The 56111-nt window shown below is 63.8% G+C and carries 57 protein-coding genes (1 of these 57 running past the window's edge); 54 read left to right on the top strand and 3 right to left on the bottom strand.

Annotation, left to right across the window (positions count from 1 at the left end; all coding sequences use genetic code 11):
* From LPW26_RS18930 to LPW26_RS18910, 5 genes are all read left to right on the top strand, one after another.
* A protein-coding gene (locus LPW26_RS18930) for a TonB-dependent receptor domain-containing protein (protein ID WP_238737116.1) crosses the window boundary here: on the top strand, positions 1-2094 show its 3' portion. It extends 1413 nt beyond the left edge of the window; 2094 of the gene's 3507 nt are visible here — the last part of the coding sequence; its start codon lies beyond the left edge, outside the window; it ends in the stop codon at positions 2092-2094.
* A gap of 179 nt (positions 2095-2273) precedes the next feature.
* Positions 2274-2906 carry a biliverdin-producing heme oxygenase gene (locus LPW26_RS18925; RefSeq protein ID WP_238737123.1) on the top strand — a complete coding sequence of 211 codons (633 nt, stop codon included), beginning with the start codon at positions 2274-2276 and terminating at the stop codon, positions 2904-2906.
* 124 nt (positions 2907-3030) lie between these two features.
* Positions 3031-3960, top strand: a complete 930-nt coding sequence (gene exbB / locus LPW26_RS18920; RefSeq protein WP_238737115.1) for a tonB-system energizer ExbB — start codon at positions 3031-3033, stop codon at positions 3958-3960.
* Between the two features lie 10 nt (positions 3961-3970).
* A complete protein-coding gene (exbD, locus tag LPW26_RS18915) occupies positions 3971-4447 on the top strand; it encodes a TonB system transport protein ExbD (RefSeq protein ID WP_238737113.1) in 477 nt (158 codons plus the stop codon).
* A gap of 35 nt (positions 4448-4482) precedes the next feature.
* A complete protein-coding gene (locus LPW26_RS18910; RefSeq protein ID WP_238737111.1) occupies positions 4483-5286 on the top strand; it encodes a TonB family protein in 804 nt (267 codons plus the stop codon).
* A gap of 27 nt (positions 5287-5313) precedes the next feature.
* Here LPW26_RS18910 and LPW26_RS18905 read toward each other — a convergent pair whose 3' ends face one another.
* Positions 5314-6111 carry an IclR family transcriptional regulator domain-containing protein gene (locus LPW26_RS18905; RefSeq protein ID WP_238737110.1) on the bottom strand — a complete coding sequence of 266 codons (798 nt, stop codon included), beginning with the start codon at positions 6109-6111 and terminating at the stop codon, positions 5314-5316.
* A 364-nt stretch (positions 6112-6475) separates the two neighbouring features.
* On the opposite strand from LPW26_RS18905, the gene LPW26_RS18900 reads away from it, so the two are divergent.
* From LPW26_RS18900 to LPW26_RS18845, 12 genes are all read left to right on the top strand, one after another.
* Positions 6476-7834 carry an aromatic ring-hydroxylating dioxygenase subunit alpha gene (locus LPW26_RS18900; RefSeq protein WP_238737109.1) on the top strand — a complete coding sequence of 453 codons (1359 nt, stop codon included), beginning with the start codon at positions 6476-6478 and terminating at the stop codon, positions 7832-7834.
* Positions 7831-9291, top strand: a complete 1461-nt coding sequence (locus tag LPW26_RS18895; protein ID WP_238737108.1) for a glutamine synthetase family protein — start codon at positions 7831-7833, stop codon at positions 9289-9291. Before LPW26_RS18900 ends, LPW26_RS18895 begins: the two co-directional genes overlap by 4 nt.
* A gap of 49 nt (positions 9292-9340) precedes the next feature.
* Positions 9341-10516 carry an ABC transporter substrate-binding protein gene (locus LPW26_RS18890; protein WP_238737107.1) on the top strand — a complete coding sequence of 392 codons (1176 nt, stop codon included), beginning with the start codon at positions 9341-9343 and terminating at the stop codon, positions 10514-10516.
* Between the two features lie 157 nt (positions 10517-10673).
* Complete coding sequence (locus LPW26_RS18885; protein WP_238737106.1) at positions 10674-11540, top strand: branched-chain amino acid ABC transporter permease; 867 nt, start codon at positions 10674-10676, stop codon at positions 11538-11540.
* Position 11541: 1 nt separating this feature from the next.
* A complete protein-coding gene (locus tag LPW26_RS18880) occupies positions 11542-12540 on the top strand; it encodes a branched-chain amino acid ABC transporter permease (RefSeq protein ID WP_238737105.1) in 999 nt (332 codons plus the stop codon).
* A complete protein-coding gene (locus LPW26_RS18875; protein ID WP_238737103.1) occupies positions 12537-13301 on the top strand; it encodes an ABC transporter ATP-binding protein in 765 nt (254 codons plus the stop codon). Before LPW26_RS18880 ends, LPW26_RS18875 begins: the two co-directional genes overlap by 4 nt.
* Positions 13282-13995: an ABC transporter ATP-binding protein gene (locus LPW26_RS18870; RefSeq protein WP_238737102.1), complete on the top strand. Its 714-nt coding sequence runs from the start codon at positions 13282-13284 to the stop codon at positions 13993-13995. The genes LPW26_RS18875 and LPW26_RS18870 overlap by 20 nt, the downstream gene beginning before the upstream one ends.
* A gap of 483 nt (positions 13996-14478) precedes the next feature.
* The gene (gene secE / locus LPW26_RS18865) at positions 14479-14667 is read left to right on the top strand and encodes a preprotein translocase subunit SecE (protein ID WP_238737100.1); all 189 of its coding nucleotides are present in this window, start codon (positions 14479-14481) and stop codon (positions 14665-14667) included.
* Positions 14668-14683: 16 nt separating this feature from the next.
* Positions 14684-15214 carry a transcription termination/antitermination protein NusG gene (gene nusG, locus LPW26_RS18860; protein WP_238737099.1) on the top strand — a complete coding sequence of 177 codons (531 nt, stop codon included), beginning with the start codon at positions 14684-14686 and terminating at the stop codon, positions 15212-15214.
* Positions 15215-15477: 263 nt separating this feature from the next.
* Positions 15478-15906 (top strand): 50S ribosomal protein L11, encoded by a 429-nt coding sequence (gene rplK / locus LPW26_RS18855; protein WP_238737098.1) that lies wholly within the window; start codon positions 15478-15480, stop codon positions 15904-15906.
* Positions 15907-15912: 6 nt separating this feature from the next.
* Entirely contained in the window at positions 15913-16602 is a 690-nt protein-coding gene (gene rplA / locus LPW26_RS18850) for a 50S ribosomal protein L1 (protein ID WP_238737097.1), read from the top strand.
* Positions 16603-16702: 100 nt separating this feature from the next.
* Complete coding sequence (locus LPW26_RS18845) at positions 16703-17650, top strand: 2-hydroxyacid dehydrogenase (RefSeq protein WP_238737095.1); 948 nt, start codon at positions 16703-16705, stop codon at positions 17648-17650.
* Between the two features lie 115 nt (positions 17651-17765).
* On the opposite strand, the gene LPW26_RS18840 is transcribed toward LPW26_RS18845, so the two are convergent.
* Positions 17766-18656 (bottom strand): hypothetical protein, encoded by an 891-nt coding sequence (locus tag LPW26_RS18840; protein WP_238737094.1) that lies wholly within the window; start codon positions 18654-18656, stop codon positions 17766-17768.
* An 860-nt stretch (positions 18657-19516) separates the two neighbouring features.
* On the opposite strand from LPW26_RS18840, the gene rplJ reads away from it, so the two are divergent.
* The 6 genes from rplJ to LPW26_RS18810 all read left to right on the top strand — a co-directional run bounded on the left by rplJ (position 19517) and on the right by LPW26_RS18810 (position 34144).
* Positions 19517-20035, top strand: a complete 519-nt coding sequence (gene rplJ, locus LPW26_RS18835; RefSeq protein ID WP_238737121.1) for a 50S ribosomal protein L10 — start codon at positions 19517-19519, stop codon at positions 20033-20035.
* 55 nt (positions 20036-20090) lie between these two features.
* On the top strand, positions 20091-20468 hold the full coding sequence (gene rplL / locus LPW26_RS18830; RefSeq protein WP_238737092.1) for a 50S ribosomal protein L7/L12: 378 nt from the start codon (positions 20091-20093) through the stop codon (positions 20466-20468).
* 594 nt (positions 20469-21062) lie between these two features.
* Positions 21063-25235, top strand: a complete 4173-nt coding sequence (rpoB, locus tag LPW26_RS18825) for a DNA-directed RNA polymerase subunit beta (protein ID WP_238737091.1) — start codon at positions 21063-21065, stop codon at positions 25233-25235.
* Between the two features lie 145 nt (positions 25236-25380).
* Entirely contained in the window at positions 25381-29583 is a 4203-nt protein-coding gene (rpoC, locus tag LPW26_RS18820; protein WP_238737090.1) for a DNA-directed RNA polymerase subunit beta', read from the top strand.
* Positions 29584-29877: 294 nt separating this feature from the next.
* The gene (locus LPW26_RS18815; RefSeq protein ID WP_238737089.1) at positions 29878-31932 is read left to right on the top strand and encodes an FAD-dependent oxidoreductase; all 2055 of its coding nucleotides are present in this window, start codon (positions 29878-29880) and stop codon (positions 31930-31932) included.
* 130 nt (positions 31933-32062) lie between these two features.
* Positions 32063-34144 carry an ABC transporter ATP-binding protein gene (locus tag LPW26_RS18810; RefSeq protein ID WP_238737088.1) on the top strand — a complete coding sequence of 694 codons (2082 nt, stop codon included), beginning with the start codon at positions 32063-32065 and terminating at the stop codon, positions 34142-34144.
* Between the two features lie 833 nt (positions 34145-34977).
* Here the strand turns inward: LPW26_RS18810 and LPW26_RS18805 are convergent.
* Positions 34978-35814 carry a hypothetical protein gene (locus LPW26_RS18805; protein WP_238737083.1) on the bottom strand — a complete coding sequence of 279 codons (837 nt, stop codon included), beginning with the start codon at positions 35812-35814 and terminating at the stop codon, positions 34978-34980.
* Between the two features lie 902 nt (positions 35815-36716).
* Between LPW26_RS18805 and rpsL the strand changes: the two genes are divergently transcribed.
* The 31 genes from rpsL (at position 36717) to rplQ (ending at position 55954) form a co-directional block, all read left to right on the top strand.
* The gene (gene rpsL, locus LPW26_RS18800) at positions 36717-37088 is read left to right on the top strand and encodes a 30S ribosomal protein S12 (RefSeq protein WP_025588683.1); all 372 of its coding nucleotides are present in this window, start codon (positions 36717-36719) and stop codon (positions 37086-37088) included.
* A 15-nt stretch (positions 37089-37103) separates the two neighbouring features.
* A complete protein-coding gene (gene rpsG, locus LPW26_RS18795; RefSeq protein WP_238737082.1) occupies positions 37104-37574 on the top strand; it encodes a 30S ribosomal protein S7 in 471 nt (156 codons plus the stop codon).
* Positions 37575-37604: 30 nt separating this feature from the next.
* Positions 37605-39677 carry an elongation factor G gene (gene fusA / locus LPW26_RS18790; RefSeq protein ID WP_238737080.1) on the top strand — a complete coding sequence of 691 codons (2073 nt, stop codon included), beginning with the start codon at positions 37605-37607 and terminating at the stop codon, positions 39675-39677.
* Positions 39678-39716: 39 nt separating this feature from the next.
* Positions 39717-40907: an elongation factor Tu gene (gene tuf, locus LPW26_RS18785; RefSeq protein ID WP_238737079.1), complete on the top strand. Its 1191-nt coding sequence runs from the start codon at positions 39717-39719 to the stop codon at positions 40905-40907.
* An 88-nt stretch (positions 40908-40995) separates the two neighbouring features.
* Positions 40996-41304: a 30S ribosomal protein S10 gene (rpsJ, locus tag LPW26_RS18780; RefSeq protein ID WP_002712302.1), complete on the top strand. Its 309-nt coding sequence runs from the start codon at positions 40996-40998 to the stop codon at positions 41302-41304.
* Between the two features lie 49 nt (positions 41305-41353).
* Entirely contained in the window at positions 41354-42079 is a 726-nt protein-coding gene (gene rplC / locus LPW26_RS18775) for a 50S ribosomal protein L3 (protein WP_238737077.1), read from the top strand.
* 1 nt (position 42080) lies between these two features.
* A complete protein-coding gene (gene rplD, locus LPW26_RS18770; protein WP_238737076.1) occupies positions 42081-42701 on the top strand; it encodes a 50S ribosomal protein L4 in 621 nt (206 codons plus the stop codon).
* Positions 42698-42997 (top strand): 50S ribosomal protein L23, encoded by a 300-nt coding sequence (locus LPW26_RS18765; protein WP_238737075.1) that lies wholly within the window; start codon positions 42698-42700, stop codon positions 42995-42997. Before rplD ends, LPW26_RS18765 begins: the two co-directional genes overlap by 4 nt.
* A gap of 13 nt (positions 42998-43010) precedes the next feature.
* A complete protein-coding gene (gene rplB, locus LPW26_RS18760) occupies positions 43011-43847 on the top strand; it encodes a 50S ribosomal protein L2 (RefSeq protein ID WP_238737074.1) in 837 nt (278 codons plus the stop codon).
* Between the two features lie 11 nt (positions 43848-43858).
* A complete protein-coding gene (gene rpsS, locus LPW26_RS18755; RefSeq protein ID WP_119857379.1) occupies positions 43859-44137 on the top strand; it encodes a 30S ribosomal protein S19 in 279 nt (92 codons plus the stop codon).
* Positions 44138-44147: 10 nt separating this feature from the next.
* Positions 44148-44534 carry a 50S ribosomal protein L22 gene (gene rplV / locus LPW26_RS18750; RefSeq protein ID WP_238737073.1) on the top strand — a complete coding sequence of 129 codons (387 nt, stop codon included), beginning with the start codon at positions 44148-44150 and terminating at the stop codon, positions 44532-44534.
* Positions 44535-44556: 22 nt separating this feature from the next.
* On the top strand, positions 44557-45255 hold the full coding sequence (gene rpsC / locus LPW26_RS18745; RefSeq protein WP_119857378.1) for a 30S ribosomal protein S3: 699 nt from the start codon (positions 44557-44559) through the stop codon (positions 45253-45255).
* Positions 45256-45287: 32 nt separating this feature from the next.
* Entirely contained in the window at positions 45288-45701 is a 414-nt protein-coding gene (gene rplP / locus LPW26_RS18740) for a 50S ribosomal protein L16 (RefSeq protein WP_054162714.1), read from the top strand.
* Positions 45702-45706: 5 nt separating this feature from the next.
* On the top strand, positions 45707-45916 hold the full coding sequence (gene rpmC / locus LPW26_RS18735; RefSeq protein ID WP_238737072.1) for a 50S ribosomal protein L29: 210 nt from the start codon (positions 45707-45709) through the stop codon (positions 45914-45916).
* Between the two features lie 11 nt (positions 45917-45927).
* A complete protein-coding gene (gene rpsQ / locus LPW26_RS18730) occupies positions 45928-46176 on the top strand; it encodes a 30S ribosomal protein S17 (protein WP_238737070.1) in 249 nt (82 codons plus the stop codon).
* 61 nt (positions 46177-46237) lie between these two features.
* Positions 46238-46606, top strand: coding sequence for a 50S ribosomal protein L14 (gene rplN, locus LPW26_RS18725; protein ID WP_011441195.1), 369 nt, complete (start codon positions 46238-46240; stop codon positions 46604-46606).
* On the top strand, positions 46606-46920 hold the full coding sequence (gene rplX / locus LPW26_RS18720; RefSeq protein ID WP_238737068.1) for a 50S ribosomal protein L24: 315 nt from the start codon (positions 46606-46608) through the stop codon (positions 46918-46920). The genes rplN and rplX overlap by 1 nt, the downstream gene beginning before the upstream one ends.
* Positions 46913-47470, top strand: a complete 558-nt coding sequence (rplE, locus tag LPW26_RS18715; RefSeq protein WP_238737067.1) for a 50S ribosomal protein L5 — start codon at positions 46913-46915, stop codon at positions 47468-47470. Before rplX ends, rplE begins: the two co-directional genes overlap by 8 nt.
* A gap of 43 nt (positions 47471-47513) precedes the next feature.
* On the top strand, positions 47514-47819 hold the full coding sequence (rpsN, locus tag LPW26_RS18710; RefSeq protein WP_238737065.1) for a 30S ribosomal protein S14: 306 nt from the start codon (positions 47514-47516) through the stop codon (positions 47817-47819).
* Positions 47820-47834: 15 nt separating this feature from the next.
* Complete coding sequence (rpsH, locus tag LPW26_RS18705; RefSeq protein ID WP_238737064.1) at positions 47835-48233, top strand: 30S ribosomal protein S8; 399 nt, start codon at positions 47835-47837, stop codon at positions 48231-48233.
* Positions 48234-48346: 113 nt separating this feature from the next.
* A complete protein-coding gene (gene rplF, locus LPW26_RS18700; RefSeq protein WP_119857374.1) occupies positions 48347-48880 on the top strand; it encodes a 50S ribosomal protein L6 in 534 nt (177 codons plus the stop codon).
* A gap of 12 nt (positions 48881-48892) precedes the next feature.
* Entirely contained in the window at positions 48893-49255 is a 363-nt protein-coding gene (gene rplR / locus LPW26_RS18695) for a 50S ribosomal protein L18 (protein ID WP_119857373.1), read from the top strand.
* Between the two features lie 60 nt (positions 49256-49315).
* Positions 49316-49888, top strand: a complete 573-nt coding sequence (gene rpsE / locus LPW26_RS18690; RefSeq protein WP_238737063.1) for a 30S ribosomal protein S5 — start codon at positions 49316-49318, stop codon at positions 49886-49888.
* Between the two features lie 50 nt (positions 49889-49938).
* Positions 49939-50133 carry a 50S ribosomal protein L30 gene (gene rpmD, locus LPW26_RS18685; RefSeq protein WP_054162704.1) on the top strand — a complete coding sequence of 65 codons (195 nt, stop codon included), beginning with the start codon at positions 49939-49941 and terminating at the stop codon, positions 50131-50133.
* A gap of 12 nt (positions 50134-50145) precedes the next feature.
* Complete coding sequence (rplO, locus tag LPW26_RS18680) at positions 50146-50631, top strand: 50S ribosomal protein L15 (protein WP_238737061.1); 486 nt, start codon at positions 50146-50148, stop codon at positions 50629-50631.
* A 146-nt stretch (positions 50632-50777) separates the two neighbouring features.
* A complete protein-coding gene (gene secY, locus LPW26_RS18675) occupies positions 50778-52109 on the top strand; it encodes a preprotein translocase subunit SecY (protein ID WP_238737060.1) in 1332 nt (443 codons plus the stop codon).
* Positions 52106-53167, top strand: coding sequence for an adenylate kinase (locus tag LPW26_RS18670; RefSeq protein WP_238737059.1), 1062 nt, complete (start codon positions 52106-52108; stop codon positions 53165-53167). Before secY ends, LPW26_RS18670 begins: the two co-directional genes overlap by 4 nt.
* A 186-nt stretch (positions 53168-53353) precedes the next feature.
* Positions 53354-53722 (top strand): 30S ribosomal protein S13, encoded by a 369-nt coding sequence (rpsM, locus tag LPW26_RS18665; protein WP_238737058.1) that lies wholly within the window; start codon positions 53354-53356, stop codon positions 53720-53722.
* A gap of 128 nt (positions 53723-53850) precedes the next feature.
* Complete coding sequence (gene rpsK / locus LPW26_RS18660) at positions 53851-54240, top strand: 30S ribosomal protein S11 (RefSeq protein WP_054162699.1); 390 nt, start codon at positions 53851-53853, stop codon at positions 54238-54240.
* A 136-nt stretch (positions 54241-54376) separates the two neighbouring features.
* Positions 54377-55396 carry a DNA-directed RNA polymerase subunit alpha gene (locus LPW26_RS18655; RefSeq protein WP_238737057.1) on the top strand — a complete coding sequence of 340 codons (1020 nt, stop codon included), beginning with the start codon at positions 54377-54379 and terminating at the stop codon, positions 55394-55396.
* A gap of 144 nt (positions 55397-55540) precedes the next feature.
* Positions 55541-55954 carry a 50S ribosomal protein L17 gene (gene rplQ, locus LPW26_RS18650; protein ID WP_238737056.1) on the top strand — a complete coding sequence of 138 codons (414 nt, stop codon included), beginning with the start codon at positions 55541-55543 and terminating at the stop codon, positions 55952-55954.
* The last annotated feature ends 157 nt before the right edge of the window (positions 55955-56111 follow it).

The following is a 56111-nucleotide window of genomic DNA, read 5'->3' as shown; positions in this document are numbered from 1 at the left end:
GAAGACAACGGTCTCGTCGACCTCAAAGCCAATATGTGGATGACGAGCCTGACGTTGCTGACACCGCCCCGGACGAGCTTCGCGACCAACGTCAAGCCTGAAGATTTCGGTCTCCCGTATGGTTATCTTCCGGGCAATCAGAGTACGATGGCAGGGGGCGACGTCAGCAACAAGTCTCACGTCGAGCTGGATCGGTTCGGATCGCTCGACGTGGATTACGGTGCTTCTTACCTCCAGGAGGCGACCAGGCCGACGCCGTTTACGAACCAGCTCAACGCCGGCATCCCGTCTCGTGACGGCGAACGGCAGGAAGTCGCCGGTTTCGGGAAACTCTCCTACAAGCCGGTCGAATGGCTGACGTTGAACGGTGGTCTCCGATACTCGCATTACTGGTCTCAGGATCGCAGTACGATCACCAACGCAACCCAGGTGAATTCGGAGCCGTCGCGCGAGAATGGCGGATACAGTCCGTCCGCCGGAATCGTGGTCGAGCCGATCAAGGACGTGCAGTTCTACACTAATTACTCCAGCGCCCTGCGCATGCCGACGCTGTTCGAATCGGTCGCCGGCTACAGCCTGGTCCCGAATGCCGGTCTGCTTCCCGAACGCTCCAACAATTGGGAAGCCGGCGTGAATCTGTTCAGAGAAGGGGTTTTCGCGGCTGCCGACAAGGCGATGATGAAGTTCGGATATTTCAATTGGGATGTGTCGAATTACGTCGCCCGGATGAGCAAGTCGTTCGTGGATCCGACCTACGGCTACACATACACTGCCCTTCAGGTGGTCAACATCGATCGCGCGCGTTTCGAAGGAATTGAGTGGTCGGGGCGCTATCAGAACGGCGGCTTCACCGCAGAGGTCGCCGCAAACTACTATCTCAACGTTGAATACTGTCCGACCGCGGGCACCTGCGCCAACTCGACTCTGTCGGGCGATTATTCGGCCAATCAGGTGCCGCCGAAATATTCGGCGAACATCACGCTGTCTCAGAAACTGCTCGACGATGACCTGACGGTCGGCGGTCGCGCGAGCTATATCGGGCCACGCTCGATCGGATACGGCGCGGTGCAGTATGGTGCGTCCGCCATCATCGCTCCGATCATCTGGCAGCCGTATTGGCTGGTCGATGTGTTCGCCGAATACAGGTTGACCAAGGACATCAGCTTGCGAGCCACCGTGGAGAATCTGACGGATCAGTACTACGTCGACCCGCTGAGCTTGGTGCAACAGCCGAGCCCCGGACGCACGGTTCGCCTCGGGATGACCGGAAAGTTCGGAGGAAACGAGACCGTATCGCCGGTGTCACTGGGCCGGCTGTTTGCTCCGAGCGCAACGGTTGCGAACTGGAGCGGATTCCATGCCGGCGTCAACGCGGCTTACAACTCCGCGAAATTCAGCGGGACCACGACCGCGTTGGACGGATCGCCGGACAGTCATGCGGTGAACGAAGCGCCCAATCAGCAGGTCGGCGCGCTCTCCTTCGGCCTACATGCCGGCTACGACTATCAGTTCGCGAGCCGGATCGTCGCCGGCATCGAGGCCGACATCGCCAAGAGCGAGATCGGCGCGTCCCAGGTGACCTTCGCCACCGAAGGCGTTGCCTGCAACTGTGCGAACAATCTGTCCAGGATGCGGCAGTTCGAGGCGGTGCAGCAGAGCGAGATCAAATGGCTGTCCACCGTGCGCGGACGGCTCGGCTACGCCGTCAACGACCGGTTGATGCTCTATGCCAGCGGCGGCGTCGCCTTCATGCAGCAGGACGAGTCCCGGACTCAGTACCGAGCCGTCAACACCGGAAACTTCGCGTGGCCGACGACGACCGTGGCGACTTTCACCGAAGATAGCTCCCGCACGCGCGTGGGCTACGTGATCGGTGGCGGCGGCGAATTCGCGGTGGGCGGTGCTTGGTCGATCAAAGCCGAGTATCTGCTGGCTCGATTTTCCGGTGAGGATTTCACTTTCGCCGACGCGAGGGCGGGCGTGCTGCCGGGCAATTTCGTGACGCCGGCGACCTATTCGACCAGCAACGGGCGCAGGCTCACCAGCAGCGTCGACATCCCGATGGTTCGGGTCGGGGTCAACTACAGGTTCTGACCGCGCGCGACGGACAAGATCGGGGCGACAGCTTTCCGCCCCGTCCACCGCAGCTCACGCTGTGCCGAGGCTGACGGGAGTTCAACAACGAGACGGTGCTGCCGATGAAGGTGGGCCGCGAACGAGATGGCGAAGAGCGGATAGGCGTTCTGCAGATTGGAGCTTCTTGGATGGTTGTGATGAGTGATGGCTCGGTCCCGGAGGCCAGCCGGGCCAGAAGGCTGAAGATGGCGACGCACGCGACGCACGAGCGGCTCGACACGGCGATCATGGCGCGCCGGCCGTTTGCGAACCGCGAGCGCTACGCGTTGTTTCTCGAGGTTCAGCATCGCTTCCATCGCGACGTCGATCCATTGTACCGCAGCGCCGCCCTTGGAGCGTTGTTGCCGGACTTGGCGCAGCGCCGTCGGCTCGGATTGGTCGAGCAGGACCTGTGCGACCTCGGGATAGCTACGGACCCATCGGGAGCGACGCCGACGTCCACGATGGATGATCAGATCGACGTTCCGAGCGCGCTCGGCTGGCTCTACGTCGCCGAAGGTTCGAATCTCGGCGCATCGTTTCTGCTCAAGCAGGCCGCCAAGCTCGGTCTGTCGGAGACGTTCGGCGCCCGGCACCTGGCCGCGGCGCCCGACGGACGCGCGCTGCACTGGAGGGGGTTCGTGGCGGCGTTCGATGCCGTCCCGCTCTCACATCTGCAAGAGGAGGGGGCGATTGCCGGCGCCCGTGCTGCGTTCATGCGCGTGCAGGCGCTGGTGAGCGAGCTCCTCGCTCTGCCTGCTGCCGCCTCGGCTCAAGAGGTCGACGGCTAGCGATTCTGCAAGACGCAGCGACTGACGGGGCCGAGGGCGTTCGCGACGGGCGGCACACCGTGAGGTCCGGAAACTGAAAGGAAGGCCGCGAATGCGGGCTGTAGTTTCGACGACAAGGCTTGTGATGTCGTTCCTGATCGGCGCGCTGGTGCTTGGCCCGTCGCAGGGACTGGCGCAGCAGCCATCGACCTCGCTCGAACGCTCGGCTTCCCCGGACGGCATCCCGCCGAATGGCGAGATGGCGAGCCCGCAGGCATCGTCAGGAGAAGCCGTGTCGGCGGAGAGCCCGGCTGCTGCTTCACCCGCGCCCGCGAGGCCGGATCGCAGGTCCGACCTGCCGCATGACCTGTCCGTCTGGGGCATGTTCATGTCCGCGGATCGGGTGGTGAAGGCCGTGATGATCGGTCTGGTGCTCGCTTCGGTACTCACCTGGACGGTTTGTCTCGCCAAGACAGTCGAGGTCGCCTGCGCGCGTGGGAGGGCGCGGCGGACGTTCAGGATCATCGCGTCCGCAGACAGCCTGTCTGCTGCCGCAGACCATCTGGGCAGCCGCGGCGGGCCGGCCGCCTTCATGGTGCGGTCCGCCGGCGAGGAAATGCGTCGATCGCTGCCGGCGGTGGACTACGCCGGCGACGGCGGTTTGAAAGAGCGCGTCGTGTCCCGTCTGCTCCGCATCGAAGCTCAGGCCGGGCGCCGGCTCACACGCGGCACGGGACTGCTCGCGACGGTGGCGGCGATCTCTCCGTTCGTCGGCCTGTTCGGCACGGTATGGGGCATCATGAACTCCTTCATCGGGATTTCGCAGAGTCAGACCACCAATCTCGCTGTCGTTGCACCCGGCATCGCGGAGGCTCTGCTAGCGACCGCTTTCGGCCTCGTCGCCGCCATCCCCGCCGTCGTCATCTACAACATCTTCGCGCGCGCGATCACCGGCTATCGGCAGGTTCTCGCCGACGCATCAGCGGGCGTCGAACGACTTGTGGGGCTGGACCTGGATTTCCGCAGAGTGCCGGGAGAGCGCAAGTCGCCGGCTTCGGTTTTGGCTGCAGAGTAGGAGTGACGTCATGGCAGGGAGTATTCGCGAACGCATCGGAGATGAACTCGAGGACAATCACGACATCAACGTCACGCCTTTCATCGACGTCATGCTGGTTCTCCTCATGATCTTCATGGTGGCGGTGCCGCTGGCCACTGTCGACGTGGATGTCGACCTGCCTGCGTCGACGGCACAGCCGATACCGCGTCCCGACAAGCCGCTCTATCTCACGTTGAAGCGCGACGGCATGTTGAGCGTCGGTGAGATGTCGGTCTCGCGCGAGGATCTCGAGAAGGTGATCTACCATGCGGCCAATGAGGGCAAGCAGACGCGGATCTTCGTGCGCGCCGACAAGAGCGTCGACTACGGCAGCCTGATGGAAGTGATGAATCTGCTACGCGACGCAGGCTATCTCAAGATCGCGCTGGTCGGTCTCGAAACCGCATCCTCCATCTCACCGTCCGGCGCGTTGCCCGAGGCCCGGCCGGCCGCCGCCGCGCCATGACCGATTTCGAGGGCGCGGTTCGCGGCCGGACCAAAGTGATCGAGGCGCTGGGCTGGTCGGGCGCGGCGCTGGTGACGATCGGCGCTCATGCCGCGACCATCGGCTGGTTGCTGCGCAGCGATCCTGTCGTTGCGGCCGATAGTTCGCCGGCCGCCATCATGGTGGACCTTGCGGCCCTGCCTGAAGCGATCCGGACCGAGCAGAGCGAGATCACGCCGGATGCGGCGTCGTCGGACGACAGTCGTCCCCAACAGGAACAGGAGCAGCAAACGCCGCAGGAGCAGGCCGTCGAGAAACGGTCGGAGCCGGACAAGCCAGAGCCAACCGAAGATCCGAAGATCGACGAGAGTACGCCCATCCTCGAGAAGGCGGAGGTGCCGCTTCCACCCCGACCACCGAGGCCGGAAACCAGGCCGACGCAAAGCCGGACACCCGAGAAGAAACCTCAGCAGCGCCGACAACAGGCGGTCGCAGCTTCTCGCGCGATGCGGCAGGAGCAGATCCAGGCGAAACGGTCGACGCGGATCGCTGCGGCGCAGACGGCTTCGGGGGATTCGTCGATATCGCCCGCCGATTGGCGGTCGCTGCTGATGGCCCATCTCAAGCGCCGCAAGCGCGCCGTGTCGGCCACCGCGGGGACTCGTGCCATCGCCTATGTGCGGTTTTCGATCGACGGCAGCGGTCACGTTCTGTCGGCCGCGTTGCTACGATCGTCGGGCGTTGCCGAGGTCGATCGCGAGGCCGTTGCGCTGGTACAGCGGGCCTCGCCGCTTCCTTCGCCGCCACCAGGCGCTGCCCGGACGCTGACTGTGCCGGTGGGATTCACGTCCGAGGACTGAAGCCTGTTCGGAGGCCGAAGGTTCGCGTTACACGATCAGCGGCTGAGCCTCCTTGGCCATCCGCTGCAGCGGTGGCAGAAAGCGGTCGATCATTTCGCCGGTGGTGATGCGGTCGACATGCGCGCCGATATTGGCGGCGGCCACGATGGCGCCGTCGTAGCGGCGAATCGGCACCGCGATCGAGCGGAAGCCGGGCTCGGCCTCGCGGTCGACCAGCGAATAGCCGCGGGTCCGGTCGGCGATGATGGTCGCCACCACGGTCGGCTTGTCGACGATGGTTTCGGGCGTCTGCGCAGCGAGATTCATCGCCTCGATCGTCGCCGTCAGTTCGTCGTTGTCGAGCCGGCCGAGCAGCACCCGGCCGACTGAGGTGCAAAATAACGGCAACCGATAGCCGAGATCGATTCCCGCCGAAAATACCCGCGCCGGGCTGGCGCGCGCCACGAACACCGCGTCGTCGCCATCGAGAATCGCCAGCGAGCAGACTTCCTTGGCGGTCGCCGAGACCTCGTCCATCAGCGGCTGCAGCACCGCGCTGATCTGGTTGGACGCCAGATAGGCCGAGGCGAGGCCGAGCACGCGGGGGGTGAGGGCGAACAGCCTTTCGTCGCTCGTTACGTAGCCGGATTTGCGCAGCGTCAGCAGCACGCGGCGTGCGGTGGCGCGCGGCAGGTCGCAGGCCTTGGCGATGTCGCTGAGCGTCATCGGCCGCCGTTCGGCGCCGAAGGCTTCGATCACCCGCAGCCCGCGGGACAGGCTTTCGATGAATTCGGCGCTGTCCTCGCCGACCTCGGCTTCGTCGGCGGGACGTTTCAGTTTGGGCATGCGGTACGCGGATCCGGGTAGGCGTGGGTACCGCTTCGCTGTTGCGGCAGATCCAATTTACCGGTGTTCGTGTGCCGAACACAAGTTCGGTAAGTGCGATTCGCCGCGGGTGAGGGAGTGCCGCTGCAATGCAAACAGCTTGTGCATCTGCAGCATCGAATTTGCGCTTGCTCTTTTGCACATCAGAGGCAATCTTATTCTAAACGAACGAATGTTCGTCTATCGAACATTGCGGCAGGGTGCGGATCTTAACGATGCGACAAGGGTGCGCTGGCTTTTGCAAAGCCTTTGCGGCACCTCCCCAGCTCTGTCGCCTTCAAACACAGGGCAGCGTGTCGCGAGCTGCTCGTAGGAGGCCAACGCCATGATGAGCCAGGAACAGAACGATCTGATCACCCGGGTCGGACCCGCCGCGCCTTGCGGCAAACTGATGCGCGCCTATTGGCAGCCGGCGGCGCTCGTCGACGAGCTGGAAGGTGATCGGCCGATCCGGCCGGTGCGTCTGCTCGGCGAGGACTTCGTGCTGTTCAAAGACGAGCAGGGCCGTTACGGCCTGATCGATCGCGACTGCCCGCATCGCGGCGCCGATCTGGCGTTCGGCCGGCTCGAAGGCGGCGGCCTGCGCTGCGCCTTCCATGGCTGGCTGTTCGACGTCGAGGGCAAGTGCCTCGAGACTCCCGCCGAGCCGGCCGGCTCGCCGCTGTGCGCCAACATTAAGCAGCGCGCCTTCCCGGTGGTCGCCAAGGGCGGCATCCTGTGGGCCTATCTCGGCGCCGGTGAGCCGCCGGCGTTTCCGGAGATCGACTGCTTCACCGCGCCGGATACGCACGTGTTCGCGTTCAAGGGTCTGTTCGAGTGCAACTGGCTGCAGGCGCTGGAAGTCGGCATTGACCCGGCGCACGCATCGTTCCTGCATCGCTTCTTCGAGGACGAGGACACTTCGCACGCCTACGGCAAGCAGTTCCGCGGCGTGTCCGCCGGCAGCGAAATGCCGATGACCAAGGTGTTGCGCGAGTACGATCGCCCGATCATCAATGTCGAGCACACCGAATACGGCCTGCGGCTGATCGCACTGCGCCAGATCGACGACGAACGCACCCATGTGCGCGTCACCAATCAGTTGTTCCCGCACGGCTTCGTCATTCCGATGAGCACCGAGATGACGATCACGCAGTGGCACGTCCCGGTCGATGACGAAAATTGCTACTGGTACGCGATCTTCACCAGCTACACGCAGCCGGTCGACAAGGTGAAGATGCGCGAGCAGCGCCTCGAACTCTATGAGCTGCCGGACTACACGTCCCGCAAGAACAAGCGCAACGACTACGGCTTCGATCCGCACGAGCAGGCGACCTCGACCTACACCGGCATGGGCGCCGACATCAACGTCCACGACCAGTGGGCGGTGGAGTCGATGGGGAAGATCCAGGATCGTACCCGCGAGCATCTCGGCCAGAGCGACAAGGCGATCATCCAGTATCGCCGGCTGCTGCGGCAGGAGATCGCCAAGGCCGAAGCCGGCCAGCGGCCGCTGCTGGCGCTCGACGCGGCTGCCGCGCGTGGCATCCAGGGCCCGGCGACGATGGACGGCATCGGCCCGAGCCGCGGCTGGGAGACCTATTGGATGGAGGTCGACGTCAAGCGTCGCCGCGGTGCCCCGTGGGCCGCGCCGGTGCCGGCTGAGATCGCCGCCAAGGTCCCGCATCTGACGGCCGCAGAATGAACGTGCATCAGCGCACCACCATGGGCGACAGCCTCGCAGCCAAGCACGGACTGTGGTCCGAAGAACAGATCGATGCGGCGGCGCGCGTCCGCCGCATCGCCGAGGAGCAGGGGCTCGAGACCATCCGGTTCTCGTTTCCCGATCAGCACGGCATCCTGCGCGGCAAGACGCTGGTCGCGTCCGAGGCGCTGAACTGCCTCGACAGCGGCGCCACTATCACCACCACGATGCTGGCCAAGGACACCTCGCACAAGACGGTGTTTCCGGTGTTTCAGGCCGGCGGCGGCTTCGGCATGTCGGAGATGCAGGGCGGCGCCGACGTCGTCATGCTGCCGGACCCGACCACGTTCCGCGTACTGCCTTGGGCGCCGACGACCGGCTGGGTTTTGTGCGACCTGTATTTCGCCGACGGCCGTCCGGTGCAGTTCGCGACCCGCAACATCTATCGTTCGGCGTTGAAGAAGCTCGCCGACCGCGGCTACGACTACAAGGCGGGACTCGAAGTCGAGTTTCACGTCTTCAAGGTCGAGGACAGGAAGATGCGGCCGGAGCATGCCGGCCAGCCCGGTGAGCCGCCGGAGGTCAGCCTGCTGTCGCACGGCTATCAGTATCTCACCGAGCAGCGCTACGATCAGATGGAGCCGGTGCTCGAACTGATCCGCCGCGACGTTATGGCGCTCGGCCTGCCGCTGCGCTCGATCGAGGTCGAGTTCGGCCCGAGCCAGTGTGAATTCACCTTCCAGCCGACGGTCGGCCTGCTGCCGGCCGACCTGATGGTGCTGTTCCGCGCCGCCGTGAAACAGATCTGCCAGCGCCACGGTTATCACGCGACCTTCATGTGCCGGCCGCGGATTCCCAACGTGGTGTCGTCGGGCTGGCATCTGCATCAGTCCGTGGTTGCGCGCGATGGCGGCCGCAACGCGTTCATGTCGGACACCGATGTGCTGTCGGATTTCGGCCGGCACTATCTCGCCGGCCTGATGACGCATGCGCGCGCCGCTACGGTGTTCACCACCCCGACCATCAACGGCTACAAGCGCTATCGCTCCTATTCGCTGGCGCCGGATCGCGCGATCTGGGGCCGCGACAACCGCGGCGTGATGCTGCGCGTGCTCGGCGGGGCCGGCGACAAGGCGACGCGGATCGAGAATCGCGTCGGCGAACCCGCCGCCAACCCGTATCTCTACATGGCGTCGCAGATCCTGTCCGGTCTCGACGGCGTCGACCGCGCGCTCGATCCCGGCCCGTCGGCCGATACGCCTTACGAGACCAAGGCGGACCTGCTGCCGAAATCGCTGCGCGAGGCGATCTTCGCACTGCGCGACGATCCGTTCTTCCGCACCGCGCTGGGCGGCGAGTTCGTCGACTACTACACCTTCATCAAGAACGCCGAGATCGAGCGTTTCCAGGCCGAAGTCACGGAATGGGAACAGCGTGAATATTTCGAAATGTTCTGAGCATCGACCAAACGCAAATAACTGAATCAGGCAGAGAAGAGGGAGACGTATGGTGAAAGCAGTTGGATGGCTGTGCGCAGCCGCGGCGATTTCGTTCAGTGTCGGCGCCGCGCAGGCCGACACCATCAAGGTCGGCGTGATCGGCACGATGTCGGGGCCGTACGCGCTGTTCGGCAAGAACTACAAGATGGGCATCGACGCCTGGGTCGCCGAGAACGGCAACAAGGTCGGCGGCCACACCATCGAGTTCGTCTATCGTGACGAAGTCTCGCCGAACCCGGCGCAGTCCAAGGCGCTGGCGCAGGAGCTGATCGTCAAGGAGAAGGTGCAGTACCTCGCCGGCCTGTACTTCACGCCGAACGCGATGGCGGTGGCGCCGCTGCTGCAGGAAGCCAAGGTGCCGATGGTGGTGCTGAACGCGGCCACTTCGTCGATCACCGAGAAGAGCCCCTACATCGTCCGCACCTCGTTCACGATGTTCCAGAACACGGTGCCGGCCGCCAAGGTCGCCAAGCAGAAGGGCGCCACCAAGGTCGCCATCGCGGTCAGCGATTACGGTCCGGGCATCGACGCCGAAACCGCGTTCAAGAAGACCTTCGAAGCCGAGGGCGGCAAGGTCGTCGAGGCGATCCGGATGCCGCTGTCGACCACCGATTTCGGGCCGATCATGCAGCGCATCAAGGATTCCGGCGCCGACATGATCTTCACCTTCCTGCCGGCCGGCCCGCCGACGCTCGGCTTCGTCAAGGCCTATATCGACAACGGCCTGAAGGCGGGAGGCGTCAAGCTGATGTCGACCGGCGACGTCGTCACCGAGCCCGACCTGCCGAATATCGGCGAGTCCGGCCTCGGCATCCTGTCGACCTATCACTACGCCGTGTCGCACGACTCGCCCGAGAACAAGGCGTTCCTGGCGCAGCTGCAGAAGGACGGCGGCAAGCTGGACGAAGTCACCATGACGTCGGTGGCGGCCTATGACGGCGCGCGCCTGATCTACAAGATGATCGAGGCGACCGGCGGCAAGCAGGATCCCGAGAAGGCGATCGCCGCGGTGAAGGGCATGCAGTGGACCAGCCCGCGCGGTCCGGTGTCGATTGATCCGGAGACCCGCCACATCACGCAGAACGTCTATCTGCGCGAAGTCGTGAAGGCCGACGGTAAGTTGATCAACAAGGAGATCGAGACCTTCAAGGCCCAGCCCGACTGGGGTCTTGTTAAGCAGTAAGCCGAAACTTTGAGCCCTTCGCGCCATCCTTTGTGGCTTGGCGCGGAGGGCTCTTGTCGACTAGGGATAGCCGCGCCAAGCAGAGTCGAAGGAGACGGGTTGTGAAGGCTGGGTTGAATCGAACGAGATCAGTAGCGTCCGCAAGGACACAAGCCTGATGCGGACGATTCTCGGAATCCTGCCGGACGCACTGGCCTACGGCATGGTGCTGTTCACGATCTCGATCGGCCTGTCGATCATGATGGGGCTGATGCGGGTGGTGAACCTCGCCCACGGCGCCTTCGCGATGATCGGCGGCTATCTCGCGTCGTTCGCGCTGGTGTCGCTCGGCGTCTCCTATCCGGTCGCGATCCTGATCGCAGTCATCGGTGCCGTGATCATCTCGGTGCCGTTCGAATTCCTGCTGTATCGGCGGATCTATCGCCGCTCCGACGAACTGACGCAGATCCTGCTGACGATCGGCATCACCTTCTTCATCGTCGGCATCGCCAACTACATTTTCGGCCCGACCTCCAAACCGATCCCGCTGCCGGAGGTGTTGCGCGGGCCGTTCGATCTCGGCTTCCGCATGATCCCGACGCATCGGCTGTTCGTGATCGGTTGCGGCGTGGTCACGGCGGTCGCGCTGTGGCTGCTGATCGAGAAGACCGAGTTCGGCGTTCGGCTGCGCGCGGCGGTCGACAATGGCGACATGGCCGAGGCGCTCGGCATTCGCACCCAGGTCGTCTATTCGGTAACCTTCGCACTCGCGGTCGGGCTGGCTGCGTTCGGCGGCGTGGTCGGCGCCGAGCTGCTGCCGGTCGAGCCGTTCTACGCGCTGCGCTACATGGTGACGTTCCTGGTCGTGGTCTCGGTCGGCGGCGCCGGCTCGGTCACCGGCGCGATGGCGGCCTCGCTGCTGCTCGGCCTCGCCGACACCACCGGCAAATATCTGGCGCCGGAGTTCGGCGAATTCTTCTTCTATGTCGCGGTGATCGTGATCGTTTACGTGTTCCCTCACGGCCTGTTCGGAAAGGCGCATTGAGATGGCGACCTTGTCCGTGACGGCTGCTCCGCCCGCCTGGGCCGGTCTGCGCAATGATCTGATCGCCGCGGCGGTGATCGCCGTGCTCGGCGCGATCGGCTATTTCGTCTATCCGGACGATCTCGCCTTCCTGATCCGGGTGATCGGTCTCGCCTTCCTGGTGATCTCGCTCGATCTCGTCACCGGCTTCTGCGGCGTCGCCACGCTCGGCCACGCGGCGCTGTTCGGCGTTGCGGCCTACGCGGCCGGAAATGCCTGTCTGGCCGGCATCACCGATCCGATCCTGATGCTGCTGGTCGGTGCGCTCGCCGGCAGCGCGACCGGGCTGATGTCCGGCCTGCTGGTGACGCGCTTTCGCGGCCTGCCGCAGTTGGTGCTGTCGATTGCGTTCGGCCAGCTCGTGGCCGCGCTCGCCAACAAGCTGTCGTCGATCACCGGCGGCAGCGACGGCCTAGCCGGCATCTCGCCGGGGCCGGTGTTCGGCGTGTTCAATTTCGATATGTTCGGCCGCACCGGCTACGTCTTCTCGGTGGCCGTGCTGCTGATCACCATGGTGGTGCTGCTGCGGTTCGCGCGCTCGCCGTTTGCGCTGATGTGCCGCGCCATCAAGGACGATACGCTGCGCACGCGCATGATCGGCGTGTCGGTCTATCCGCGGCTGGTGGTGATGTACTGCGTCGCCGGCGCGGTCGCCGGGCTCGGCGGCGGCCTGGCGGCGATCAACACCGGCGTGGTCGGCCTCGACGGCGTCAGCTTCGAACGCTCGGCCGAAGCGCTGATCATGCTGATCCTCGGCGGCGCCGGCAATCTGTGGGGGGCGCTGATCGGCGCGATCCTGTTCGAGCTGTTCCACCACTACGTCTCGGCGGCGAGCCCGTTCCACTGGATGATCCTGATCGGCGTGCTGCTGATCGTGGTGGTGCTGTTCTTCCCCAAGGGACTGGTCAACGAAGTGACGCGGCGGATCGGTGACTTCAGGCAGGCGAGGGCGGCCCCATGACCACCTTGCTCGAAGTCCAGCGCCTGTCGAAATCGTTCGGCGGCCTGCGCGTCACCGACGATATCTCGTTCACGCTGTCGAGCGGCGACCGCGTCGCGCTGATCGGGCCGAACGGCGCCGGCAAGACCACGCTGGTCAATCAGCTCTCCGGCGACCTGTCGCCGTCCGACGGCCGCATCGTTCTTGCGGGCGAGGACATCACCACCGCCTCGATTGCGCACCGGGTCGAGCGCGGCCTGGTCCGCACCTTCCAGGTGACGCGGCTGTTTACCAGCCTCACCGTGGCCGAGAACGTTGCGCTCGCGGTGATGCAGCGCCGCGGCCTGACCAGGCGGATGTTTTCGTCCGTCATCAACAAGCCCGATGTCCGCGACGAGTGGCAGAGCGTGCTCAGCCTGCTCGGCATCGGCCATCTGGCGTCGATGCCGGTGACCAAGCTGGCTTACGGCCAGCAGCGGCTACTCGATCTTGCGATCGGTCTCGCCATGAAGCCGCGGGTGCTGGTGCTCGATGAGCCGGCGGCCGGCGTGCCGCACGACGAGTCGCCGCGCATCCTCGAGGCGATCGGGCGGATGTCGCCGGAGATCGCGATCCTGATGATCGAGCACGACATGGATCTGGTGTTCAAATTCGCCAAGCGCGTGCTGGTGCTGGCGAACGGCGCGCTGATCTTCGAAGGCACGCCCGCCGAGGTGAAGGAAAACGACGCCGTCCGTACGGCCTATCTGGGAAGCTATGCCGATGCCCGCCGCGCGTCTTGAAGTCGAGCGTCTTGCCGCCGGCTATGGCTCGGTGAGCATTCTCAGCGACATCGGCTTTGTCGTGCCGGCCGGCGGCCGGCTGACGGTGCTCGGCCGCAACGGCGTCGGCAAGACCACGCTGCTGGCGACGCTGATGGGCCTGACGACCCACAAAGGCGGATCGGTCCGCGTCGGCGAGCGCGACGTCACCGGGCTCAAGACCTTCGCCCGCGCCGCCGCCGGGCTCGGCTATGTGCCGCAGACCCGCGACGTGTTCCGGTCGCTGACGGTCGAGGAAAATCTGTTCACCGGTCTCAAGGGCCGGCCGCGGACCGAGCTCGACTCCGTCTACGCGATGTTTCCGCGGCTCGCGGAACGGCGCAACCATGGCGGCATGCAGCTGTCCGGCGGCGAGCAGCAGATGCTGTCGCTGGCGCGGACGCTGCTTGGCAAGCCGCAGGTGCTGCTGCTCGACGAGCCGCTCGAAGGCCTCGCGCCGGTGATCTGCGATCAGCTGATGGAGACGATCGTCAAGCTCGCCCAATCCGGCGAGATGACGGTGGTGCTGGTCGAACAGCAGATCGAACGCGCCCTCGACTTCGCCGACGACGTCATGGTGATCGAGCGCGGTCGCATCGTCTGGCAGGGGCAGGGCGCCCAGTTGCGCGGCGACCGCGAACTGGTGGACTCGCTGCTCGGGGTCGGGATCGGATAGGTCGTTCGAGCGCGAGATCGATCGCACTTCCTCTCCGCGCGTCATGCCCGGCCTTGTGCCGGGCATCCACGCCTTGCTGACGCAGATGCCGGAAAGGCGTGGATGGCCGGGACAAGCCCGGCCATGACGATGGGGAGGCGCATACACTTTAACGCGGCACTTGACCTAGATCCGACCAGGCGTGAACGTCCAAACGCAAGCCTTTGCTTCGCTTGAGAGAATTCTGTCGGGCAACAATCCGGATGAAGTACCTCAAGAGGCGGTTGGTGTCGCCCTCAGCTTGACCTTTGCGTGGAGTCGCCATAAAAGGCCTCACTCGCTGCCGGCCCGTTTTGCGGATTTCCGGCGCGGCTTGATTTCCCGAAAACAGAGCCCGGTTGGCGGCTCATCCTGCGGCAAGGGGTTCCTTGGCAAGGGTTGGGCGCAACAGGGCTGTCTGATTTTCGCAAACCCCGACATTCGACTGACGATCTGGATCACACGATGGCTTTCAGCCCGTTCAAATTCCTGCAGGAAGTGCGGAGCGAAACCGCCAAGGTGACCTGGCCGTCGCGCCGCGAAGTCACCATCACCACCATCATGGTGTTCGTCATGGTGGCGCTCGCGTCGATCTTCTTCTTTTTCGCCGACCAGCTGATCAGGGTCCTGATCAGCTTCATCCTCGGCGTCTAACGTTAGGCCTTCGACCATGAGCATGCGCTGGTACATCGTCCACGCCTATTCGAACTTCGAGAAGAAGGTCGCGGAGTCGATCCGTGAGCAGGCCAAGCAGCGCGGCGTCGAGGACCTGTTCGAGCAGGTGCTGGTGCCGACCGAGAAGGTCACCGAGGTGCGTCGCGGCCGCAAGGTCGACGCCGAGCGGAAGTTCTTCCCGGGCTACGTGCTGGTGAAGATGAACCTCACCGACGAAGCCTTCCACCTGATCAAGAACACCCCGAAGGTCACCGGCTTCCTCGGCGCCGAAAACAAGCCGATGCCGATTTCGGAGTCCGAGGCGATGCGCATTCTGCACCAGGTGCAGGAAGGCGTGGAGCGCCCGAAGGCGTCGGTGTCGTTCGAGATCGGCGAAAACGTCCGGGTCGCCGATGGCCCGTTCGCGTCGTTCTCCGGCGTGGTCGAGGAAATCGACGAGGCCCGCTCGCGCGTCAAGGTCGCGGTGTCGATCTTCGGCCGCGCGACGCCGGTCGAACTGGAATTCGGTCAGGTCGAGAAGGTCTGATCGGGGACTGTCATTGCCGGGGCTTGCCTTGGCAACGGCCGTCATTGCCGGGCTTGACCCGGCAATCCATCCTCTTCCGATGAAGAGGGACTCTTCCGATGAAGAGGGATGGATGCCCGGATCAAGTCTGGGCATGACGGAAGAGGGCGGGGCGACAGCTCTGCTCACAAGCGACGTGGGAGGCTTCGGACGATCGCCAGTCGTCCGCGCGAGCCCCACCACGAAACCTGAAACCGCCGGTTCGCCGGCAACAGGAGAGTTAAATGGCAAAGAAAGTGACCGGATACCTGAAGTTGCAGGTGCCGGCCGGAGCGGCCAATCCGTCGCCTCCGATCGGTCCCGCGCTTGGTCAGCGCGGCCTCAACATCATGGAGTTCTGCAAGGCGTTCAACGCGCAGACCCAGAAGGAAGAGAAGAATACGCCGATTCCGGTGGTGATCACGATCTACGCGGATCGTTCGTTCACCTTCGAGATGAAGACCCCTCCGATGTCGTTCTTCCTCAAGCAGGCGGCGAAGATCCAGTCCGGCTCCAAGCTGCCGGGCCGTGACGTCGCCGGCTCGGTGACCTCCGCCCAGGTGCGCGAGATCGCCGAGAAGAAGTTGAAGGATCTCAATTGCGACACCATCGAGTCGGCCATGCGCATGGTCGAGGGCTCCGCCCGTTCGATGGGCCTGCGGGTCGAGGGGTAACGCATCATGGCAATCGGTAAGCGTTTGAAGAAGGCCCGCGAGGGCATCGACCGCACCAAGCTGTATCCGCTGGAAGAAGCGGTGAAGTTGGTGAAGGAGCGCGCGACCTCGAAGTTCGACGAGACCATCGAAGTCGCCCTCAACCTCGGCGTCGATCCGCGTCATGCCGACCAGATGGTCCGTGGCGTGGTGATGCTGCCGAACGGCACCGGCCGCACCGTGCGTGTCGGTGTGTTCGCACGCGGCGCCAAGGCGGACGAGGCCAAGGCTGCGGGCGCCGACGTGGTCGGCGCGGAGGATCTGGTGGAGCAGGTGCAGGCCGGCAACATCAATTTCGACCGCTGCATCGCGACCCCCGACATGATGCCGCTGGTCGGCCGTCTCGGTAAGGTGCTCGGCCCGCGCGGTATGATGCCGAACCCGAAGATCGGCACCGTGACCATGGACGTCGCTGGCGCCGTCAAGGGTGCCAAGGGCGGTTCGGTCGAGTTCCGCGTCGAGAAGGCCGGCATCATTCAGGCCGGCGTCGGCAAGGCCTCGTTCGGCGAGGACAAGCTGGTCGAGAACATCAAGGCGCTCGCGGATGCGGTGACCAAGGCCAAGCCGACCGGCGCGAAGGGCACCTACATCCAGCGCGTCGCGGTGTCGTCGTCGATGGGCCCGGGCGTCAAGGTCGAGCCCGGCACGATCGCCTAAGCTGCTTGCGGCTCGGTGATCATTGAATAACAAGGGCGGATCGGGAAACCGGTCCGCCCTTTGCTTTGCGTGACGAACAACAAGAAACGGGGAGAGCGAGTTGGCCGACAAGGTTCTGGTGTTTTCGCGGTTCGCGAAGTCGATGTTGGCGCGGTTCGGGGAGCAGTTCGAACTGCTGGAGACCGGCGGCAAGCCGGCCGGCGACGTATTCAGCTCCGATCAGTTGAAGGACGTTCGCGCGCTGCTGACCATGGGCGCCCAGCCGCTCGGCCGTGAGACCTTCGACCTGTTGCCCTCGCTCGGCGCGGTCGTCTGCTACGGCACCGGCTACGATGGGGTCGATCTGAAAGCCGCCTCCGAGCGCAACCTCGTCATCGGCAACAGCCCGGCCGCGAATGCCTCCGCGGTGGCCGATCTCGCGATGACGCTGCTACTGGCGCTGATGCGCCGGGTGATTCCGGCCGACGCCTATCTGCGCGCCGGCGGCTGGGCCGGCGCCAAGCCATCGCCTTTGCTGAAACCGCCGCGTGGCCTGACCGGCGCCAAGGTCGGCGTCTACGGCATCGGCGAGATCGGCAAGAAAATCGCCGCGCGGGTCGCGGCGTTCGAGACGGAAGTGGCGTATCACAGCCGCAGCCGCCATGACGTGCCGTATCGCTATATCGGCGACCTCGGCGAACTGATCGACTGGTGCGACGTGCTGCTGATCGCGGTCCGCGCCGGCCCGGACACCCAGCGCATCATCGACGCGTCGATGCTGAAGCGGCTCGGCAAGGACGGCGTGCTGATCAACATCTCGCGCGGCTCTGTTATCGACCAGCCGGCGCTGATCGCGGCGCTCGCCGACGGCACCATCGCCGGCGCCGGCCTCGACGTGTTCGAGCAGGAGCCCTATGCGCCGGATGCGTTGAGCGAACTGCCGAACGTGGTGCTGACGCCGCATATCGGCGGCCATACGCTCGACGCCCATGTGGCGATGCAGGATTGCGTGATCGACAATCTGACCGCCTTCTTCGCAGGGCGCCAGTTGCCGTACGCCGTGGGGTAGCGTCCGGGGCTTGAGTCTGCTGCAGCCAAAATCGGCAAGCTCTCGCCGTTCATAATTGAGGGCGCCGCACCGCACGCCGCCCAGTGTCCGGAGCTGGCGCGTTGGCCGGCCGAACTCAGAACGCCTTGTTGATCGACACCGCCACCGCCTGGGTGATGATGTGGCCGGACCAGTTGCCGCTGAGGATGCCGGTGTCGGTGTAGCCGTCGGTCGCGCTGGCGAACGGCGCGGCGAAATTGGTGGTCTGGTTCTTGGTGATGCCGAAGGTGTAGTTCACGTCGATGAACCAGCCGCGGTCGATGAAGTAGGTGCCGCCGACGGTCGCGGCGCCGCCCAGCACCCATTGGGTGCTGGAGAAGTTGCTCAGCTGGCCGGTGATGTTGACGTGCTGGCCGTTGATCGCAGCAAAGCCGATGACTTTGTTCAGGCTGGATTTGACCTGCGACAGCGAGGGGCCGACGCCGGCATAGACCATGCTGCGCTCGAACGAGTGGCCGAGGAACGGAATGAAGTTGATCTGCTGGCTGATGCCGCTCTGATACGAGCCGATCACCACATTGCCGGTGAAACTGTCGGAATTGGCGCTGGTGAACGAGCCGACCTGCGGGTCGCGCACGCGGCTGTCGGTCGAGTGCGCATTCACATAGCTGTAAGTGACCTTGCCGCCTAACAGCCAGTCGGTGCCGCCGACATGCTGGAAGAAGCCGACCTGGGCAGTGGGAGCGAAGCTGGTGCGGGGGTCGAGCGATGGTGTGGTCGGGCCGCCTGCCGATCCGAATGCGACCTGGGTGCCGCCCAGGTAGATGTTGGAGACGCCCTGGGCGTAGATGTTCTGGCTTTCATAGCTCTGCGACGCGACGCTGCCGCCGATGCCGGCGAACCACGCGGTGCGAGGCACCAGCGAGGCCGGCATGTACAGCGGGGCGACCACCTTCAACGCCGGCAGATCGGCGGCGCGGGCGGGCAGTACGGCGATTGTCGGCGCAACGAGTGTCAAAGCGACCATCAAGCGATTCATGAAGGTGTCCCCGGAGTTGTCGTGCGGCGCGTGAAAACAGGCGTGCCGAAGTTCAGGAACTGACCCGAAATCGAGATCGGCAGCCTCGTCGGGAGACCCGCGGCCCGGAATCGGGCGCGAATCAGCCGGTTGAAGCTGTGCCCCAGGATGGCCATGAATGGTTGTGCGTAGCAAGTGACGCAACTTTGTGTAGGTAGTAATACCAGTGGCAGCAGCGATGCTTCGCTTCACGGAAGTGGCGGCGAATTTCAGGGGCCGTTGCCCGGGCCGAACCTGGCCCCTGCATAAAAGGTGCCGTTTTCCCCAAATCGGCCTTGGCAAGGGGAGAAAGACTCGTTAAAGAGTTCCTTCCGGGCGTGCTGGCCGTGGCTGGCGCGCTCGTGCGCGCATTCCGATCACCGGTGTCGATAGGAGATGAGTCCTTCAAGTTGTCCTCGTTTGGATTGCTCGAAGGGCCGAACCTCTATCGTTTCGGGGAGTGCGGGCAGGGATTGCAAGGGCTTTGCCGGTTTGCCGGCGCGGCTCCGAACGATCCTGGTCCTGTCCAAGACTGCAGGTGCCGACGTCGAAAACTTCGTTTTCGTCCGACGCTTAATCGAATGACCTGCATAGACGGGTGAAAACCGAATTTTGTGCTCTGCCGTTTGGTGGGGCGCGGAGTGGGTTCGAACCTCGACACCCCGCACGGGCATTGGCTTCGGCCGACGTCCAGGCGGGAGGGCAGGCTGTAAGATTCGTTTTGCCCCGTGGTGTCTGAAGGCCGTGCGTCTTGAGATGGTTTGGGGCAGGGCGAAGGGTGCAACCCGGCGGTCCTGCTCGCAGAGACCGCCAACCGGAAAGAGCTTGCTGTGGATAGAGCGGCAAAGAAAGAGGCGGTCGATTCGCTGAACGGTCTGTTCCAGGCCACCAGCGTTGCGGTCGTCGCTCATTATTCCGGCCTCACCGTGGCCCAGATGCAGAAGCTGCGTTCGCAGATGAAGCAGGCGGGCGCGTCGGTGAAGGTCTCGAAGAACCGTCTCGCCAAAATTGCTCTTGAAGGCACCGACGTCGTTGCCATCGGCTCCCTGCTGAAGGGGCCGACCGTGATCGCGACTTCCGACGATCCGGTGGCGGCGCCGAAGATTGCCGTCGAATTCGCCAAGACGAACGAGAAGTTTGTCATCCTCGGCGGTTCGATGGGCAAGACTGTCCTGAACGTCGACGGTGTGAAGGCTCTGGCCTCGCTGCCGTCGCTCGACGAACTGCGTGGCAAGCTGGTCGGCCTTCTGGTCGCGCCGGCCACCAAGATCGCGCAGCTCTCGACTGCTCCCGCGGCCAAGGTCGCGCGGGTGGTTCAGGCCTATGCCTCCAAAAGCGAAGCGGCCTGACGCTTCCATCTCATTCAACCCTGGTTCGAACTGATACCCGTAAGGAACTGATTCAATGGCTGATCTGCAGAAAATCGTCGACGACCTGTCGAGCCTCACCGTGCTCGAAGCCGCCGAACTCGCGAAGCTTCTCGAAGAGAAGTGGGGCGTCTCGGCCGCCGCTGCCGTGGCGGTTGCCGCTGCGCCGGGCGCTGGTGCCGGTGCCGCCGCTGCCGAAGAGAAGACCGAGTTCTCGGTCGTGCTCGCTTCGGCCGGCGACAAGAAGATCGAAGTGATCAAGGAAGTCCGTGCGATCACCGGTCTCGGCCTCAAGGAAGCCAAGGACCTCGTCGAAGGCGCGCCGAAGCCGGTCAAGGAAGGCGTTGGCAAGGACGAAGCCGAGAAGATCAAGGCCCAGCTCGAGAAGGCTGGCGCCAAGGTCGAACTCAAGTAACCGCAGGTTATTTGGGTTTGATCCCGGGCGAGCGTCAGCGAAGCCCGGGATCTGCCGCCAGCACGACGTGGATGGCCGGGGCGAGCCCCGCCGAGACGGCGAGAGGGCGGCAGGCTCGAGACGAACAAAGGCATTGACGACTGGGTCAGTCTGGTCGTTGACGCCAAAAGCGGTTGGGGCCGGTTCGCCGGCCCCTGTCGCGGCGGTGGGGGCGGAAGATTCGCTGTTCCCAACGGGCCGTCACAGGAATGTGTGGGGAAGAGTGGGGATCGCCCCTCAAATCTCCATATTGCCGTCCCATATTGGTCCGGCAGCACGAAAGCGCAGGCGCGATGGATATGGTAACATTCCGCGCAGCCTCTAGGAGAATCGGCAATTTCGGGCTTTTTCGGTCTGTGACGAGATGGTTTGGACGGGCGGGTGCGCTGGCGCCCCGCACGTCGTTTTGCGTTCGGAATTCGTGTTGCGTGGATTTAGGATTTACTTCCTGACATCCTGTTTCTGAATTTCGGATGTGCGGTAATTCAACCCGGGGGCGGTGCGGATCGCGCCTCGGAAGGTTCGCCCCACCGGGCGACGACATGAGAGGCCACGATGGCGCAGCAGACGTTCACCGGTCGCAAACGCGTTCGCAAGTTCTTCGGTCACATTCGGGAAGTCGCCGAGATGCCGAACCTCATCGAGGTTCAAAAGGCATCCTACGACCAATTCCTGATGGTCGCGGAGCCTCCGGGCGGACGTGAAGATGAGGGCCTGCAAGCGGTCTTCCGGTCGGTGTTTCCGATTTCGGACTTCTCTAACGCCTCGATGCTGGAATTCGTTCGCTACGAATTCGAGCCGCCGAAGTATGACGTCGACGAGTGCCGCCAGCGCGGCATGACCTATGCGGCGCCGCTCAAGGTGACGCTGCGCCTCATCGTGTTCGATATCGACGAGGAAACCGGCGCCCGTTCGGTCAAGGACATCAAGGAGCAGGACGTCTACATGGGCGATATCCCGCTCATGACGATGAACGGCACCTTCGTGGTCAACGGCACCGAGCGCGTGATCGTCTCGCAGATGCATCGTTCGCCGGGCGTGTTCTTCGATCACGACAAGGGCAAGACCCATTCGTCGGGCAAGCTGCTGTTCGCCGCTCGCGTCATCCCGTATCGCGGATCCTGGCTCGACATCGAGTTCGACGCCAAGGACATCGTGTTCGCGCGTATCGACCGTCGCCGCAAGATTCCGGTGACGTCGCTGATGTTCGCCCTCGGCCTCGACGGCGAAGAGATCCTCAGCACGTTCTACAAGAAGATCCTCTACAAGCGCACCAAGGAAGGCTGGCGTGTTCCGTTCGACGCCTCGCGCTTCCGCGGCTATTCGACCGTCAACGACCTGATCGATGCCGACACCGGCAAGGTCGTGCTCGAGGCCGGCAAGAAGCTGACCGTCCGTGCCGCCCGCCAGCTGCAGGAGAAGGGCCTCAAGGCGCTGCGTCTGTCTGACGCCGAATTGGTCGGCAATTACCTGGCCGAGGATCTCGTCAACCCCAAGACCGGCGAAATCTTCGCCGAAGCCGGTGACGAGCTGACCGGCAAGCCGATCAAGGGCGATGACAACGAAATCGAGCTGTTCGTCGGCACCACGCCGATGAAGGCGATCATGGAGCAGGGCTACAAGGAACTGCCGCTGCTCGACATCGACCACGTCAATGTCGGCCCGTACATCCGTAACACGCTGTCCGCCGACAAGAACATGACCCGCGAGGACGCGCTGTTCGACATCTACCGGGTGATGCGCCCGGGCGAGCCGCCGACGCTGGACTCCGCGCAGAACATGTTCCAGTCGCTGTTCTTCGACAGTGAGCGCTACGACCTGTCCGCGGTCGGCCGCGTCAAGATGAACATGCGCCTCGACCTCGATGCGCCCGACACCCATCGCACGCTGCGCAAGGAAGACATCCTGGCGGTGATCCAGACCCTGGTCGGTCTGCGCGACGGCAAGGGCGAGATCGACGACATCGACCATCTCGGCAACCGCCGTGTGCGTTCGGTCGGCGAGCTGATGGAGAATCAGTATCGCATCGGCCTGCTGCGCATGGAGCGTGCGATCAAGGAGCGGATGTCCTCGGTCGATATCGACACGGTGATGCCGCAGGACCTGATCAACGCCAAGCCGGCGGCTGCCGCGGTGCGCGAGTTCTTCGGTAGCTCGCAGCTGTCGCAGTTCATGGACCAGACCAACCCGCTGTCGGAGATCACCCACAAGCGCCGCCTGTCGGCGCTCGGCCCGGGCGGTCTGACCCGCGAGCGCGCCGGCTTCGAAGTCCGCGACGTGCATCCGACCCACTACGGTCGTATCTGCCCGATCGAGACGCCTGAAGGTCCGAACATCGGTCTGATCAACTCGCTCGCGACCTTCGCGCGCGTCAACAAATATGGCTTCGTCGAGACTCCCTACCGCAAGGTCAAGGATGGCCTCGTCACCGACGAGGTGGTCTACCTGTCGGCGATGGAAGAGGGCCGCTACGCGGTCGCTCAGGCCAACATCTCGCTCGACGCCAAGGGCCGCTTCACCGACGACCTGATCGTCTGCCGCGCAGGCGGCACGCGTGACGTCGTGCTGATCCCGGCCGACCAGGTCGACTACATGGACGTCTCGCCGAAGCAGCTCGTTTCGGTGGCCGCGGCGCTGATCCCGTTCCTCGAGAACGACGACGCCAACCGCGCGCTGATGGGCTCGAACATGCAGCGCCAGGCGGTGCCGCTGGTTCGCGCCGAAGCACCGTTCGTCGGTACCGGCATGGAAGGCGTGGTCGCCCGTGACTCGGGCGCTGCGATCGCCGCACGCCGCACCGGCGTGATCGACCAGATCGACGCTACCCGTATCGTCATCCGCGCCACGGAAGATCTCGATCCGACCAAGTCGGGCGTCGATATCTATCGGCTGATGAAGTACCAGCGCTCGAACCAATCGACCTGCATCAACCAGCGCCCGCTGGTGAAGGTGGGCGACAAGGTCGCCAAGGGCGACATCATCGCGGACGGTCCGTCGACCGACCTCGGTGAGCTCGCGCTCGGCCGCAATGTGCTCGTCGCGTTCATGCCGTGGAACGGCTACAACTTCGAAGACTCGATCCTGCTCTCCGAGCGGATCGTGAAGGAAGACGTCTTCACCTCGATCCACATCGAGGAATTCGAAGTGATGGCCCGCGACACCAAGCTGGGCCCCGAGGAAATCACCCGCGACATTCCGAACGTGTCGGAAGAAGCGCTGAAGAACCTCGACGAAGCCGGCATCGTCTACATCGGCGCCGAAGTCCGCGCCGGCGACATCCTGGTCGGCAAGATCACCCCGAAGGGCGAAAGCCCGATGACGCCGGAAGAAAAGCTTCTGCGCGCCATCTTCGGCGAAAAGGCATCGGACGTTCGCGACACCTCGCTGCGGGTGCCGCCGGGCGTGCAGGGCACGATCGTCGAAGTCCGCGTGTTCAACCGGCACGGCGTCGACAAGGACGAGCGTGCGCTGGCGATCGAGCGGGAAGAGATCGAACGCCTCGCCAAGGACCGCGACGACGAGCAGGCGATTCTCGACCGTAACGTTTACGGCCGTCTCGCCGACCTGCTCGACGGCCGCCAGGCCGTGGCCGGTCCGAAGGGCTTCAAGAAGGATACCAAGATCACCCGCGCGGTGCTCGAAGAGTATCCGAAGTCGCAGTGGTGGCTGTTCGCCGCCCCGAACGACAAGCTGATGGCCGAGATCGAGGCCATGCGGAAGCAGTACGACGAATCGAAGAAGGGCCTCGAGCAGCGCTTCCTCGACAAGGTCGAGAAGCTGCAGCGCGGCGACGAACTTCCGCCCGGCGTGATGAAGATGGTCAAGGTCTTCGTCGCGGTGAAGCGCAAGATCCAGCCGGGCGACAAGATGGCCGGCCGCCACGGCAACAAGGGCGTGGTGTCGAAGATCGTGCCGATCGAGGACATGCCGTTCCTGGAGGACGGCACTCACGCCGACATCGTGCTGAATCCGCTCGGCGTGCCGAGCCGCATGAACGTCGGTCAGATCCTCGAGACGCATCTCGGCTGGGCGTGCGCCGGTCTCGGCAAGCGCATCGGCGAGGCGATCGACTCGTACTATCAGCGCGAGGACCTCAAGCCGCTGCGCGAGACGCTCCGCAAGATCTACGGCGACGACGAGACCATCAAGTCGCTGGACGAGAAGGAGCTGCTCGAGCTTGGCCGCAACCTGAGCCACGGCGTGCCGATCGCGACGCCGGTGTTCGACGGCGCCAAGGAAGCCGACATCGAGGAGATGCTGAAGCTCGCGGGCTTCGACGCCTCCGGTCAGTCGACCGTATACGACGGCCGTACCGGCGATCAGTTCGATCGTCGCGTCACCGTCGGCTACATCTACATGCTGAAGCTGCATCACCTCGTGGACGACAAGATCCACGCCCGGTCGATCGGCCCTTACTCGCTCGTCACTCAGCAGCCGCTGGGTGGCAAGGCGCAGTTCGGCGGCCAGCGATTCGGCGAAATGGAGGTGTGGGCGCTCGAAGCCTACGGCGCGGCCTACACGCTGCAGGAGATGCTGACGGTGAAGTCGGACGACGTCGCCGGCCGCACCAAGGTGTACGAGGCGATCGTGCGCGGCGACGACACGTTCGAGGCCGGTATCCCGGAATCGTTCAACGTGCTCGTCAAGGAAATGCGCTCGCTCGGCCTCAACGTCGACCTGCACAACTCCAAGCTGGGCGTTCCGCCCCCGGCCGAAGCCGCCGAATGATACGGGGCGGCGCGGCCTCGGCCGCGCCCGCGAGTGGCGAATAGCGAGTGGCGAATAGAATAGAGGCGGGTGTGCGAGGACGGTGAGATGAGCGAACCATTCGCTACTCGCCACTCGCAATTCGCTTTCTCCGAAGGAGAAGACGATGAACCAAGAAATTATGAATCTGTTCAATCCGACGACGCCGGCTCAGGTCTTCGACCAGATCCGGATCTCGATCGCGTCGCCGGAGAAGATTCTGTCGTGGTCCTACGGCGAGATCAAGAAGCCGGAAACCATCAACTACCGCACCTTCAAGCCCGAGCGCGACGGCCTGTTCTGCGCCCGCATCTTCGGGCCGATCAAGGACTACGAGTGCTTGTGCGGCAAGTACAAGCGGATGAAGTACAAGGGCATCATCTGCGAGAAGTGCTCGGTCGAAGTGACGCTCTCCCGCGTCCGTCGCGAGCGCATGGGCCACATCGAGCTGGCCGCGCCGGTCGCTCACATCTGGTTCCTGAAGTCCTTGCCGTCGCGGATCGGGCAGCTGCTCGACATGACGCTGAAGGACCTCGAGCGGATTCTGTACTTCGAATACTACGTGGTGCTCGAGCCGGGTCTGACCGCGCTCAAGGAGCGTCAGCTGCTGTCGGAGGAAGAGTACCTCCGCGCCCAGGACGAGTACGGCCAGGACAGCTTCACCGCCATGATCGGCGCCGAGGCGATCCGCGAACTCCTGAAGGGTCTCGATCTCGAGAAGATCGATGCTCAGCTGCGCGTCGAGATGGCCGAGACCGACTCGGACATCAAGCACAAGAAGCTCGCCAAGCGTCTGAAGATCGTCGAAGCGTTCCGCTACTCGGGCAACAAGCCGGAGTGGATGATCCTGACCGTGGTGCCGGTGATCCCGCCGGACCTGCGGCCGCTGGTGCCGCTTGACGGCGGCCGGTTCGCGACCTCCGACCTCAACGATCTCTATCGCCGCGTCATCAACCGTAACAACCGGTTGAAGCGCCTGATGGAGCTGCGTGCGCCGGACATCATCATCCGCAACGAAAAGCGCATGCTGCAGGAAGCTGTGGACGCGCTGTTCGACAACGGCCGCCGCGGCCGCGTCATCACCGGCGCCAACAAGCGCCCGCTGAAGTCGCTCGCCGACATGCTGAAGGGCAAGCAGGGCCGGTTCCGTCAGAACCTGCTCGGCAAGCGCGTCGACTATTCGGGTCGTTCGGTGATCGTGGTGGGTCCCGAGCTCAAGCTGCACCAGTGCGGCCTGCCGAAGAAGATGGCGCTCGAGCTGTTCAAGCCGTTCATCTACTCACGGCTCGACGCCAAGGGTCTGTCGACCACCGTCAAGCAGGCCAAGAAGCTGGTCGAGAAGGAGCGGCCGGAGGTTTGGGACATCCTCGACGAGGTGATCCGCGAACATCCGGTGCTGCTGAACCGCGCGCCGACGCTGCATCGTCTCGGCATTCAGGCGTTCGAGCCGGTGCTGATCGAGGGCAAGGCGATCCAGCTCCACCCGCTGGTCTGCGCCGCGTTCAACGCCGACTTCGACGGCGACCAGATGGCCGTGCACGTCCCGCTGTCGCTCGAAGCGCAGCTGGAAGCGCGCGTGCTGATGATGTCGACCAACAACATTCTGCATCCGGCGAACGGCCAGCCGATCATCGTGCCGTCGCAGGACATCGTGCTTGGTCTGTACTACCTGTCGATCTTGCGGGAAGGGCTGCCGGGCGAGGGCAAGGTGTTCGGCGACCTCGCGGAGCTGGAACACGCACTGTTCTCCAAGGTCATCCACCTGCACACCAAGATCAAGTATCGCTGGGACTCGCTCGACGACGAGGGCAAGCCTTACCAGCGGCTGATCGAGACCACCGCGGGCCGCATCCTGCTCGGTCAGGTGCTGCCGAAGTCGGTGAAGCTGCCGTTCGAGGTCATCAACAAGCTGATGACCAAGCGCGAGATCTCCAGCGTGATCGATCAGGTCTATCGCCACTGCGGTCAGAAGGAGACGGTGATCTTCTGCGACCGCATCATGGCGCTGGGCTTCTTCAACGCCTTCAAGGCGGGCATTTCGTTCGGCAAGGACGACATGGTCGTGCCGGCCTCGAAGTGGAAGATCGTCGATACGACCCGTACGCTGGCGAAGGACTTCGAGCAGCAGTACAACGACGGTCTCATCACGCATGGCGAGAAGTACAACAAGGTGGTCGACGCCTGGTCGAAGGCCACCGAGGAAATCGCCAAGGAGATGATGAAGGAGATTTCCGCGGTCCGGAAGAATGCCGACGGCGCGGAAAGCCAGGTCAACTCGATCTACATGATGGCCCACTCCGGTGCGCGTGGTTCGCCGGCGCAGATGCGTCAGCTCGCCGGTATGCGCGGCCTGATGGCCAAGCCGTCGGGTGAGATCATCGAGACGCCGATCATCTCGAACTTCAAGGAAGGCCTCTCGGTTCTCGAGTACTTCAACTCGACCCACGGTGCCCGTAAGGGCCTCGCGGACACCGCGCTGAAGACCGCGAACTCCGGTTACCTGACCCGCCGTCTGGTCGACGTGGCGCAGGACTGCATCATCACGCAGGATGATTGCGGCACCTCGCTCGGCATCCGGATGCGCGCGATCATCGACGCCGGCACCGTGGTGGCTTCGCTCGGCTCGCGTATTCTCGGCCGCACCGCGGGCGAGGACGTGCGCGATCCGAACAGCAACGAGGTGATCGTCAAGCGCGGCACGCTGATGGAAGAGCGTGACGTCGAGAAGATCCAGCTGGCAGGCGTGCAGGAAGTGAAGATCCGCTCGGCGCTGACCTGCGAGCTGATCAACGGCATCTGCGGCAGCTGCTACGGGCGCGATCTCGCCCGCGGTACGCCGGTCAACCACGGCGAGGCGGTCGGTGTCATCGCCGCGCAGTCGATCGGCGAACCGGGCACGCAGCTGACGATGCGTACCTTCCACATCGGCGGTGCGGCGCAGATCAACGAGCAGTCGGTGATCGAGTCGAACTTCGAGGGTAAGGTCGTCATCAAGAACAAGGCGATCGCGCGGAACGGCGAGAACCACAATGTCGCGATGGTTCGCAACATGGTGGTTGCGATCGTCGATCCGGACGGTACCGAGCGTGCGACGCACCGTATTCAGTACGGCGCGCGTATGCACGTCGACGAGGGCGACACGGTCAAGCGCGGCCAGCGCATTGCCGAGTGGGATCCGTACACCCGGCCGATCCTGACCGAGGTCGAGGGGACGATCGATTTCGAGGATCTGATCGAAGATCAGTCGATCTCGGAAACGCTCGACGAGTCGACAGGCATCGCCAAGCGTATCGTCATCGACTGGCGCTCGACCCGCGGCGGCGCGGACCTGCGTCCGGCGATCGTGGTGAAGGGCAAGGACGGCAAGGTGCTGAAGCTGGCCCGCGGCGGCGACGCCCGGTACATGCTGTCGGTCGACGCCATTCTGTCGGTCGATATCGGCGCCCAGGTGAAGCCGGGCGACATCCTCGCGCGTATCTCGACCGAAAGCGCGAAGACCCGCGACATCACCGGCGGTCTGCCGCGGGTGGCGGAACTGTTCGAGGCCCGCAAGCCGAAGGACGCTGCCATCATCGCGGAAATCGCCGGCACCATCCGGTTCGGCCGCGACTACAAGAACAAGCGTCGGATCTCGATCGAACCGATGGATAAGGAAGAAGAGGCGCGCGAGTACCTGATCCCGAAGGGCAAGCACATCCACCTTCAGGACGGCGACATCGTCGAAAAGGGCGACTTCATAGTCGAAGGCAATCCGGCGCCGCACGACATCCTGGCGATCAAGGGCATCGAGGAACTCGCTGCCTACCTGGTCAACGAAATCCAGGAGGTCTACCGACTGCAGGGCGTGTTGATCAACGACAAGCACATCGAGGTGATCGTTCGCCAGATGCTGCAGAAGGTCGAGATCACCGACCAGGGCGAGACCGACATGATCTCGGGCGAACAGATCGACAAGATCGAGTTCGACGCGATCAACGCCAAGGCGAAGGAAGAGGGCAAGAAGATCGCAACGGGGACGCCGGTTCTGCTCGGCATCACCAAGGCGAGCCTTCAGACCCGCTCGTTCTTCTCGGCGGCGTCGTTCCAGGAGACGACCCGCGTGCTCACCGAAGCCGCCGTCAACGGCAAGGTGGACCCGCTGGAAGGCCTCAAGGAAAACGTCATCGTCGGCCGTCTGATCCCGGCCGGTACCGGTGCCTCGATGGCCAAGATCCGCGAAGTCGCGCTGAAGCGGGATCGCCTGATCCTCGACGAACGCGAGAAGCAGGCGGCCGTCGTGCCGCCGGCTGCGCCGGAAGCCGAGCCCCTGGCGCTGCCGCCGGCGGAATAAGCAGGCGCTGCGATCCACTCTTGAAAAGGCCGGCGAAAGCCGGCCTTTTCTGCGTCAAAGCGGGCTTTTTGAGCCCCGTCCGGGCTCCGTTCATCTTTCCTTCAGGTGAAAAGCGCCTTGCTGGTCTTGATCGACGCGATCCTTCGGCAGGGGCGCCGGTTCGACGTCAAAATCAGTCTTAAACCGTTGATCAGAAGCTGATTTTCGCAGAGAATCGAAGTCACCCGAGCGCCGGCGGAACGGATCGGGTTAGGCGGCGCGGCGACCGGCTGCGCCAGGCGTTGAAAGAACCAGATGTTTGACCTTGCAATCGTTGGTGGCGGCCCGGGCGGCCTGATGAGCGCCTGGTACCTGAAGAAGAAACTCGGCCCGTTGTGCCGGATCACCATTTTCGAAGCGTCCGACCGCCTTGGCGGCAAGATCGTCTCGCGCACCTTCGACACCGCGCCGGCGCTGTACGAAGCCGGCGTCGCCGAGCTGTACGATTACTCGATGACGGGGCCGGACCCGCTACGCGAGCTGGTCCAGCATTTCGGCCTGCAGACCATCCCGATGGACGCCGAGCAGGTGCAGCTCGATGGCGAGCTGCTCAACGACGTGCCCGGCATGCGCAGCAAGTACGGCGACAAGACCGCCGACGCGATCCTCTCCTTCCGCAAGACGCTCACCGAGCAGATGTCGCCGGTCCAGTACTACGAAGGCGTCGGCGCGCACGACAACGAGCACCCCTGGGCCTGGATGAATTGCGAGCAACTGCTCGACAAGGAAATCGAGGATCCTGTCGCCAAGAAGTTCTTCAAGGTGATGGCGCGGTCCGACATCGCGACCGAGAGCCACAACACCAACGGCCTCAACGCGCTGAAGAACTTCGTGATGGATATCGACGGCTATATCGGCCTGTATTCGATCCAGAACGGCAACGAGCAACTGATCGAGGGGCTGCGCTCCGAGGTCGACGCCGAGATCCAGCTCAACCACCGCGTCCTCAAGGTCGGCAAGACCGAGACCGGGCGTTACGAGCTCAATATGATGAACGGCAAGGGGCCGGAGACGCGCGACTTCGATCTCGTGCTGATGTGCCTGCCGCACAATTGGCTGGCGACGCTGGCCTGGGGCGACGAGCAGCTGCGCAAGGCGATGGTCAAGCACGTCGCTTACTTCGACCGCCCGGCGCATTATCTGCGGATCTCGCTGCTGTTCGACTCGCCGTTCTGGGGCGACAAGATCCCCGGCGCCTGGTTCATGTCGGAGGCTTTCGGTGGCTGCTGCGTCTACAACGAGGGCGCTCGCCACGACGTCGGCAAATACGGCGTGCTGAACTTCCTGGTCGCCGGCTCGGACGCGCTAGCGTTCTCGAACCTGACCGACAAGGAACTGATCGATCTGGCGCTGAAGTCGCTGCCGGCGGCGATCGGCGATGCCCGTGACCACTTCATGGAGGGCAAGACCCATCGCTGGCTGTCGTCCGTCAATTGCATCCCCGGCGGCCTGCCGGTCCGCGATGTGATGACCAACCACCGGCCGGAACCGAAGAACCATCCGGGCTTCGTCGTGGTCGGCGATTATCTGTTCGACTCGACGCTGAACGGTCTGCTCGACTCCTCGGATGCGGCGACCGACATCATCGTCACCGAAACGATGAAGCTGCGCCGCGCCCGCGCGCTGGCCGAAAAGGCGGTCTCGGACAAGATCGACGCCTCCTATTTCGAGAACTATCGCAACCAGGGACCTTACAGCGAGGTCTGGGACCGCTTCACCGATCCCGATTATCTGCTCGAGATGATCCGCACGGTCTGGGACATGCCGCAGGGTGCCAAGCTGCTGGTCGCCGGCTCGGCCAGCGGTCAGCTCGTCGGAGCACTGCGCGAGCGCGGCATCGACGCCTTCGGCGTCGACAACAACCGCGGTATCCTCGCCAAGACGCCCGAGGCGCTGAAGCCCTACAACCAGTTCGGATCGATCGCCGAACTGCCGTTCGAGGACAATTCATTCGACTTCGTGTTCGAAACCAGCCTGTGCCACGTTCCGGAGGCCCGCGTCGTCAAGGCGATCCGCGAGCTGAATCGCGTCTCCCGCATCGGCCTGGTGTTCGGCTCGGTCACCAGCGACATGGACCCCAAGGTGGTCGACCGCTACGACCTGCTGCGCGCCGTGAAGAAGCTCGGCACTTGGTGGGAGTGGTCGGAGTTGTTCTTCAACAACGGCTTCGACCTGTCGATGCACCGCAAGGATTGCAGCGATCAGCTTTGGGAAGCCACGCTGAAGGCCGGCAAGGGGCCCGGGCAGTGGTACGGCGACGCGGACAGCCTGCGCTATTCGTTCTTCGACAAGGTCGACGACGAAGAATGATAACGAGCGGCTTGGCCGGACCTGCTGACATCGCATAAGGATTACGACGCCGTGGCTCGAACGAGTCACGGCGTCGATCATTTCGCTTCCAGCCTTTCGTCTCCAGCCGGTCCATCCACGGTTCCGCTACATGACGCGCAAGCAACCAGCCAATCCTCCCACTGACGGCGACGGTCAGGCCGCGGCTTCGCCGGCGGAGCCGGGCGCAGCCAGTGCGCCCGCATCGCCGCTCGACGAGAAGTTCGCCATTCCGGTCGGCGCCGTCGCGTCGCCGGTGCCGAGCACCAAGCCGGCGGTAAAGCAACTCGTCCAGGACAAGACGCCGAAGGCCAAGGCCAAGGACGCGGACGACGACGAGGATGACGAAGACGACGATGACGATGAGGACGAGGAACTCGTCGTCTTCACCGCGCGGGAGGCCGCCGGCGCGTTGGCGACGATCGCGCGGCACGTCAGGCCGATCCTGCCGAACTATCGCAAGATGGTGGCGATCGTGGTGTTCGGCGTTTTGGTCGAAACCCTGTTCAACGTCATCATGCCGCTCAGCCTGAAGTTCCTGATCGACGACGCGCTCGGCGAGGAGGACTTCCAGGAACTCTACAAGATCCTGTCGATCCTCGCCGTCGCCGGCATCATCACGTCGATCGTAGCGGTGTGGTACGAGCGCTGGGACGCGCGGCTCGCCGCATCGGTGATCACCGACGTGCGCACGCGCCTGTTCGACCATGTCCAGAAACTGCCGGCCGGTTATTTCGCCCGCACCAAGCGCGGCGAGACGCTGTCGCGGTTTTCGATCGATATGGCTGCGTTCGAGAACGTCGTCGAGATCTTCGCCAACACGGCGATGCTGCCGTTCCTCGAGCTGATCGCCGGCGTCATTCTGATGCTGTTCCTGAACTGGCAGCTCGCCGTGGTGGCGCTGCTGATCTTCCCGATCACGTTGATCGGCCCGCGCATCCTGACGCCGAAGGCGGTGCAGGCCAACTACGAGCAGAAGGTCCAGGAAGCCGGACTGCTCGGCATGGTGCAGGAGAATGTCGGCGCCCAGGCGGTGGTCAAGGCGTTCAGCCTGCAGCGCAAGATGTTCGGCTTCTTCTCGCTGCGCAACAACGCGACGCGCGACAAGATCGCCGAGGCGGTGTTCCTGCGCTCGATGGTCGAGCGCTCGGTGACGGTCGCCGTTCTGCTGCTGCACATCGTGGTGCTGGCGATCGGCGCCTATCTGGCCACCAAAGGCCAGATCACGGTCGGTACCTTCGTCACCTTCGAGAGTGCGTTCTGGGAGGTGTCCTACAACATCGCCCATCTGATGCAGTTCATCCCGGTGGCGATCCAGGCCGCCGCCGCCGTGCGCCACATGGAGGAGCTGCTCGACGAGCCGACACCGATCGCCGACCGTACGGGCGCCGCCGAGCTGCCGCGCATCACCGACAACATCGCATTCGAGCGGGTGACCTTCGCTTACGAAGGCGCCGAGCAGCCGGTGATCGACAATCTCAGCCTCAAGCTGAAGGCCGGCAAGACGATCGCCATCGTCGGCCCAAGCGGCTCGGGCAAAAGCACGCTGCTCAACATGATCCTGCGGCTGTATCAGCCCGATGAAGGCCGGATCACGATCGACGGCGTCGACGTCCGAAAGGTGACGCTGGATTCGCTGCGGCAGAGCATGGCCGTCGTGTTCCAGGAGAACATGCTGTTCAACATGTCGATCCGCGAAAACATCCGGCTCGGCAAGGAGGGGGCGACGGACCAGGAGGTCGTCGAGGCCGCCAAGAAGGCCGAGATCCACCGCTACATCATGAGTCTGCCGGACAAATACGACACCCAGGTCGGGGAGCGCGGCGATACGCTGTCCGGCGGCCAGCGCCAGCGCCTTGCGATCGCCCGCGCCATCGTGCGCGATCCCTCGGTGCTGCTGCTCGACGAGGCGACCTCGGCGCTCGATCAGACCACCGAAGCCGCGATCAACAAGACGCTGCTGAAGCTCGCTCGTGGTCGCACCATGATCTTCTCGACGCATCGGCTGACCTCTGTGGTCGAGATGGACGAGATCATCGTCATCTCTGGCGGTCAGGCCATCGAGCGCGGCTCGCACAAGGAGCTGCTCGCCAAGAATGGCGTCTATCGCAAGCTCTGGGACGACCAGAGCAACCACGGCCGCACCGCCGATGATGATGACGACGACGACGACGACGAGGACGATGAGGATTGATCCGGCGCCATCGCGGGCCGGGTTTCGATCTGCTCGATCGAAGTAGGTAGACGCACGAGGGTCCGAATCGGGCTTCGCCGATGCAAGGATGTGCGATGCAGGCTGAGACGAGAGTATCCGGCCGATGTCGAAGCATCGGACTGACAGCGAGCAGGGCGGGACGGTCTGCGGACCCGCTCCGGCGTCCGGGCCGCGATCGCAGCCTGCAGTCCGGTTATCGACGCGTAAACGACGCCGTTGGTCCGCTGCTGCTCTGCTGGCGGTGCTGCTGCTCCCGTCCGCGGCGTCCGCCGAGGACCTCAACGCCCTGGCCGCGGCATCGGCAAAGGCCGACGCCTCGCTCCCCGCGCGTCCGGTGTTGTCCCGTCAGCCGATCAGCGCGCCGCGCTGGACGCTCTCCGCCGAAGCGCTGTTTCTCGGTCGCTCCGGCGCAGTCTGCCACCAGCGCCGCGGCGTTCGTCGCCGAGGGCGGGCTGGTGGCGAAGTATCGCCTCACCGAGGTCGCCGCGCTGAAGCTCGGCTACGAGGCGCTATGGTTTAACGGCGTCGCCCTAGCCCCCGGCCAGATTCAAATGACCTGAACCACCCCCGGCAGCGCCGCGCAGGGCGTCAATCATCGCTCCAGCACGCTCTTCCAGGGCCTGACGTGCGGTGTGGAGTATTCATTCTAAGTCACTTCATCGATTGATGGAATCGACGCCGCCACCTCAGGTGTTGAATCGTCATCCTAAGGCGCGCAGCGCAGCGCACAGCGATGCACAGCACGCACCTCGAGGATAACGGTTGTGATTTATCAAAAGCACCATCAGGCGCGTCAGGGAGCGCGCTAGCGCTTACTTCTTGGTCAGATACAGCGGCGTGCGCAACGTGAGCTGATAGGCCGGCTTAGGCGTCCACGCGATCTGCGCGGTGAGGCCGAACAGGCGGTTGTCGTCGTCGTCCATCTTGTCGAGGTCGAAGCGGAGAATCGGCTGGGTGAAGGACGCGAGCGGCTTCAGGTTGAGCAATTGGGCGCCGCCGAACGACTGCATGCCGGCGCGGCCCGTCGCCTTCCATTTGCTGTCCCACTGATAGAACCCGCCGAACCAGCCGACCCAGTTCGGCCGAATCTCGGCGCGGTCCGCATCGATCGCGGTCAGCGTCGATTGCATCCCGGCGAGAAACCCGCGGGTTTCGTCGGCGTCGAGCGCGTAGGTCGCCTCCAGGATCGTATTCAGCGAAATGGTTGCGAGCGGCCCGGCCGGCAGCGTGCGGGTCAGTGTCGTCTGCAGCGTGAGCGTCGGGATCGCGCCGCCGTTCTGCTGAAGGATATCGGCCTGGATGCCGACGTTCCAGCTCGTGATCGCAACCGAGGTCCAGTCGAGATTGCCGGCCTTCGAGGCGGTGGCGCTGAGGCCGCCATACAGCGAGACCCGATCATTGACGTCGACCGTCAGCGGAACGTCGAAGCCGACGCCCTGACTTGCCGGCAGCGACGGTGCGGGCAGGGCGGCCAGTGATGCCAATTGCGACAGCACGCTGGTCGGGCTGAAGCCGATCGACAGCACTCCCGCGGGCACGCGTGAATAGGTGCTGCGGAAGTCGAGATAGACCTGCGGCCGCGACGCCTTGGTGTCCTCGTCCTCGTCGTCATCCGCCGCCAGGGCGCCGCCAGGAACAGCCGTCAACATCGCAACCGCGAGGCAGCCAGCTCGCGCGGGACGCCGGCGCGACGTCCTCCTCAGGCTCTGCAGCATCGGCTGACCCCAGCGCCGGGCGTGCTGCCGGCGGGCATCAGGTAAGCACGCTGGGCAAGCGCGGCGCAATTGAGCGACCGACGCGATACTTCGCTTCAACGCAATCAACGATTGTTTTCAGTCGCGAGCTGCTCGCGTCCGCCGGCGCCATCGTCACGAATCGTTCACCATCTCATGCGACGACTCGGCTTAACGCATCGACCGACCGAGTCGGCAGGGGGGCGATTCTGCCTGATTGCATGCTGCGGCACCCGGAACCGGCCCGCCGGACGGTCGCAAGGACGATCGTCGACGCTTCTTCCGGACACCGGGCGGTCTGACAGAAGTCCCAGCGACACTGGCGTTTCCTGTCGATCGGGCAGGGCAAGCTGATGACGTGATATCGTCATCCGGCACACCGTTTTGCCTTGACTTGCAAGTGTCGCACCGATAAAACCCGGCCACTTCAAGACAGGCGGTGAGCTTCGCCAACGTCGGAACGGATCACCCGGACGTCCCTTGCGGGCTTCGGGCACCAACCTCGACCCAAGTCGCTCAAACGCTGTCTCTATAAGCCAGGCAATGCCAGGACGTTCAGCGTTCTCTCGAGTCGTTTGCTCCTGAGGACAGTTTTGGAAGCATGACCTCGGTACTAGCCGGCCAGCAATTGCTGTCCGGTTTTTGCTGCGGTCCTCTGTTGCATGGAAGCGCTTTCCGCTCAGCGATGAGTGGCTGGCGCAATTTCGCTTTGCGTGGTCGGACGTGTCCGGTCAGGTGAGGCGGCCGCTGGGGCGGGTGCCCCGAACGAATTTGCGAAACCCGCGAGGTTTCGCGCGAAGCTAAGGGTGAAGGCGAAGATGCCGACGATCAACCAGCTGATCGCAAATCCGCGCGCGGTGCAGAAGTCGCGCAAGAAGGTTCCGGCGCTGCAGCAGTCGCCGCAGAAGCGCGGCGTGTGCACCCGCGTGTACACCACGACGCCGAAGAAGCCGAACTCGGCGCTTCGTAAGGTCGCCAAGGTTCGGCTGACCAACGGCTTCGAGGTGATCGGTTACATCCCGGGTGAAGGCCACAACCTTCAGGAGCACTCGGTGGTCATGATCCGTGGCGGCCGCGTCAAGGATTTGCCCGGCGTGCGCTACCACATCCTCCGCGGCGTCCTCGATACCCAGGGCGTCAAGAATCGTAAGCAGCGCCGTTCGAAGTACGGCGCGAAGCGTCCCAAGTAAGCGGGGAGAGAATTCATGTCCCGTCGTCACGCTGCCGAAAAGCGCGAAGTTCTCCCGGATCCGAAGTTCGGGAACATCATTCTCACCAAGTTCATGAACTCGGTGATGTACGCCGGCAAGAAGTCGGTTGCCGAAGGCATTGTCTACGGCGCCTTCGATCTGATCGAGGCCAAGACCAAGCAGCCGCCGCTCGGTGTGTTCGAGCAGGCGCTCGACAACGTCATGCCCACGATCGAAGTTCGCTCCCGCCGCGTCGGTGGCGCGACCTACCAGGTGCCGGTCGAAGTTCGCTCGACCCGCCGTCAGGCGCTGGGCATTCGCTGGCTGATCGCTGCCGCTCGCGGGCGCAACGAAAAGACCATGACCGAGCGTCTGTCGGCCGAGCTGCTCGACGCATCGAACAACCGCGGCAACGCCGTGAAGAAGCGTGAAGACGTGCACAAGATGGCGGAAGCCAACCGCGCGTTCTCGCACTATCGCTGGTAACGGCGAAGCAACGGAATCAAGGAAGACGTCATGCCCCGCGTTCACGCCATCGAGGACTACCGCAACTTCGGCATCATGGCCCACATTGATGCCGGCAAGACCACGACGACCGAGCGCATCCTGTTCTACACCGGCAAGAGCCATAAGATCGGCGAAGTGCACGAAGGTGCCGCGACGATGGATTGGATGACGCAGGAGCAGGAGCGGGGCATCACCATCACCTCCGCCGCCACCACTGCGTTCTGGAACGGCAAGCGCCTGAACATCATCGACACCCCCGGCCACGTCGACTTCACCATCGAAGTCGAGCGTTCGCTGCGCGTGCTCGACGGCGCCGTCTGCGTTCTCGACTCGAACCAGGGCGTCGAGCCGCAGACCGAGACGGTCTGGCGCCAGGGCGACAAGTACAAGGTTCCGCGCATCGTCTTCGCCAACAAGATGGACAAGACCGGCGCTGACTTCTTCAAGTGCCTGCAGGACATCATCGACCGCCTCGGCGCCAAGCCGGTTGCGATCCAGCTCCCGATCGGCTCCGAGAACAACTTCAAGGGCCTGGTCGATCTGGTCCGCATGAAGGCTGTGGTGTGGAACGACGAGTCGCTCGGCGCCAAGTTCGAAGACGTCGAGATTCCGGAAGATCTGCTCGAGCAGTCCAAGGAATATCGCGAGAAGATGATCGAAGCCGCCGTCGAGCTCGATGACGACGCGATGGCCGCTTATCTCGACGGCAACGAGCCGGACGAGGCGACTCTGAAGCGCCTGATCCGCAAGGCGGTGCTGACCGGTGCGTTCTATCCGGTGCTGTGCGGCTCGGCGTTCAAGAACAAGGGTGTTCAGCCGCTGCTCGACGCCGTGGTCGACTACCTGCCGTCGCCGGTCGACGTGCCGGCGATCAAGGGCATCGACGAGGACGGCAACGAAGTCGTGCGCCAGGCGGACGACAAGGAGCCGCTGGCTCTGCTCGCGTTCAAGATCATGGACGATCCGTTTGTCGGCACCATCACCTTCTGCCGCATCTACTCGGGTATCCTGCAGAGCGGCACCGGCGTGGTGAACTCGACCCGCGAGAAGAAGGAGCGCATCGGCCGCATGCTGCTGATGCACGCCAACAACCGCGAAGACATCAAGGAAGCCTACGCCGGCGATATCGTCGCGCTGGCCGGCCTCAAGGAAGCTCGCACCGGTGACACGCTGTGCGATCCCGCCAATCCGGTGATCCTCGAGAAGATGGAATTCCCGGAGCCGGTGATCGAGATCGCGATCGAGCCGAAGTCGAAGGCCGACCAGGAGAAGCTCGGCGTCGCGCTTGCGAAGCTGGCTGCGGAAGATCCGTCGTTCCGCGTGTCGACCGATCTGGAGTCGGGTCAGACCATCCTCAAGGGGATGGGCGAACTGCATCTCGACATCAAGGTCGACATTCTGAAGCGGACCTACAAGGTCGACGCGAACATCGGTGCGCCGCAGGTGGCGTTCCGTGAGCGCATCACCAAGAAGGCCGAGGTCGACTACACCCACAAGAAGCAGACCGGCGGTACCGGTCAGTTCGCTGCGGTGAGCTTCGTGGTCGAGCCGAACGAGCCGGGTGGTGGCTACGTGTTCGAGTCGAAGATCGTCGGTGGCGCGGTGCCGAAGGAATACATCCCCGGCGTCGAAAAGGGCATCGAGAGCGTGCTGTCCTCGGGCGTGGTCGCGGGCTTCCCCGTGGTCGACGTCAAGGTGTCGCTGGTCGACGGCAAGTATCACGACGTCGACTCGTCGGCGCTGGCCTTCGAAATCGCTTCGCGTGCTGCATTCCGCGAAGCGCTTCAGAAGGGTAAGTCGGTTCTTCTGGAGCCGATCATGAAGGTCGAAGTCGTGACGCCGGAAGACTACACCGGTTCGGTGATCGGCGACCTCAACTCGCGGCGTGGCCAGATCCAGGGCCAGGACATGCGCGGCAATGCCAACGTCATCAACGCGATGGTGCCGCTCATGAACATGTTCGGTTACGTGAACAACCTGCGCTCGATGAGCCAGGGGCGCGCGACCTTCACGATGCAGTTCGACCACTACGCGGAAGCCCCGGCCAACGTGTCGGCGGAAGTCCAGAAGAAGTTTGCCTGATTGTCGCCGGCGTAAGCCGCGACTGAATGGAGAAGAGCGATGGCCAAAGCAAAGTTTGAACGTAACAAGCCGCATTGCAACATCGGGACGATCGGTCACGTCGACCATGGCAAGACGTCGCTGACGGCGGCGATCACCAAGGTTCTGGCGGAGACGGGCGGTGCGACGTTCACGGCCTATGACCAGATCGACAAGGCGCCGGAAGAGAAGGCGCGCGGCATCACGATCTCGACCGCTCACGTCGAGTACGAGACGCAGAACCGCCACTACGCGCATGTCGACTGCCCCGGCCACGCCGACTACGTCAAGAACATGATCACCGGTGCGGCGCAGATGGACGGCGGCATTCTCGTCGTCTCGGCCGCCGACGGCCCGATGCCGCAGACCCGCGAGCACATCCTGCTGGCCCGTCAGGTCGGCGTGCCGGCGCTGGTGGTGTTCCTGAACAAGTGCGACATGGTCGACGATCCGGAACTGCTCGAGCTGGTCGAGATGGAAGTGCGCGAGCTTCTCTCGAAGTACGACTTCCCGGGCGACGACATTCCGATCATCAAGGGCTCGGCGCTCGCCGCGCTGGAGAACTCTGATCCGAAGCTCGGCCACGACGCCATCCTGGAGCTGATGAAGGCGGTCGACGCCTACATCCCGCAGCCGGAGCGCCCGATCGACCAGCCGTTCCTGATGCCGGTCGAAGACGTGTTCTCGATCTCGGGCCGCGGCACCGTGGTGACCGGCCGCGTCGAACGCGGCATCATCAAGGTCGGTGAGGAAATCGAAATCGTCGGCATCCGCCCGACGCAGAAGACGACCTGCACCGGCGTCGAAATGTTCCGCAAGCTGCTCGATCAGGGCCAGGCGGGCGACAACATCGGCGCGCTGCTGCGCGGCACCAAGCGTGAAGACGTCGAGCGTGGCCAGGTGCTGTGCAAGCCGGGTTCGGTGAAGCCGCACACCAAGTTCAAGGCCGAGGCCTACATTCTGACGAAGGAAGAGGGTGGCCGTCACACGCCGTTCTTCACCAACTATCGTCCGCAGTTCTACTTCCGCACCACCGACGTCACCGGCGTCGTGCATCTGCCGGAAGGCACCGAGATGGTGATGCCGGGCGACAACATCGCCATGGAAGTGCACCTGATCGTGCCGATCGCGATGGAAGAGAAGCTCCGCTTCGCCATCCGCGAAGGTGGCCGCACGGTTGGCGCCGGCGTCGTCGCTGCGATCATCGAGTAAGGACGCGAATAGCGAATAGGGGAGTGGCGAATAGGGGACTATTCGCTACTCGCCACTCACCACTCGCTCTCTAAAGAAAGATACGGCAATGAACGGCCAAAATATTCGCATTCGCCTCAAGGCGTTCGACCATCGGATTCTCGATACGTCGACGCGTGAGATCGTCAACACCGCGAAGCGAACCGGTGCGCAGGTGCGCGGGCCGATCCCGCTGCCGACCCGGATCGAGAAGTTCACCGTCAACCGTTCGCCGCACGTCGACAAGAAGAGCCGCGAGCAGTTCGAGATGCGCACTCACAAGCGCCTGCTCGACATCGTCGACCCGACCCCGCAGACCGTGGACGCGCTGATGAAGCTCGACCTGGCCGCCGGCGTCGACGTCGAAATCAAGCTCTGAGATTGGACCGTCCGGTTACTAGCGGACAGAAAGAACAGGAAGCACGCCGATGCGCTCCGGAGTGATCGCACAGAAGGTCGGGATGACGCGGGTCTTTACAGAGGCCGGCGAACATATCCCCGTGACCGTGCTGAAGCTGGGCAACTGCCAGGTGCTGGCCCACCGCACCACTGAGAAGAACGGTTACGTGGCGCTGCAGCTCGGCTCCGGCTCGCGCAAGACCGTGTATATGCCGAAGGCCGAGCGCGGCCAGTTCGCCGTCGCCAAGGTCGAACCGAAGCGCAAGGTCGCCGAGTTCCGCGTGTCCGAGGACGCGCTGATCCCGGTCGGCGCCGAGATCCAGGCCGACCACTTCGTCGTCGGCCAGTTCGTCGACGTCACTGGCACTTCGACCGGTAAGGGTTTTGCCGGTGGTATGAAGCGTTGGAATTTCGGCGGTCTGCGGGCCACCCACGGCGTGTCCGTGTCGCACCGTTCGATCGGTTCGACCGGCGGTCGTCAGGATCCCGGCAAGACCTTCAAGAACAAGAAGATGCCTGGCCACATGGGCGTCGATCGTATCACCACACTGAACTTGCGTGTGGTGCAGCTCGACGTCGAGCGCGGCCTGATCCTCGTCGAGGGAGCCGTTCCCGGCTCCAAGGGCGGATGGATCGCGGTGCGCGACGCCGTGAAGAAGGCGCTGCCGGCCGATGCGCCGAAGCCGGGCAAGTTCCGGCTCGCCAATGGCGGCGACGAAGCAGCGGCTCCGGCTGCCGAGCAGGAGGGTGTGTGAGATGGAATTGAAGGTCACCACACTCGAAGGTAAGGACGCCGGCTCGGTCCAGCTGTCCGACACCATCTTCGGTCTCGAGCCGCGCCAGGACATCGTGCAGCGCTGCGTGATCTGGCAGCTTGCCAAGCGTCAGGCCGGCACTCACAAGGCCAAGGGCCGCGCCGAGATCTGGCGCACCGGCAAGAAGATGTACAAGCAGAAGGGCACCGGTGGTGCTCGTCACGGTTCGCAGCGCGTGCCGCAGTTCCGCGGCGGTGGTCGTGCGTTCGGCCCGGTGGTGCGTTCGCACGCCATCGACCTGCCGAAGAAGGTTCGCGCCCTGGCGCTGAAGCACGCTCTGTCGGCCAAGGCCAAGGGCGGCGGTCTGATCGTGCTGGACAAGGCAGAGCTGGAAGCCGCCAAGACCAAGGCTCTGGTCGGTGCGTTCTCGGGTCTCGGCCTGACCAGCGCGCTGATCATCGACGGCACCGAGGTGAACACCGGTTTCGCCGCGGCCGCCCGCAACATTCCGAACATCGACGTGCTGCCGATCCAGGGCATCAACGTCTATGACATTGTGCGCCGCCAGAAGCTGGTACTGACCAAGGCTGCGCTGGATGCGTTGGAGGCGCGCTTCAAATGAAAAATATCGATCCGCGCCACTACGACATCATCGTCGCTCCGGTGGTGACCGAAAAGGCGACCACGGCCTCCGAGTTCAACAAGGTCGTGTTCAAAGTGCTCGGCGATGCCACCAAGCCGCAGATCAAGGAAGCCGTCGAGAAGCTGTTCGACGTCAAGGTGAAGAGCGTGAACACGCTGGTGCGCAAGGGCAAGTCGAAGTCCTTCCGCGGCACCTTCGGCACGCAGTCTGACACCAAGCGTGCGGTCGTGACCCTCGAAGAGGGTCATCGCATCGACGTGACCACCGGACTGTAAGGCGGGACCGACCATGGCATTGAAAAAATACAATCCCACGACGCCGGGCCAGCGCCAGCTGGTCATGGTTGATCGTTCGGCCCTCTACAAGGGCAAGCCGGTCAAGTCGCTGACCGAGGGCAAGAGCTCGGCAGGCGGCCGCAACAACACCGGCCGGATCACCGTTCGCTTCCGCGGCGGTGGTCACAAGCAGACCTATCGCATGGTCGACTTCAAGCGCACCAAGGTCGACGTTCCGGCCAAGGTCGAGCGCCTGGAATACGATCCGAACCGCACCGCGTTCATCGCGCTGATCAAGTACGAGGACGGCGAGCAGGCCTACATCCTGGCGCCGCAGCGCCTCGCGGTCGGTGATAGCGTGATCGCCGGTTCGTATGTCGACGTGAAGCCGGGCAACGTCATGCCGCTCGGCAACATGCCGGTCGGCACCATCGTGCACAACATCGAGCTGAAGATCGGAAAGGGCGGCCAGATCGCCCGTTCCGCCGGCACCTACGCCCAGCTCGTTGGTCGTGACCACGACTACGTTATCGTTCGCCTGAACTCGGGCGAACAGCGCCTGGTCCATGGCCGCTGCACCGCCACCATCGGCGCTGTGTCGAACCCGGACCACATGAACATCTCGATCGGCAAGGCTGGCCGCAAGCGCTGGCTCGGCCGCCGTCCGCACAACCGCGGCGTCGTGATGAACCCGATCGACCATCCGCACGGCGGTGGTGAAGGACGCACTTCGGGCGGCCGTCACCCTGTGACTCCGTGGGGCAAGCCGACCAAGGGCAAGAAGACCCGCTCGAACAAGTCGACCGACAAGTTCATTCTCATCAGCCGCCACAAGCGGAAGAAGAAGTAAGGAAGCCGGACATGGTTCGCTCAGTCTGGAAGGGCCCATTCGTCGAGGGCTCGCTGCTGAAAAAGGCGGATGCGGCGCGCGCGTCGGGCCGCCACGACGTCATCAAGATTTGGAGCCGCCGCTCCACCATCCTGCCGCAGTTCGTCGGGCTGACCTTCGGCGTCTACAACGGCCAGAAGCACGTCCCGGTGTCGGTGAACGAGGAAATGGTGGGTCACAAGTTCGGCGAGTTCTCGCCGACCCGCACGTTCCACGGCCACTCCGGCGACAAGAAGTCGAAGAAGGGTTGAGGACGAAGCCATGAGCAAACCCAAGCGCGAACGGAGCCTCCCGGAGAACGAGGCCAAGGCCGTCGCCCGGATGCTTCGCGTTTCTCCGCAGAAGCTCAATCTGGTGGCTCAGCTGATCCGCGGCCGGAGCGCCTCGGCTGCGCTCGCCGACCTGGCGTTCTCGCGCAAGCGGATCGCCGTCGACGTGAAGAAGTGCCTGGAATCGGCGATCGCCAACGCCGAGAACAACCACGATCTGGACGTCGACGCGCTGGTCGTGTCCGAGGCCCATGTCGGCAAGGGCATCGTCATGAAGCGTTTCTCGCCGCGCGGCCGGGGTCGGTCGGGCCGTATTTTCAAACCCTTCGCGCAGCTGACGATCGTCGTTCGTCAGGTCGAAGCAGAAGCAAGCGCTTAAGCGAAGGCGCGGGAGACTTTCGATGGGTCAAAAGATCAATCCGATCGGGCTGCGGCTGGGCATCAACCGGACGTGGGATTCCCGTTGGTTCGCGGGCAAGAACGAGTACGGCAAGCTGCTGCACGAGGACGTCAAGATCCGCGAGATCCTGCACAAGGAATTGAAGCAGGCTGCCGTCGCGCGCATCGTGATCGAGCGTCCGCACAAGAAGTGCCGCGTGACGATCCACTCGGCTCGTCCGGGTGTGGTGATCGGCAAGAAGGGCGCCGACATCGACAAGCTGCGCAAGAAGGTCGCCGACATCACGTCGTCGGACGTCGTCATCAACATCGTCGAAATCCGCAAGCCGGAGCTCGACGCGACGCTGGTCGCCGAGTCGATCGCGCAGCAGCTGGAGCGCCGCGTCGCGTTCCGCCGCGCGATGAAGCGGGCGGTGCAGTCGGCGATGCGTCTCGGTGCCGAAGGCATCCGGATCAACTGCTCGGGCCGTCTCGGCGGTGCTGAAATCGCCCGTATGGAGTGGTATCGCGAAGGTCGCGTGCCGCTGCACACGCTGCGCGCCGACATCGACTACGGCGTCGCGACGGCGTTCACCACGTTCGGTACGTGCGGCGTGAAGGTGTGGATCTTCAAGGGCGAGATCCTCGAGCACGATCCGATGGCGCAGGACAAGCGGATGGCTGAAGGCGACAACTCGCGGCCCCGCCGCGACGCCGCCTGACGGCTGCTGTAAAAGGTTTGAGGGCGTAAGCCATGATGCAACCAAAGAAGACCAAGTTCCGCAAGGCGCACAAGGGCCGCATCCACGGCGTTGCGTCGTCGGGCGCGACCCTGGCGTTCGGCCAGTTCGGCCTGAAGGCGATGGAGCCTGAGCGCGTCACGGCGCGTCAGATCGAAGCCGCCCGTCGTGCGCTGACCCGCCACATGAAGCGTGCCGGCCGCGTCTGGATCCGCATCTTCCCGGACGTTCCGGTGTCCAAGAAGCCTGCCGAAGTCCGCATGGGCTCCGGCAAGGGTTCGCCGGAACTGTGGGTGGCGCGGGTCAAGCCGGGCCGCGTGATGTTCGAGATCGACGGCGTCAATCAGCAGCTCGCCAAGGAAGCGCTGACGCTCGCCGCCGCCAAGCTGCCGATCAAGACGCGCTTCGTCGCGCGTATCGCGGAGTAATGGACATGGCCGAGATGAAGACCGCCGACATCCGCGCGATGAGCGAAGACCAGATGGATGACGCCATCCTGAATTTGAAGAAGGAGCGCTTCAACCTGCGCTTCCAGCGCGCCACCGGTCAGCTCGAGAGCACCTCGCGGCTGCGCGAGGCCCGTCGCGATATCGCCCGGATCAAGACCATCGCCGCGCAGAAGCGCGCCGGCAAGACGAAGTAAGGACGTTCAACATGCCGAAGAGGACCCTGCAGGGCGTGGTCGTCAGCGACAAGCAAGCAAAGACGATTGTGGTGCGCGTCGACCGTCGCTTCACCCACCCGATCTACAAGAAGACGATCCGCCGCTCGAAGAACTACCACGCCCACGACGAGAACAATCAGTTCCATCCGGGCGATATGGTTTGGATCGAGGAGAGCAAGCCGATCTCCAAGCTCAAGCGCTGGACCGTTGTCCGGGGCGAACCTAAGAAGACCGCTTAAGCGCAGTTCGCGCGTCAGTTGAGAGCGCAATCGCGCATTAGAGAGAGGACGAGGTGCATCAATGATCCAGATGCAGACCAACCTCGACGTGGCCGATAATTCCGGCGCACGCCGTGTCATGTGCATCAAGGTGCTGGGGGGCTCCAAGCGCCGCTATGCCACCGTGGGCGACGTTATCGTAGTGTCGATCAAGGAAGCGATTCCGCGCGGCAAGGTGAAGAAGGGCGACGTCATGAAGGCCGTGGTGGTCCGGGTCCGCAAGGACATCCGCCGCCCCGACGGCTCCGTCATCCGCTTCGATCGCAACGCCGCCGTGCTGATCAACAATCAGTCCGAGCCGGTCGGCACCCGCATTTTCGGGCCGGTGCCGCGCGAACTGCGTGCGAAGAACCACATGAAAATCATTTCGCTGGCGCCGGAGGTGCTGTGATGGCGGCCAAGATCCGCAAGGGTGACAAGGTGATCGTACTGAGCGGGCGCGACAAGGGTCGCACCGGCGAAGTGTTCGAAGTCCGTCCGGACGCCGACGTGGCGCTGGTGCGTGGCATCAACATGATCAAGCGGCACCAGAAGCAGTCCCAGACCCAGGAAGGCGGCATCATCTCGAAAGAGGCGCCGATCCACCTGTCCAATATCGCGATCGTCGGCAAGGACGGCAAACCGACCCGGGTCGGTTTCAAGGTTCTGGCGGACGGCAAGAAGGTTCGCATCGCCAAGAGCTCGGGAGCAGAGATCGATGGCTGAGACCGCATACGTTCCGCGCCTGCGCACGGAATACGACAAGAGCATCCGCACCGCGCTGACCGAGAAGTTCGGTTACGCCAACGCCATGCAGGTTCCCAAGCTCGAGAAAGTCGTGCTGAACATGGGCGTCGGCGAGGCGGTCAACGATCGCAAGAAAGCTGAGCAGGCGGCGGCCGATATGTCGCTGATCGCCGGTCAGAAGGCGGTCGTGACCTATTCGCGCGTCGCGATCTCGACCTTCAAGCTGCGTGAGAATCAGCCGATCGGCTGCAAGGTCACGCTGCGCGGCGCCAAAATGTACGAGTTCATCGACCGCCTGATCACGGTTGCGCTGCCGCGCGTCCGCGACTTCCGCGGCCTGAACCCGAAGAGCTTCGACGGCCGTGGCAACTACTCGCTCGGCATCAAGGAGCACATCATTTTCCCCGAAATCGACTTCGACAAGACTGGCGAGTCGTGGGGTATGGACATCACCGTTTGCACGACGGCGCCGACCGATGACGAAGCGCGTGCGTTGTTGACTGCATTCAATTTCCCGTTCCGGCAGTGAGACGCTGAAAAGCCTCTCAAACGCGGAAACCCAGGAGCCTGGCATGGCAAAGAAGAGTTCGATCGAGAAGAACAATCGTCGGAAGAAGATGAGCAAGAACGCGGCGCCGAAGCGCGCCCGTCTGAAGGCCATCATCGCCGACAAGGACCTCCCGATGGAGGAGCGTTTCGCGGCGACCCTGAAGCTCGCCGAGATGCCGCGCAATTCGTCGGCCACCCGGATTCGCAACCGCTGCGAAATCACCGGCCGTTCCCGCTCGGTCTATCGCCTGAACAAGCTGAGCCGTATCGCGATCCGCGACCTGGGTTCGAGGGGCCTGGTTCCGGGCCTCGTGAAGTCGAGCTGGTAAGGGGAGGGTCGTCAGATGTCCACGCACGATCCGATCAGTGATCTCATCACCCGCATCCGCAACGCGCAGATGCGGGCCAAGTCCAAGGTTTCGACCCCGGGCTCCAAGATGCGCGCCAACGTGCTCGAAGTGCTGAAGAGCGAGGGCTACATCCGTGGCTACGCCAGCGTCGAGCATCCGTCGGGACGCAGCGAGCTCGAGATCGAGCTGAAGTACTTCGACGGCGAGCCGGTGATCCGCGAAATCGAGCGCGTGTCGCGCCCGGGCCGTCGGGTCTACGCGTCCGTGAAGAACCTTCCGCGCGTCAACAACGGCCTCGGCATCTCGGTGCTGTCGACCCCGAAGGGGATCATGGCCGATCACGACGCCCGCGACGCCAATGTCGGCGGCGAGGTTCTGTTCACGGTGTTCTAATCGCAGGCGCGGCGGCCGGGAGGATCCGGCCGACGCGCGACAAGAACGGAAATTGAAGCATCGACCGTGGCGTGAATCACGCCGGAAGATGCAGGGTTGAAAAAGGATCGACCATGTCACGCGTTGGCAAGAAGCCCGTCACGGTCCCGTCCGGCGTGACGGCGACCGTCGAGGGTCAGACCGTCAAGATGAAGGGGCCGAAGGGTCAGCTTCAGTTCGTCGTGCACGACGACGTCGACGTCAAGTTCGAGGACGGTTCGGTTAAGGTGGCGCCGCGCCACGAGACCAACCGCGCCCAGGCGCTGTACGGCACGGCTCGCGCCCAGATCGCGAACCTGGTCGAGGGCGTCACGAAGGGCTTCGAGAAGAAGCTTGAGATCACCGGCGTCGGCTATCGTGCCGCACTGCAGGGCAAGAAGCTGCAGCTCGCGCTCGGCTACAGCCACGACGTGCTGTACGACATCCCGGAAGGCATCACCATCACGGTGCCGAAGCCGACCGAGATCAACGTCGTCGGCATCGACTCGCAGAAGGTCGGTCAGGTCGCGGCCGAGATTCGAGACTACCGTCCGCCGGAGCCCTACAAGGGCAAGGGCGTGCGTTATTCCGACGAGTTCATCTTCCGCAAGGAAGGCAAGAAGAAGTAACGGAGCCGGGTCATGTCGAAGTTGAATGTCACGAACGCCCGGCGCAAGACACGGGTCAGGATCGCGCTCCGGCGCACCGCCAACGGCCGCCCGCGGCTGTCGATCTTCCGCTCGTCGAAGCACATCTACGCCCAGGTCATCGACGACCTGAAGGGCGAGACGCTGGCTTCGGCGTCGTCGCTGGAGAAGACGCTGCGCGAGGCCGGCAACACCGGCGCCGATATCGACGCCGCCAAGGCTGTCGGCAAGTTGGTCGCGGAGCGGGCGGTGAAGCAGGGCGTCAAGGAAGTCGTGTTCGATCGCGGCGGCTATCTGTATCACGGTCGCGTCAAGGCGCTGGCCGATGCAGCCCGCGAAGGCGGACTGAGCTTCTAATTTTCGAATTGAACGGATACCAGGATCGGGGCCTCGGCCTCGCAAGGATTGGAAAACACCATGGCAGGTGAACGCGAACGCGGTGGACGCGAACGGAGCAATCGCGAGGAGCGCGACAGCGAGTTCGTCGACAAGCTCGTCCACATCAACCGTGTGGCGAAGGTTGTGAAGGGCGGTAAGCGCTTTGGTTTTGCCGCACTGGTCGTGATCGGCGATCAGAAGGGCCGCGTCGGCTTCGGCCACGGCAAGGCGCGCGAAGTTCCGGAAGCGATCCGCAAGGCGACCGAGTCGGCGAAGCGCAACCTGACCCGCGTCGCTCTGCGCGAAGGCCGCACGCTGCATCACGACATCGCCGGCCGTCACGGCGCCGGTCGCGTCTATCTGCGTGCCGCTCCGGCTGGTACCGGCATCATCGCCGGCGGTCCGATGCGCGCCGTGTTCGAGACGCTCGGCATCCAGGACGTGGTGGCGAAGTCGATCGGTTCGTCGAACCCCTACAACATGGTTCGCGCAACCTTCGATGCGCTGAAGCACCTCGATTCGCCGCGCGCTGTTGCGGCTCGCCGCAACATCAAGGTCTCCACCCTGCAGTCCCGCCGCATCGGCGGCGATGCGGAAGTGGTTGCCGAATAACTCGGAGTCGGCGATCACGCTGACACAAGACGCGATCTGGAGTGAAGACGATGGCCAAGGCCGCAAACATGATCAAGGTCGAGCAGATCGGCAGCCCCATCCGGCGCCATTCCTCGCAGCGTGCGACGCTGGTCGGCCTCAAGCTCAACAAGATCGGCCGGGTCACCGAGCTGCAGGATACGCCTGAAGTTCGCGGCATGATCGCCAAGGTGCAACACCTCGTTCGCGTCGTCGACGAGAAGTAAGAGGGTAGAGCGATGAAGCTCGACGAGATCTCCGACAATCCGGGCGCGCGCAAGAAGCGCATGCGCATCGGCCGCGGCATCGGTTCCGGCAAGGGCAAGACCGGCGGTCGTGGCGGCAAGGGCCAGACCGCGCGTTCGGGCGTGCGCATCAAGGGCTTCGAAGGCGGCCAGATGCCGTTGCATCGTCGTCTGCCGAAGCGCGGCTTCAACAACATCTTCCGTCTCGAATTCTCCGAGATCAATCTCGACCGCCTGCAGGAAGCGGTCGACGCCAAGACGATCGACGCCGGTAAGGTGATCGACGCCGCGGCACTGGTCGAGGCCGGCGTTCTGCGCCGTTCGCGTGACGGCGTGCGTCTGCTCGGCCGTGGTGAAATCACCACCAAGCTGAACATCGAAGTCCACGGCGCCACCAAGTCGGCGATCGAGGCGGTCGAGAAGGCCGGCGGCACGGTGAAGATCCTGGCGCCGAAGAAGGACGAAGGCGAGGCTGCGTAACATTGCCGTCATAGCCCGCGAAAGCGGGCACCGGCCTTGCCGGGATGGTGGATTTTTCGTTAGTTGCGCACCAAATTGATGCCCGGCGCTGACCGGGCCGCCGCATCCGGCGGCCACGGGTCGAGTAGCGCGGGAGAAAGCCGGACATGGTCTCTGCAGCGGAACAACTTGCGGCGAATCTCAACTTCTCGGCGCTTGGTAAAGCCGAAGAGCTGAAGAAGCGGATCTGGTTCACGCTCGGTGCGCTGCTGGTCTATCGCCTCGGCACTTACATCCCGCTCCCCGGCATTGATCCGACGGTGTGGGAGCAGGTGTTCCGGTCGCAGGCCGGCGGCATTCTCGGCATGTTCAACATGTTCGCCGGCGGTGGCATCCACCGCATGGCGATCTTCGCGCTCAACATCATGCCGTACATCTCGGCATCGATCATCGTCCAGCTGCTGACGACGGTGTCGCCGCAGCTGGAAGCGCTGAAGAAGGAAGGCGAGAGCGGCCGCAAAACGCTCAATCAATATACCCGTTATCTCACCGTCATCCTCGCGACGTTCCAGTCCTACGGCATCGCCGTCGGCCTGCAGGGCGCCGGCAACGTGGTGGCTGAGCCGGGCGTGTTCTTCCTGCTGTCGACCACCATCACGCTGACCGGCGGCACGATGTTCCTGATGTGGCTGGGTGAGCAGATCACCTCGCGCGGCATCGGCAACGGCATCTCGCTGATCATCCTGGCCGGCATCGTGGCCGAGCTGCCGTCGGCGCTCGCCAACATGCTCGAGCTCGGCCGTCAGGGGGCTCTGTCGACCGGCCTGATCCTGGTCGTGCTGGTGATGGCCGTGGTCGTGATCGCCTTCATCGTGTTCATGGAGCGCGCCCAGCGCCGGCTGCTGATCCAGTATCCGAAGCGCCAGGTCGGCAACAAGATGTTCGAGGGCCAGTCCTCGCATCTGCCGCTCAAGCTCAACACCTCGGGCGTCATCCCGCCGATCTTCGCGTCGTCGCTGCTGCTGCTGCCGACCACGATCGCCAGCTTCAACGCCGGTACGGGTCCCGAATGGTTCCAGTGGATCGTGACGCAGTTCGGTCACGGCCGGCCGCTGTTCCTGGTGTTCTATATCGCGATGATCGTGTTCTTCGCGTTCTTCTACACCGCCATCGTGTTCAACCCGACCGAGACCGCCGACAATCTCAAGAAGCACGGCGGCTTCATTCCGGGCATCCGGCCGGGCGAGCGCACCGCCGAATACATCGATTACGTTCTGACGCGCATCACCGTGGTCGGTGCGATCTATCTGGCGATCGTCTGCTTGATTCCCGAAGTGCTGATCTCCTACGCTTCGGTGCCGTTCTATTTCGGCGGAACTTCGCTCCTGATCGTGGTCAGCGTCACCATGGATACCGTGGCTCAAGTCCAGGGCTATCTGCTGGCGCACCAGTATGAAGGCTTGATCCGGAAGTCGAAGTTGAGGGGCCGCAAGAAATGAGACTGATCCTTCTCGGACCGCCAGGCGCGGGCAAGGGGACGCAAGCGGCCCGTCTGGTCGAGCAGCACGGCATCGTGCAGCTCTCGACGGGTGACATGCTGCGCGCCGCTGTGGCGGCCGGCACGCCGGTCGGCCTCAAGGCCAAGGACATCATGGCCAGCGGCGGCCTGGTGCCGGACGAGGTGGTGATCGGCATCATCTCCGACCGCATCGAGCAGGACGACGCCGCCAACGGCTTCATCCTCGACGGCTTCCCGCGCACCGTGCCGCAGGCCGAGGCGCTCGATTCGCTGCTCAAGGACAAGAAGCTGTCGCTCGACGCCGTGGTCGAACTGCGGGTCAACGAAAGCGCGCTGCTGGCGCGGGTCGAGACCCGCGTCGCCGAGATGCGGGCGAGGGGCGAGGAGCCGCGCGCCGACGACAACGCCGAGGCGCTCGCCAAGCGTCTGGCCGCCTACCGCGCCCAGACCGAGCCGCTGGTGGAATACTACTCGGAGAAGCGCAAGCTGCTCACGGTCGACGGCATGATGACGATCGACGAAGTGACCCGCGAGATCGGCCGGGTGCTCGCCGCTGTCGCCCAGGCCGACAAGAAGAAGGCCGCCAAGAGCGCCTCGGCCAAGAAGCGATCGGCCACCAAGTCGAGCGGCAAGGCGAAGACCGGCGCGGCGAAGCCCGCCGGCAAAAAAGCGTCGGCCAAGAAGGCAGTTAGCAAGAAGGCCTCGTCCAAGTCGGCATCCGTCAAGGCGGCTCCGGCGAAGGCTTCCAAGGCAAAGGTCTCTAAAGCAAAGGCCTCTCAGGCCAAGCTCCCGAAAGCAAAGGCCTCCAAGGCCAAGGCTTCGAAGGCTGGCGTCAAATCTGGTGCTAAGGCCGGCGTGAAGAAGGTGGCGAAAGCCCTTCAAAAGACTGGCAAAAAGGCCGTGAAGGGTGCTGCCAAGGCGGCCAAATCGGCGAAATCGGCCGCCAAGAAAGCGGTCAAGGCCGGCAAGACATCCGTCGCCAAGGCTAGCAAAAAAGCTGCCAAAGCGGCGAAGTCGGTCACGAAAAAGAGATCTTGAACCTGGATCCGGTTGACGAAGCAAGCCGGAATCCATTAATAAGGCCCGATATCCCGTCGGATAGGTTTCAGACGATGCCGGGCCCCGAAAGAAGCGAAGGGGATGGCGTCGTGTTCGCGTATGTGAACGCCAGCCCGAGATAGCAAAATACAACCGGCCCGACGGTCGGTGACAGGAGAGAAGTCTGTGGCCCGTATTGCCGGCGTGAATATCCCGACCAACAAGCGCGTGCTGATCGCGCTTCAGTACATCCATGGCATCGGCCAGAAGAACGCGGCCGAGATCGTCGAGAAGGTGAAGATCCCGCTCGACCGCCGCGTCAACCAGCTCAGCGACGCCGAGGTTCTGCAGATCCGCGAAGTGATCGACCGCGATTACCTCGTGGAAGGCGACCTTCGCCGTGAGACCGGCATGAACATCAAGCGCCTGATGGACCTTGGCTGCTATCGCGGCCTGCGTCATCGCCGCGGTCTGCCGGTGCGTGGTCAGCGCACCCACACCAACGCCCGCACCCGCAAGGGTCCGGCCAAGGCGATCGCTGGCAAGAAGAAGTAAGATTGCGAGTAGCGAATGGTGAATGGCGAGTAGGGGATTCCCCTATTCGCCACTCGCTATTCGCCATTCGCCTTTTCGGTGGAGCCGCTGGCGTTACGGCGGCGTTGAGATCTCAAGAAAGGTAGACCATGGCTAAGGAAGCCGGCCGCATTCGCCGCCGCGAGCGCAAGAACATCGCCTCGGGCATTGCGCATGTGAACTCGTCGTTCAACAACACCACCATCACCATCACCGACGCGCAGGGCAATGCGATTGCCTGGTCGTCGGCCGGCACGATGGGCTTCAAGGGCTCGCGCAAGTCGACCCCGTACGCCGCGCAGGTCGCGGCCGAGGACGTCGCCAAGAAGGCGCAGGAGCACGGCATGCGCACCCTCGAAGTCGAGGTCGCAGGTCCGGGTTCGGGTCGTGAGTCGGCGCTGCGCGCGCTGCAGGCTGCGGGTTTCACGGTGACCTCGATCCGCGACGTCACCACGATCCCGCACAACGGCTGCCGGCCTCGCAAGCGCCGCCGGGTTTGATTGTTTTTTCGCGGGTGGCCATGTGCCGCCCGCGACTGTTTTCGATATTTGGCGCGGATTGATCCGCAGTTTCCAATGCTAGTGACGCCCGCGCCTTGATTTTCGGCGGCGATGGACTGGCCAGGAAGGTGACACAGTGACGATCCAGAAGAATTGGCAAGAACTCATTCGACCGAACAAGCTGCAGGTGACCCCGGGCAGCGATGCGACCAAGTTCGCGACGCTGGTCGCCGAACCGCTCGAGCGCGGCTTCGGCCAGACGCTGGGCAACGCGTTGCGGCGCGTGCTGCTGTCGTCGCTGCAGGGCGCGGCGGTGCAGTCGGTCCACATCGACGGCGTGCTGCACGAGTTCTCCTCGATCGCCGGCGTGCGTGAAGACGTCACCGACATCGTGCTGAACATCAAGGACATCTCGCTGAAGATGCAGGGCGAAGGCCCGAAGCGGATGGTCATCAAGAAGCAGGGCCCGGGCGCCGTCACCGCCGCCGACATCCAGACCGTCGGCGACATCGTGGTGCTGAACCCCGATCTGCAGCTCTGCACCCTCGACGAGGGCGCCGAGATCCGCATGGAATTCACCGTCAACACCGGCAAGGGCTACGTCGCCGCCGAGCGTAACCGTCCGGAAGACGCGCCGATCGGCCTGATCCCGGTCGACAGCCTGTTCTCGCCGGTCCGCAAGGTGTCGTACAAGGTCGAGAACACCCGCGAGGGTCAGATCCTCGATTACGACAAGCTGACCATGACGGTCGAGACCAACGGCGCGATCTCGCCGGAGGACGCCGTGGCCTATGCGGCCCGCATCCTGCAGGATCAGCTCAACGTCTTCGTCAACTTCGAAGAGCCGCGCAAGGAAGTCACCCAGGAGATCATCCCGGATCTCGCCTTCAACCCGGCCTTCCTCAAGAAGGTGGACGAACTCGAACTGTCGGTGCGTTCGGCGAACTGCCTGAAGAACGACAACATCGTCTACATCGGCGATCTGGTGCAGAAGTCGGAAGCCGAAATGCTCCGCACTCCGAACTTCGGCCGCAAGTCGCTGAACGAGATCAAGGAAGTGCTGGCGCAGATGGGTCTGCATCTCGGCATGGAAGTGCCGGGCTGGCCGCCCGAGAACATCGACGAGCTCGCCAAGCGCTTCGAGGACCACTACTAAGAAGGCGAATAGCGAGTAGGGGAGTGGCGAGTAGAAGAGGATCTATTCGCCATTCGCTACTCACCACTCGCTCCTGGGCGAACGCAGGCAGCCCACCTGCAACTCCGACGAACCGTCGGGATCATCGAGTAAAGGACTGACAACATGCGTCACGGCAAGGTTCATCGGAAGCTCAACCGCACCGCCGAGCATCGCAAGGCGATGTTCGCCAACATGTGCGCCGCGCTGATCAAGCACGAGCAGATCGTCACCACGCTGCCGAAGGCCAAGGAGCTGCGGCCGATCGTCGAGAAGCTGGTCACGCTCGGCAAGAAGGGCGGCCTCGACAAGCGCCGCCAGGCGATCGCCGAAATGCGCGACAAGGATCAGGTCAAGAAGCTGTTCGACGTGCTGGCCCCGCGCTACGCCGACCGCAACGGCGGCTACACCCGCATCATCAAGGCCGGCTTCCGCTACGGCGACAACGCCGCGATGGCGGTGATCGAATTCGTCGACCGCGACGAAGACGCCAAGGGCAAGGATTCGGGTCCGACGCAGGATTCGGCCGAAGCGGCGTAAGCTGCTCACTTTCAGGCTGATTGGTTTCGAAAGGCGGTGCCGCATGGCGCCGCCTTTTTCGTTGTGCTTTAGCTGGGAAATTGTAGGCCGAATAGGCGTTGCGAGCAGGCCGCTGAGTTAGCCTCACCATCAACCGTCATCCCCCGCGAATGCGGGT

The sequence above is a fragment of the Rhodopseudomonas infernalis genome (assembly GCF_022271405.1).
GTDB classification, from domain to species: Bacteria; Pseudomonadota; Alphaproteobacteria; order Rhizobiales; family Xanthobacteraceae; genus Rhodopseudomonas; species Rhodopseudomonas infernalis.
Note: the sequence above shows the minus strand (reverse complement) of the source record. Positions and strands in the feature narration are given on the sequence as shown.

Bases quoted from the DNA above. Each gene is read 5' to 3' on its own strand.
- rpsS (WP_119857379.1), top strand. From the start codon at position 43,859: ATGGTTCGCTCAGTCTGGAAGGGCCCATTCGTCGAGGGCTCGCTGCTG.
- rpsH (WP_238737064.1), top strand. From the start codon at position 47,835: ATGTCCACGCACGATCCGATCAGTGATCTCATCACCCGCATCCGCAAC.
- LPW26_RS18875 (WP_238737103.1), top strand. From the start codon at position 12,537: ATGACCACCTTGCTCGAAGTCCAGCGCCTGTCGAAATCGTTCGGCGGC.
- LPW26_RS18880 (WP_238737105.1), top strand. From the start codon at position 11,542: ATGGCGACCTTGTCCGTGACGGCTGCTCCGCCCGCCTGGGCCGGTCTG.
- secY (WP_238737060.1), top strand. From the start codon at position 50,778: ATGGTCTCTGCAGCGGAACAACTTGCGGCGAATCTCAACTTCTCGGCG.
- LPW26_RS18815 (WP_238737089.1), top strand. From the start codon at position 29,878: ATGTTTGACCTTGCAATCGTTGGTGGCGGCCCGGGCGGCCTGATGAGC.
- exbB (WP_238737115.1), top strand. From the start codon at position 3,031: ATGTCGTTCCTGATCGGCGCGCTGGTGCTTGGCCCGTCGCAGGGACTG.
- LPW26_RS18925 (WP_238737123.1), top strand. From the start codon at position 2,274: ATGAGTGATGGCTCGGTCCCGGAGGCCAGCCGGGCCAGAAGGCTGAAG.
- LPW26_RS18885 (WP_238737106.1), top strand. From the start codon at position 10,674: ATGCGGACGATTCTCGGAATCCTGCCGGACGCACTGGCCTACGGCATG.
- rpsJ (WP_002712302.1), top strand. From the start codon at position 40,996: ATGAACGGCCAAAATATTCGCATTCGCCTCAAGGCGTTCGACCATCGG.
- rplE (WP_238737067.1), top strand. From the start codon at position 46,913: ATGGCTGAGACCGCATACGTTCCGCGCCTGCGCACGGAATACGACAAG.
- LPW26_RS18895 (WP_238737108.1), top strand. From the start codon at position 7,831: ATGAACGTGCATCAGCGCACCACCATGGGCGACAGCCTCGCAGCCAAG.
- rplX (WP_238737068.1), top strand. From the start codon at position 46,606: ATGGCGGCCAAGATCCGCAAGGGTGACAAGGTGATCGTACTGAGCGGG.
- rplR (WP_119857373.1), top strand. From the start codon at position 48,893: ATGTCGAAGTTGAATGTCACGAACGCCCGGCGCAAGACACGGGTCAGG.
- LPW26_RS18900 (WP_238737109.1), top strand. From the start codon at position 6,476: ATGATGAGCCAGGAACAGAACGATCTGATCACCCGGGTCGGACCCGCC.
- fusA (WP_238737080.1), top strand. From the start codon at position 37,605: ATGCCCCGCGTTCACGCCATCGAGGACTACCGCAACTTCGGCATCATG.
- rplO (WP_238737061.1), top strand. From the start codon at position 50,146: ATGAAGCTCGACGAGATCTCCGACAATCCGGGCGCGCGCAAGAAGCGC.
- rplD (WP_238737076.1), top strand. From the start codon at position 42,081: ATGGAATTGAAGGTCACCACACTCGAAGGTAAGGACGCCGGCTCGGTC.
- rpsE (WP_238737063.1), top strand. From the start codon at position 49,316: ATGGCAGGTGAACGCGAACGCGGTGGACGCGAACGGAGCAATCGCGAG.
- rplP (WP_054162714.1), top strand. From the start codon at position 45,288: ATGATGCAACCAAAGAAGACCAAGTTCCGCAAGGCGCACAAGGGCCGC.
- rplA (WP_238737097.1), top strand. From the start codon at position 15,913: ATGGCAATCGGTAAGCGTTTGAAGAAGGCCCGCGAGGGCATCGACCGC.
- LPW26_RS18805 (WP_238737083.1), bottom strand. From the start codon at position 35,814: ATGTTGACGGCTGTTCCTGGCGGCGCCCTGGCGGCGGATGACGACGAG.
- LPW26_RS18810 (WP_238737088.1), top strand. From the start codon at position 32,063: ATGACGCGCAAGCAACCAGCCAATCCTCCCACTGACGGCGACGGTCAG.
- LPW26_RS18765 (WP_238737075.1), top strand. From the start codon at position 42,698: ATGAAAAATATCGATCCGCGCCACTACGACATCATCGTCGCTCCGGTG.
- rplF (WP_119857374.1), top strand. From the start codon at position 48,347: ATGTCACGCGTTGGCAAGAAGCCCGTCACGGTCCCGTCCGGCGTGACG.
- secE (WP_238737100.1), top strand. From the start codon at position 14,479: ATGGCTTTCAGCCCGTTCAAATTCCTGCAGGAAGTGCGGAGCGAAACC.
- rplB (WP_238737074.1), top strand. From the start codon at position 43,011: ATGGCATTGAAAAAATACAATCCCACGACGCCGGGCCAGCGCCAGCTG.
- rpmD (WP_054162704.1), top strand. From the start codon at position 49,939: ATGGCCAAGGCCGCAAACATGATCAAGGTCGAGCAGATCGGCAGCCCC.
- rplV (WP_238737073.1), top strand. From the start codon at position 44,148: ATGAGCAAACCCAAGCGCGAACGGAGCCTCCCGGAGAACGAGGCCAAG.
- rplN (WP_011441195.1), top strand. From the start codon at position 46,238: ATGATCCAGATGCAGACCAACCTCGACGTGGCCGATAATTCCGGCGCA.
- rplQ (WP_238737056.1), top strand. From the start codon at position 55,541: ATGCGTCACGGCAAGGTTCATCGGAAGCTCAACCGCACCGCCGAGCAT.
- rpsN (WP_238737065.1), top strand. From the start codon at position 47,514: ATGGCAAAGAAGAGTTCGATCGAGAAGAACAATCGTCGGAAGAAGATG.
- LPW26_RS18905 (WP_238737110.1), bottom strand. From the start codon at position 6,111: ATGCCCAAACTGAAACGTCCCGCCGACGAAGCCGAGGTCGGCGAGGAC.
- rpoB (WP_238737091.1), top strand. From the start codon at position 21,063: ATGGCGCAGCAGACGTTCACCGGTCGCAAACGCGTTCGCAAGTTCTTC.
- rpsG (WP_238737082.1), top strand. From the start codon at position 37,104: ATGTCCCGTCGTCACGCTGCCGAAAAGCGCGAAGTTCTCCCGGATCCG.
- rpsQ (WP_238737070.1), top strand. From the start codon at position 45,928: ATGCCGAAGAGGACCCTGCAGGGCGTGGTCGTCAGCGACAAGCAAGCA.
- rpsC (WP_119857378.1), top strand. From the start codon at position 44,557: ATGGGTCAAAAGATCAATCCGATCGGGCTGCGGCTGGGCATCAACCGG.
- LPW26_RS18870 (WP_238737102.1), top strand. From the start codon at position 13,282: ATGCCCGCCGCGCGTCTTGAAGTCGAGCGTCTTGCCGCCGGCTATGGC.
- rpmC (WP_238737072.1), top strand. From the start codon at position 45,707: ATGGCCGAGATGAAGACCGCCGACATCCGCGCGATGAGCGAAGACCAG.
- rpsL (WP_025588683.1), top strand. From the start codon at position 36,717: ATGCCGACGATCAACCAGCTGATCGCAAATCCGCGCGCGGTGCAGAAG.
- rplK (WP_238737098.1), top strand. From the start codon at position 15,478: ATGGCAAAGAAAGTGACCGGATACCTGAAGTTGCAGGTGCCGGCCGGA.
- LPW26_RS18840 (WP_238737094.1), bottom strand. From the start codon at position 18,656: ATGGTCGCTTTGACACTCGTTGCGCCGACAATCGCCGTACTGCCCGCC.
- tuf (WP_238737079.1), top strand. From the start codon at position 39,717: ATGGCCAAAGCAAAGTTTGAACGTAACAAGCCGCATTGCAACATCGGG.
- rplL (WP_238737092.1), top strand. From the start codon at position 20,091: ATGGCTGATCTGCAGAAAATCGTCGACGACCTGTCGAGCCTCACCGTG.
- nusG (WP_238737099.1), top strand. From the start codon at position 14,684: ATGAGCATGCGCTGGTACATCGTCCACGCCTATTCGAACTTCGAGAAG.
- rplC (WP_238737077.1), top strand. From the start codon at position 41,354: ATGCGCTCCGGAGTGATCGCACAGAAGGTCGGGATGACGCGGGTCTTT.
- rpoC (WP_238737090.1), top strand. From the start codon at position 25,381: ATGAACCAAGAAATTATGAATCTGTTCAATCCGACGACGCCGGCTCAG.
- LPW26_RS18670 (WP_238737059.1), top strand. From the start codon at position 52,106: ATGAGACTGATCCTTCTCGGACCGCCAGGCGCGGGCAAGGGGACGCAA.
- LPW26_RS18890 (WP_238737107.1), top strand. From the start codon at position 9,341: ATGGTGAAAGCAGTTGGATGGCTGTGCGCAGCCGCGGCGATTTCGTTC.
- rpsK (WP_054162699.1), top strand. From the start codon at position 53,851: ATGGCTAAGGAAGCCGGCCGCATTCGCCGCCGCGAGCGCAAGAACATC.
- exbD (WP_238737113.1), top strand. From the start codon at position 3,971: ATGGCAGGGAGTATTCGCGAACGCATCGGAGATGAACTCGAGGACAAT.